The following is a 57,671-nucleotide window of genomic DNA, read 5'->3' on the forward strand; positions in this document are numbered from 1 at the left end:
ACTTCATGGGAAAAGTCATACTCGCCTTTGCGTTTGTGCCAACTATTCCGGGTGCGGGCAATCAGCGTGCGTAAGCTGGCGCGTTTTTCTGGCAACTCCTTTTCCAGCTTCAACGGATCGACGCCGCGATCGGCCAATAGACGGAGCCATTCCCGCACCAGCGTCGCCCGCCCTTTCGGCGAGTGGATCCGGTTAAGGCTAATTTTCATCGACGGGCACATCGGGCTTTTCGCATCGAAATTAAAGCACAGGCCGTTACCATTACACTCCATAGCGCCGCGCCAGGTCTGCCGTACCGCCAGCGGAATTTGCCGATCCCAGGTGCCGCGTTTTACCGCATCCACCTTCATCATCGGCGCCTCTATCCCCTGCGGCGGACAGATTTTACCCGGGTTAAGTCGATTATGCGGATCAAAAGCCGCTTTTATTTTGCGCAGCTCGCCATACAGAACTTCGCCGAAAAAGGCCGGGCTGTATTCCGCACGAAAACCTTTTCCATGCTCGCCCCACAACAGCCCGCCGTATCTGGCGGTCAGCGCGACGACCTCATCGGAGATCTGTTTCATCAACAGTTCCTGCTGCGGATCGCACATATCCAGCGCCGGACGCACATGCAGCACCCCGGCATCCACGTGGCCGAACATGCCGTAACTTAAGCCATGACCATCCAGCAGGGCGCGAAATTCGGCGATGTAATCGGCCAGATGTTCAGGCGGCACGCAGGTATCTTCCGCAAAAGGAATCGGTTTGGCAGCGCCTTTCGCGTTACCCAGCAGCCCTACCGCTTTTTTACGCATCGCGTAAATACGCTCAATACCCGTCAAATCGGTACAAAGTTGCCAGCCGATCACGCCCGCTTCCGCACGCGCCATCAGGCCATCCAGCCGGTGGCACAGCGCCTCGACCTGTCCGTCAATAAGCGCTTCATCGTCACCCGCGAATTCCACGATATTCAGGCCAAGCATCTCTTTATCCGGCACATCGGTAATCAATTCGCTAACGGAGTGCCAGACAATATCTTCCCGCGCGAGGTTAAGGACTTTGGAATCGACCGTCTCGACGGATAAGGCGCGCGCATCAACCATAAAAGGGGCGTTACGCAGCGCGGAATCAAAGGAGTCGTATTTTACATTCACCAGACGGCGGACTTTGGGTATAGGGGTAATATCCAGCCGGGCTTCAGTAATAAACGCCAGCGTCCCTTCCGACCCCGTTAAGATGCGGGTAAGATCGAAGCGGGTCATGTCATCGTTAAAGACGTGGCGTAAATCGTAGCCTGTCAGGAAGCGATTGAGCTTTGGAAAGCTATCGAGGATAAGTTGACGGTTTTCCAGGCAGGACTGATAGACGGTCTGATAGATGCGGCCTGGTGTCGTCGTGTTTTCACCCAGCGTCCGGGCAAGCTCTACGGGCATTGATTGCGTGTCAAGGATATCGCCCCCCAACAATACGGCCCGTATGCCTAAGACGTGATCTGACGTTTTTCCATAGACCAGCGAACCCTGACCAGAGGCATCGGTATTAATCATACCGCCAAGCGTTGCGCGATTACTGGTGGAAAGTTCCGGCGCAAAAAAATAGCCATACGGTTTTAGCGCTTGATTAAGTTGATCTTTTATCACTCCCGCCTCTACCCGCACCCATCCCTCTTCAGGATTAATTTCAATAATGCGGTTCATATAACGGGACATATCAACAATAATGCCCTGGTTTAGCGCCTGGCCATTCGTACCAGTACCGCCGCCTCGCGGGGTAAATATCAGCGACGTAAAGCGCGGCTCCGCCGCCAGACGGGCAAGAAGCGCGACATCCGCCGTAGAACGGGGAAACACAACAGCATCGGGAAGAAGCTGGTAGATACTGTTATCGGTCGACATTGTCAGACGGTCGGCATAGCTGGTTGCCGTATCGCCCGTAAACCCTTGCTGCTCCAGCGCCTGCAAAAAATTGAGCACCAGTTGAACGACGCCGGGTGCCTGAGAAATTTGTGGAATCATTATATTGACCTTTTCCTGCGGTCTATGTTGTGAACGGTGGCGCCCAACCCGGCGAGCGCGAGCGGTCTACGCACAGGAAGGGATGCTTAATCGTTTGCGTGTTGCGTTATTTGTTGTATCACATTTTTTTCCTGTGCGCCCAACAGAATTACATGCAGAATCGGCCTGTTAAAAACCGCTGAAATTGCTCATCATTATAGGGTGTGGTTTGCATGTTCACGTCGCGCCAACGTTCTGGCGCAAAGACAAAGGTGAAAAGTATTTATGGTAAATGTTCGTCAGCCCAGGGATATTGCGCAAGTGCTGCTATCGGTGCTGTTTTTAGCCATCATGATTGTGGCCTGCTTGTGGATAGTACAGCCTTTTATTTTGGGGTTTGCATGGGCAGGTACGATTGTTATCGCGACCTGGCCCGTTTTGCTGAAATTACAAAAAATATTGTGGGGCCGCCGCTCGCTTGCCGTATTGGTCATGACGCTGCTGTTAGTGCTGCTCTTCGTTATTCCCGTCGCCTTGCTGGTGAACAGCATTGTCGACGGTAGCGGCCCGCTCATCCATGCAGTGACCGGCGGCGATATGACGCTACCCGATCTGGCATGGTTAAATAATATTCCGTTGGTTGGTGCCAAACTGTATGCCGGATGGCATAGCCTGCTGGATATGGGCGGTAGCGCTATTATGGCGAAAGTGCGGCCTTATATCGGCACAACCACGACCTGGTTTGTCGGTCAGGCGGCGCATATCGGACGCTTTATGATGCACTGCGCCCTGATGCTGTTGTTTAGCGCCCTGCTTTACTGGCGCGGCGAACAAGTGGCGATGGGAATACGCCATTTTGCCTGTCGTCTCGCGGCTAAACGCGGCGATGCGGCGGTTCTGCTGGCTGCCCAGGCGATCCGCGCCGTGGCGCTTGGCGTGGTGGTCACCGCGCTGGTACAGGCGGTACTTGGCGGCGTCGGGCTGGCGATTTCCGGCGTGCCTTACGCTACCCTGTTGACGGTAGTGATGATCCTTTCGTGTCTGGTTCAGTTGGGGCCGTTGCCGGTATTGATTCCAGCCATTATCTGGCTTTACTGGACAGGCGACACCACCTGGGGCACCGTGCTGCTGGTTTGGAGCGCCGTCGTCGGCACTCTGGATAACGTGATTCGCCCGGTACTCATCCGCATGGGCGCCGATTTACCGCTGCTTCTGATCCTTTCAGGGGTAATCGGCGGCCTGATTGCATTCGGTATGATTGGTCTGTTTATTGGACCGGTGCTTCTGGCCGTGACCTGGCGTTTGTTCTCCGCATGGGTACATGAAGTTCCGGCGCCGACGAATGAACCAGAGGAGATCCTTGAAGAGCTGGATGACATCGAGGAAGCCAACAAGCAGTCATAATCCCGTCGGGCGGCATCGCCGCCCGATGCTTTAGCGACGTTTATCAATTCAACGCACACCCCATTTTGATTCGCCCGTCTGTTCCCCGCCGCATCTCATTTCTGTCGCAAATCCGTTACAGTTTTTAAACTATTGAGACGAATCTGATCGACGCAAAAAGTGCTCATGCCTACTATTAGCACACGGTTATAAATCAACACATTGATTTATAAGCATGGAAATCCCCTGAGTGAAACAACGAATTGCTGTGTGTAGTCTTTGCCCGTCTCCTACGATGGGCTTTTTTTTTACTTCAAGCGGCCAGCCTCACCGTTCATAATGGCGAGAAGAAAAAAAACTGACAGGACACGCATGAAAACCGTCACCGTAAAAAATCTTATCATTGGCGAAGGGATGCCCAAAATTATCGTGTCGTTGATGGGAAGAGACATCAATAGCGTGAAAGCGGAGGCGCTGGCCTACCGCGAAGCTACATTCGATATTCTGGAGTGGCGCGTGGATCACTTTATGGATATCGCATCGACTCAATCCGTTCTTACCGCTGCGCGTGTTATCCGCGATGCGATGCCTGACATTCCGTTACTGTTTACTTTCCGCAGCGCCAAAGAAGGCGGCGAGCAGACAATAACCACTCAGCATTATCTCACGCTTAATCGTGCCGCAATCGACAGCGGCCTGGTCGATATGATCGATCTTGAGCTATTTACCGGTGATGCTGACGTTAAAGCCACTGTCGATTATGCCCATGCGCATAATGTTTATGTCGTGATGTCTAACCACGATTTTCACCAGACGCCGTCCGCAGAGGAAATGGTTCTGCGGCTACGTAAAATGCAAGCGCTCGGCGCGGATATTCCCAAGATTGCCGTTATGCCGCAAAGCAAGCATGATGTATTAACGTTACTCACTGCCACGCTGGAGATGCAGCAACATTACGCCGACCGTCCGGTAATTACTATGTCAATGGCGAAAGAGGGGGTCATTTCACGTCTGGCAGGGGAAGTGTTTGGCTCTGCCGCCACGTTTGGCGCGGTGAAGCAGGCTTCAGCGCCGGGGCAAATCGCCGTAAATGATCTACGCAGTGTATTAATGATTCTGCACAACGCCTGACCCGGCATTATGCAGGCGTCGGGCAACTTACGCCCTATCCGGCCTACACAACATGTTTCTTGTGCAGGCCGGATAAGCATAGCGTTATCTGGTCGCGGTTTACTTCTTCAGTTCCGCCAGACTCAGCCAGGTCTGAACCACGGTGTCCGGGTTCAGCGACAGGCTGTCGATCCCCTCTTCCATCAGCCAAGCGGCAAAGTCTTCATGGTCGGACGGACCCTGACCGCAAATTCCAACATATTTGCCCTGTTTTTTCGCCGCGCGGATCGCCATCGACAGCAGCGCTTTCACCGCGTCGTTACGCTCGTCAAACAGTTCAGACACCACGCCGGAATCGCGATCCAGCCCCAGCGCCAGCTGCGTCATGTCGTTAGAACCAATCGAGAAGCCATCAAAATATTCGAGGAACTGTTCAGCCAGCAAGGCATTGGACGGGATCTCGCACATCATGATGATCTTCAACCCGTTCTCGCCGCGTTTAAGCCCCTGGCGCGCCAGCTCTTCGATGACCGCTTTCGCCTGGTCGACCGTCCGCACGAACGGGATCATGATTTCGACGTTGGTAAGGCCCATATCGTTGCGCACGCGTTTCACCGCTTCGCATTCCAGCGCAAAACAATCGCGGAAACTTTCTGCGACGTAACGACCCGCGCCGCGGAAGCCCAGCATCGGGTTTTCTTCATGCGGCTCATAGCGTTCGCCGCCGACCAGGTTGGCGTATTCGTTGGACTTAAAGTCAGACAGGCGAACGATAACGCGTTTCGGGTAGAAGGCGGCGCCTAACGTCGCGATCCCTTCCGTCAGTCGACCAACGTAAAATTCACGCGGCGAGTCAAACCCTTTCATCATCTCACGAATGTCGTTTTGCAGCGCGGCATCCTGGTCGTCAAACTCCAGCAGCGCACGCGGGTGAACGCCAATCATACGGTTAATGATGAATTCCAGTCGCGCCAGACCTACGCCTTCATTCGGCAGGCAGGCAAAGTCAAATGCCCTGTCCGGGTTGCCGACGTTCATCATGACCTTCAGCGGTAGCTCTGGCATGGTATCTACGCTGGAGCTTTTTACGCTGAAATCCAGCATGTCGGCATACACATAACCGGTATCACCTTCCGCACAGGAGACGGTCACTTTTTCGCCATCTTTCATGCGTTCGGTGGCGTCGCCGCAGCCGACTACCGCCGGAATACCCAATTCGCGGGCGATAATTGCCGCATGACAGGTGCGCCCGCCACGGTTAGTGACAATCGCCGCCGCTTTTTTCATGATCGGTTCCCAGTCCGGGTCGGTCATATCGGTGACAAGCACATCGCCAGGCTCAATACGGTTCATTTCGCCGATATCGGGAATAACTTTTACCGTACCTGCGCCGATACGATGCCCAATGGCGCGACCTTCGGCAATGATTTTCCCCTGCGCATGTAGCGTATAACGCTCCATCACCTGGCCACGAGAGCGCACGGTTTCCGGACGTGCCTGCACAATAAAGAGCTTACCGGTATGACCGTCTTTCGCCCATTCGATATCCATCGGACGACCATAGTGCTGCTCAATCTGCACCGCTTGTTTCGCCAGCTCCTGCACTTCTTCGTTGGTGAGCGAGAAAATGTCGCGCTGTTCCTGCGGCACATCCTCAATCTTCACTTGCTTGCCGTGCTCCTGGGTGGCGGCGTAAACCATGCGGATTTTTTTCGACCCCATGGTGCGGCGTACGATGGCCGGACGGCCTGCCGCCAGGGTTGGCTTATGGACATAAAATTCGTCCGGGTTAACCGCGCCCTGCACCACCATTTCACCCAGTCCCCATGCCGAGGTGATAAAGACCACCTGGTCAAAACCGGATTCGGTATCGATAGAGAACATCACCCCTGACGAGGCGAGATCGGAGCGAACCATCCGCTGCACGCCAGCGGAAAGCGCTACGCCGCGATGATCATATCCCTGGTGAACGCGATAAGAGATGGCACGATCGTTAAACAGAGAAGCAAATACGTGTTTCACTGCCACCAGTACCGCATCGAAGCCCTGAACGTTAAGAAACGTTTCCTGTTGGCCCGCAAACGAAGCATCTGGCATATCTTCCGCCGTGGCGGAGGAACGCACGGCAAAAGAGGCATTTTCATCATCCGACGAAAGCTGCGCATAGGCATCGCGGATGGCGTTTTCCAGCTCCGGCTGGAAAGGAGTGTCGATAATCCACTGGCGGATCTGCGCGCCCGCTTTCGCCAGCTGGAAGACATCATCAATATCTGTCTTATCCAGCAGCTCATAAATGCGCTGGTTTACGCCGCTTTGATCCAAAAACTGGTTAAACGCATCGGCAGTGGTTGCAAAACCATTCGGAACGGATACGCCCATGCCGGAAAGGTTAGTAATCATTTCACCCAGGGAGGCATTTTTGCCCCCAACTCTGTCTACATCATTCATGCCGAGTTGGTTATACCAAAGCACCAGCGGTGACGAGCCATTGTTGGACATCGAACAATCCTTTTGTGATAAATGAACGAGTTTAAGAAACACATAGTTGCGTATTTATCCTGGCATACTTAAACCCGCGAAAAAAACGGTGAATCGTTCAAGCAAATTTATTTTTTCATTTTTTCAGATTGTTTACGTAGTTGCGCAAACCCGCGCATAGCACGGCATTCCCTTAATCCCCCCCGATATAAACTGCGTTTCCAGGAAATGAAACACACTTTTCATTAATTATAAAAAGTGTCTGTCATTTTATAAAATAAGCGACAAGTTATACGTTTCCCGTTACTTTTAATTTATGCTTTCAGATAATTATGTTTACTCTTCAGGATGAACAGAATGGATAATGTTGTTGATCGCCATGTTTTCTATATTTCTGATGGTACCGCCATCACCGCCGAGGTCCTGGGTCACGCGGTTATGTCGCAGTTTCCGGTGACGATCAGCAGCATCACGCTGCCATTCGTGGAAAACGAAAGTCGCGCCCGCGCCGTCAAAGACCAAATTGACGCCATTTATCAGCAAACCGGCGTTCGCCCGCTGGTATTTTACTCGATTGTTTTACCTGAAATTCGCGCCATCATCTTACAGAGCGAAGGTTTCTGCCAGGATATCGTCCAGGCGCTGGTGGCGCCGCTTCAGCAGGAGATGAAACTGGATCCGACGCCGATCGCTCATCGTACTCATGGGCTTAATCCGGGTAACCTGAACAAGTATGACGCCCGTATTGCCGCTATCGATTATACCCTGGCGCATGATGATGGCATTTCATTGCGCAACCTCGATCAGGCTCAGGTCATTTTACTTGGCGTTTCGCGCTGTGGAAAAACGCCCACCAGCCTCTATCTGGCGATGCAATTCGGTATTCGTGCGGCTAACTACCCTTTCATCGCCGATGATATGGATAATTTGACACTGCCCACATCGTTAAAACCGCTACAACATAAACTGTTCGGCCTGACAATTGACCCTGAACGCCTGGCGGCTATTCGCGAAGAACGCCGTGAAAACAGTCGCTATGCCTCGTTGCGTCAGTGCCGCATGGAAGTGGCGGAGGTTGAAGCGCTGTATCGTAAGAATCAGATCCCCTGCCTGAACAGCACCAATTATTCCGTTGAAGAGATAGCCACCAAGATTCTCGATATTATGGGGCTTAACCGCAGAATGTACTAGCAAACTAGTTTAATGGTTTGTTTTTTGTTATCATGCTGTTCTGCCTGCGAGGTGTGACACGCCTCGCACTTGAAATCAGCAGGGATTGGTTTATCGTGATGCCCATCACTTCCCGGTAGTCCTGCCGTTGAAGCAACAAATTTCTGAGACTTGTAATGAACAGAACCGACGAACTCCGTACTGCGCGTATCGACAGCCTGGTAACACCGACCGAACTCGCGCAGCGGTATCCTGTATCGTCCTCCGTCGCCAGTCATGTTACCGACTCCCGACGCCGGATAGAAAAGATTTTAAATGGTGAAGATCCACGGCTACTGGTCGTCATTGGCCCCTGTTCGATTCACGATCTGAATGCTGCTATGGAATACGCGACGCAGCTCCAGGCACAACGCCAAAAGCATCAGGCGCGTCTGGAAATCGTCATGCGCACCTATTTTGAAAAACCGCGCACCGTCGTGGGATGGAAAGGCCTGATTTCCGATCCTGACTTGAATGGAAGTTACCGCGTCAATTATGGGCTTGAACTGGCGCGTCGCTTGCTATTGCAGGTGAACGAACTGGGAGTACCGACCGCCACAGAGTTTCTTGATATGGTCACCGGCCAGTTTATTGCCGATCTGATCAGTTGGGGAGCGATTGGCGCGCGTACCACCGAAAGCCAAATCCATCGGGAAATGGCTTCTGCGCTCTCTTGTCCGGTCGGCTTTAAAAATGGTACGGATGGCAATACCCGCATTGCCGTTGACGCTATTCGCGCCTCCCGCGCCAGCCATATGTTTCTCTCGCCGGATAAAGACGGACAGATGACCATCTACCAGACGAGTGGCAACCCGTATGGGCACATCATCATGCGCGGCGGTAAAAAACCGAACTACCACGCTGAAGATATTGCCGCCGCCTGCGACACGTTGCATGAATTTGATCTGCCGGAACATCTGGTCGTCGACTTCAGCCACGGCAACTGTCAAAAACAGCATCGCCGCCAGTTGGAGGTATGTGATGATATTTGCCAGCAGATTCGTAATGGCTCCACGGCAATTGCCGGGATTATGGCCGAGAGTTTTTTACGGGAAGGCACGCAAAAAATTATCAGCGGTCAACCATTAATCTATGGTCAGTCCATTACCGATCCCTGCCTGAACTGGGAAGATACGGAAGTTCTGTTGGAAAAACTGGCCGCGGCGGTAGATAGCCGCTTTTAATAGCTCGCCCATCCTGCCGGGATGGGCGTTTCTTCGATGCTTTACCCGCCCTTTTCTCTCCGCGCGCGTATATCACTCCACAGAATTAGCACTTGCTGTTATCGCATTAATTATTGATAATAATAATCATTGTGAGTTTGATTATTAATAAATAACATGTCGCGTATGGATAACACCGAGCTGCCTCACCCTAAGGAAATAGACAATGAAACGCTTCTCCCTGCCGCTGAACGGCGCGTCAACAGTCAGGCGCTATTAGGTCCGGACGGCAAAGTCATTATCGATCACAACGGTCAGGAGTATCTGTTGCGCAAAACTCAGGCCGGTAAGCTACTGTTAACCAAATAGCGCTCCCGCCAGCAGACGATGCTGCTGGCATCAGGCTAACTTGAACAACTGACCTCCAGCCGCTTTCCCCACTCCGGTGGTCGGCTGGCATAGTCATCATCTCGATCGGTAAAAGGTTGACGTAAAACTTCATGCAACCGATGCAGTTCCGCCATGTCTCCTTGTTCAGCCGCATCTATCGCGCGTTGCGCCAGCCAGTTGCGCAACACAACCGCAGGATTCACGCGTTGCATCTGCTGCTGGCGCAGCGCGTCATCAACCGCCTCTGTGCGCAATCGCGCCCGGTAGCGGTCGAACCAGGCATCGAACGCCGCGCGATCGATAAACGTATCCCGCAACGGCGAGGAAGCGCTCTGTTGCTCCGTATGGCTTAACATCCGAAATGTACGGGTATAATCACTCCCTTCGCGCGCCATCAGACTAAACAATTCATTCAGTAAAGCGTTATCGTCTTTTTGCTCGGTAAAGAAACCCAGCTTCTGGCGCATTCGCTGCCCATAGTGCGTTAACAACGCGTCCTGGTAACGATCCAGCGCTCTGTTTAACGCGTCGATCTCAATAAAAGGGGTTAGCGTCTGCGCCAGACGTTGTAAATTCCACAGCGCCACCGACGGTTGATTATCGAAGCGGTAACGTCCCTGATGATCGGAATGGTTACCAATGAAGCCGGGATCGTAGTCATCGAGAAAACCAAAGGGGCCATAGTCGATGGTCAGCCCCAGAATCGACATGTTATCCGTATTCATAACGCCGTGCGAAAAACCGACGGTTTGCCACTCGGCGATAAGTCTTCCGGTACGCGCCGCCACCTCTTCAAACCACAAAGCATATTTTTCCGGGACATCCTGCCATTGCGGCCAGTAATGACGAATAGCGAAATCAGCCAGTTGCTGAACTTTTTCCGGCTCACGGCGGTAATAGAAATGTTCGAAATGACCAAAACGCATATGACTTTGTGCCAGACGCATTAACATGGCGCCCGTTTCCTGCGTCTCTCGCTGAACCGGCGTATCGCTGGCTACGATAGATAACGCGCGCGTAGTGGGAATACCCAGATAATGCATGGCTTCGCTGGCAAGACTTTCTCGTATGGTTGAACGCAGGACGGCGCGTCCATCCCCCATTCGCGAATAGGGTGTTAATCCGGCGCCTTTCAGATGCCAGTCGAGGGTCGAGCCATCCGCCAGGAGCTGTTCGCCCAGCAAAATACCGCGTCCGTCGCCGAGTTGTCCCGCCCAGACGCCGAACTGATGCCCGCTATATACCTGCGCGACAGGCGACATACCGGGTAATAAGGTTTCGCCGCCCCAAACGCCAGCGCCATTGGTAACGTCAAATAACGACGCGGGAATGGCTAACTGCTGCGCCAGTTTGTCGTTATACCAAATCAGTCGCGCATTTTTTAACGGTGTGGGTAAAAGCGCGGTATACGTTGCTGGCAGTTCATCGCGCCAACGGGCAGTAAAAGACAGGGTCATAGGGCCTCCTGTCTTCAGTGTAGACGGTTAATCACCGGTTAAACACCGGCAAACAGAAAGGTTATCGCTGAACGAGTTTAATGAGCTGGTTTACTGGCACCGGAGGCCATAGTCCGCCCTGGAATGCGCTAAACCCCAATGGCGCTGCGCGCGCAAACATCGCCTCAGTATCAATACCGGCAATCATCAGCGACTCGCAGCTGGAGGAGATCTGGGCAACGATGGCGTGCATGAATGGTTCGAATGAGATCATTTCAGCTCGCTGCTGAATAAAATTTTTATCCAACATGACTCGTTTGAAAAGCCCATCGAAAATAGCTTTAGTCGACGCCTCGCCTGCCCCAAAATTTGCCAGCATTAATGGGAAATGCATTGCCAGATTAGCTAACGTTTCATTGTTTTTGCCCTGGTTTAACCCAGGATAATTCTCATTTATAGCTAATTCAAGAAACGGAAAGCGCGCTGCCCGGGGAAAAAGTTCGCTATCTAATAATAATAAGTCACTAATTGCAGGCGGTAAATTAAGCCATGCAATAAGTTTATGCTGAATAAAAAAGTGCTGACAGGTTTCTAACAACGCCAGTTTTTCAACAAACAGACAGTATTGTTCCTCCACCGAAAGGCGAGGCGCTACCAACTCAGTCGGCATCCGCACGGCGCCGTCTTCAGCGGCAAACGTTGCAATAATCTCTAAACCAACAAGCCGAGCGTTTTCATCCATGACGGGAAGGAAAAAGAGTTCGGAATGGTAAAGCTCATTAAGTGAAGCAATCATTACGCCAGTCCCATGGTTAGGGCGCTATTCGCCATCCAGTCACTACGGACGGAAACAGACGTAACTTCAGATACTAATTGAAGCGTCATCATTTTTCTTGTTTACCGGTAAGCCGGTTCCTTTTTTTAACTTACTCTGATTATAAACCAATATCCAATGTTGTACTTTTAACAGGGCGTGAACACGCCCGTTTTTAATAAAAGTACGTTTGTAAATGCTACGGTTATATCATTATATATGATGACAACAGATGTCATAAGTTCAACCGGCGATATGTTAAAAATAGACTATAAAATTTATATCGACTGCGAGGTTAAATTCGCCGTGCCTGCCAGAAGTTTTTTCGCCAGTACACATTATCCAGCGATGAACGCATCACGCCACGACTGGTAGAGGCATGAATAAACTCATTATTTGTATCGTAAATACCAACATGTAAACCACTTTCGCCCGAACCGGTTTTAAAGAAAACCAAATCTCCGGGCATCAATTCATCTTTATCGATTCTGGTGCCGATTTTTGATTGTTCACGCGTATCACGAGGCAACTGCAAATCAAACTTGTCGCGCATAGTGACTACCACAAAGCCGGAACAGTCCACGCCTCTGCGACTCATACCGCCGTAACGGTATGGCGTACCGCGCCAGGACTGCAACTGATCGTTCAAACCCGCAATGACGGTAATGGAGTCTGATAATCTGGCATTTGGCGCCGGTGCCCGATGAGTACTGCATCCTGCCAGGAACAATGCTGTGATAACAAGAAGCCAAAAACGCATGCCGCAACAATCCTCTGTTTTTATTTTGGTATTAATTTAGCGTCGAAATTACCTGCTTTTCAAGAAACGATTTTACTTAAGTGGCCGAAATGAGCATTGGATGCCCCTCGACGTCGAGTCGTCGAAAGCGCAGACCGTAGGCTTGCGCCAGATAAGAGGGGGTGAGCACCTCTTCCCGGCGGCCGCAGGCAATGAGTTTACCGCGCTTTAGTAACCAGGCTTTATGCGCATGGCGCAGCGTGTGGTTCAGATCGTGGCTACTCATCACAATCGCAATTCCTGCCTGACACAAATGATGTAATACCCGATCCAGAGCGTTTTGTTGCGCAACATCGAGACTGTTCATCGGCTCATCAAGCAGCAATAATTGACCGACCGGATTAGCGTCAGGATGAATTTGTAGTACAACGGCAGCAAGGCGAACGCGCTGCCACTCGCCACCGGAAAGCTGATTCACGCTTCGCCCCAGTTTGTCGCCCAATCCAAGCATATCGGCCACCTCGTTAAGCTGCCCGGTTCGCGTTTTATCCGGTTGATGCAATGTCAGGTAATGCCAGACCGGCATGGCGAACGGCGGATTTTGCTGTTGCGCAAGATAAGCGCGGTGTTGGGCAAGCGTTGCCGTCGCCCATGCCTCCAGCGGCGCTCCGCCAAACCTGATGTTCCCCTCGCCTGAGGTTAACCCCGCCATACGCGCCAGTAGCGTGCTTTTTCCGGCGCCGTTCGGCCCGACAAGATGAAGGATCTCTCCTGCGCTTACTTCGCCGGAAAGCGGCCCCAGGCGGGTGCTCTCGGCGACGTCCTTTAATTGCATCAATTGAGACATTATTTTGCCAACGCGATTTTTATGCTTTCCATCACAATAGGATCTTCAGGCGTCATATCCGGCGAAAAACGCTGTACCACCTGACCATCCCGGCCTACCAAAAATTTTTCAAAATTCCACAGAATATCATCCGGATAGAGTGGCATACGCCCTTTGCTTACCATCCGTTCGTAAAAGCCGCTCTTCTCCGGCGCGACTGCCGTTGGCGCAGCGGCTATCAGTTTTTGATACAGCGGATGGCGCGCGTCGCCATTCACATCAATTTTGCTGAACATCGGGAACGTGACGCCCCAGGTGCTGGCGCAATAGGTTTTAATCTCCTCTTCGCTGCCTGGCTCCTGCCCCATAAACTGGTTGCAGGGAAAACCCAACACGACAAACCCCTGATCTGCCCACGCCTTCTGGATATTTTCCAACTGTTCATATTGCGGCGTCAGACCACATCTGGAGGCGACGTTTACAATGAGCAGCACTTTTCCGGCGTATTTTTCAAGTGTAGTGACCTCTCCATCAATCGTCGTAACGTGAGTATTAAGAAGCGAGTTTTGCATGGTGTCTCCCTGATGTCGGTAGAATAGCGGGTTTCATCGTTAGCCTTTAATCATAGACTGCGAATGATGAAAGCAGTTGTTTACCGATGCGCTAACGCGCGGATTTGAGCAGCAGCCAGATAAACACTGGCGCCCCCAATGTGGCGGTGACCACCCCGATAGGCAGTTCAGCCGACGCCAGCGCCAGTCGGGCGACCACATCAGCCAATAGCAGGGCGATAGCCCCGGCCAACGCGCAGCCGGGAAGTAAAACCCGGTGATCGGTTAAACCACATAAACGCAGGATGTGCGGAATAACCAGACCGATAAAACCAATCGCCCCCGCCATCGCCACGCTGACGCCCACCATCCAGCCGGTGGCGACGACCAACAAATTGCGCCAGAACCACAGCGGCAGGCCAAGCTGCCGCGCCGAGGTTTCCCCTAGCGCCAGCATATTCAGCGGTTGCGACTGGCAACATATCCAGATGAGTACCGGGATGAGCGCAATCATTAGCCAGCTCTGCTGCCAGTCAACGCCGCCGAATCCTCCCATCATCCAGTACATTAATTGCCGCAGATCGAAAGAGGTGGAAAAATAGATAGCCCACGTCATCAGCGCGCTACAGATAATGCCCAGCGCGACGCCCGCCAACAACAAGCGGCTGGTAGAGAGATGGCGGCGCGCAAAACGCAGCAGGATTAACGTAATAATGAGCGCGCCGGCTATAGCGCACAGTCCCAGCGCCCATCCTGGCAGTTGCCCCTGCCCCAGTAAGACGGCGGCAATAAGCCCAACACCGGCCCCATTCGAAACGCCGAGCAGGCCCGGTTCAGCAAGTGGGTTTTCAAACAGCGCCTGCATCACAGCGCCCGATAGCGCCAGCGCAGCGCCAACCAGCAATACCGCAAGCGTGCGGGGAAGGCGAATTTGCCAGACAAACAGTTCTCCCCGGGCGCTTAACCAGTCACCGGGGGCAATCCACTGTTCGCCTGCGCATAAGCTCAGAAATGTAGCCAGTAACACCAGCAGTGACAGGCTCAGAAGCCAGCGAACGTTTCGTCGCTGTTGTTGGCGGGCAAAAGTCAGCATGTTATCCATTCAGCTGAAAAGAGGTAGCGTGATTTTACGGTGGGTATCCTTTACTTGAAAGAAAAAAGGCCGCAATGCGGCCTTTTTAGTTATACGGGTCATCTTTCAGGCTGACAGATACGCTGTCATCCCGCTGATCTACTTGCGGGATGGCAGCGTATCTGCCGTAATACACCCTGATGGATGTTATGCCTGGATCTGATTACTCTTCTTTGGGCGAAGCGTTTTCGACCCGGCTCTTTAACTTCTGCCCGGGTCTGAAGGTCACCACGCGCCGTGCTGTAATAGGAATATCTTCACCCGTTTTCGGGTTACGCCCCGGACGTTGATTTTTATCACGCAGATCGAAGTTACCAAAACCAGAGAGTTTCACCTGCTCACCGTTTTCCAGAGCACGACGGATCTCTTCGAAAAACAGTTCAACCAGTTCTTTGGCATCCCGCTTGCTAAGCCCAAGCTTATCAAACAGATATTCTGACATTTCAGCTTTTGTAAGCGCCATAGGTTCAATCCCTCAATGATGCCTGGAATCGCTCTTTTAATGCCTCTACACATTTGGCGACGGTAGCGGCAATCTCCTCTTCTTCGAGTGTACGGTTGGTATCCTGAAGGATCAGGCTGATAGCGAGGCTCTTATAACCCTCCGCAACACCCTTACCGCGGTACACGTCAAATAAGTTTACGCCAACTACCTGATTTACGCCAACTTTCTTACATTCGGATAAAATATCCGCTGCGGGAACGTTTTCTGCAACAACAACCGCAATATCGCGACGGTTGGCCGGGAAGCGTGAAATCTCCCGCGCCTGCGGCACGATACGGTCTGCGAGCTTATTCCATTCCAGTTCAAACACCAGCGTACGACCATTCAGATCCAGTTTACGTTCCAGTTCAGGGTGAACAACCCCAATAAAACCAATACGTTCATCTTTCAGATAAATCGCCGCAGACTGTCCCGGATGCAGAGCCGGATTCATCTCCGCCTTAAACTGGATATCACCCAGTTTGCCGGTTAAATCCAATACCGCTTCCAGATCGCCTTTCAAATCATAGAAATCAACGGTCTCTTTTGCCAGGTTCCAGTGCTCATCATAGCGGTTACCGCAAATCACGCCAGCCAGCATCAGATCCTGTCGAATACCCAGATTGGCTTGTGTATCCGGAACGAAACGTAAACCGGTTTCAAAAATACGCACGCGATTCTGCTGACGGTTTTGGTTATAGACCACCGTCGCCAACAATCCGCTCCACAGAGACAGACGCATCGCCGACATCTCAACGGAGATAGGGTTTGGCAGCAGCAGCGCTTCTGCACCTGGATGGATGAGCTGTTGTACTTTAGGATCGACAAAGCTATAGGTAATCACTTCCTGATAGCCTTTGTCGTTCAGCATGGTTTTAACCCGCTTCAACGACAGATCGGCTTCACGGTGCGTCCCCATGATTAAACCGGCCTGGATTGGCTCGTCCGGAATATTGTTATAGCCGTAAACGCGGGCCACCTCTTCCACCAGATCTTCTTCAATCTCCATATCGAAACGCCAGGTCGGCGCCACGGCTTTCCACTCGTCCTGCCCTTCGGTCACTTCACATCCCAGACGACGCAGAATATCACTGACCTGCTCATCCGCAATATGATGCCCGATCAGGCGATCCAGTTTACTGCGACGCAGCGTAATGGTGGCGCGTTTCGGCAATGTTGCTTCGTTGCTCACATCAATTATCGGACCCGCATCACCGCCACAGATATCAAGAAGCAGACGAGTAGCGCGCTCTATCGCTTTATATTGCAGCGCCGGGTCCACCCCGCGCTCGTAGCGATGAGACGCATCGGTATGCAGACCGTGGCGACGAGCGCGACCGGTGATAGACAGCGGATTAAAGTACGCACACTCCAGCAGCACATTTTGCGTTTCGCCATTCACGCCAGAATGTTCGCCGCCAAAAATACCGGCTATCCCCAGCGCCTTATGGTGATCGGCGATCACCAGCGTGTCCGCATTTAACGTCGCTTCGCTACCGTCCAGCAGGACGACGGTTTCACCCTCTTTTGCCATCCGCACGACAATACCGCCATCAATGCGATCTTTATCGAAAGCATGCATTGGCTGACCCAGTTCGAGCAGCACATAGTTCGTGACATCAACCACCGCATCGATGGAGCGAATACCGCAGCGACGCAGTTTCTCTTTCATCCACAGCGGCGTCGGCGCGTTAACATTGATGCCTTTTACCACCCGGCCAAGATAGCGTGGACACGCATCAGCGGCCTCTACCGTAATCGGCAGCGTATCGCTGATAGTTGCCGTAACCGGCGCCATTTCAGGCTCCTGGAGCGGCGCTTTGTTCAGTACCGCCACATCACGCGCAACGCCGATGATACCTAAGCAATCCGCACGGTTCGGCGTGACGCTAATTTCGATGGTATTGTCGTCGAGCTTCAGGTATTCACGGATATCAGTACCCAGCGGCGCATCCGCCGGCAGTTCGATAATGCCGCTGTGATCGTCGGAAATCCCCAGTTCGGAGAAGGAGCACAGCATCCCTTCAGACGGTTCACCGCGCAGTTTTGCCGCTTTAATTTTGAAATCGCCCGGCAGGATAGCGCCAATGGTGGCCACCGCTACTTTCAGCCCCTGACGACAGTTTGGCGCGCCGCAGACGATATCCAACAGGCGTTCTCCGCCAACGTTGACTTTCGTTACACGCAATTTGTCAGCGTTCGGATGCTGGGCGCACTCAACCACTTCCCCAACCACAACGCCATTGAAGCTTCCCGCGACCGGCTCAACGCCGTCTACTTCCAGGCCAGCCATCGTAATCTGGTTAGCCAACGCATCGCTATCAATTGCCGGGTTAACCCACTCGCGTAACCACAGTTCGCTGAATTTCATTGTTTTATCCTGCCTTTATTTAAACTGTTTGAGGAAACGCAGATCGTTTTCGAAGAATGAACGCAGGTCGGTGACGCCGTAACGCAACATGGTCAGACGTTCCATCCCCATACCAAAAGCGAAGCCAGAATAGATTTCCGGATCGATACCGACATTACGCAGCACATTCGGATGCACCATCCCGCAGCCCAGCACTTCCAGCCATTTGCCGTTTTTACCCATCACATCCACTTCCGCAGAAGGTTCGGTAAACGGAAAATAAGAAGGACGGAAGCGAATCTGCAGATCCTCCTCAAAGAAATTACGCAGGAAGTCGTGCAGCGTACCTTTGAGGTTGGTGAAGCTGATGTTGGTATCAACAATCAGACCTTCCATCTGATGGAACATCGGAGTATGCGTCTGGTCGTAGTCATTACGGTATACACGGCCCGGCGCAATAATGCGGATCGGCGGTTGCTGCGCTTTCATCGTCCGGATCTGGACGCCAGACGTCTGGGTCCGCAGCAGACGGGTCGCGTCAAACCAGAAGGTATCATGATCGGCGCGGGCCGGATGATGACCCGGAATGTTTAACGCATCGAAGTTATGGTAGTCATCTTCGATTTCCGGGCCAGTCGCCACGGTAAAACCAAGCTCGCCGAAGAAACTTTCAATACGGTCAATGGTACGTGTGACCGGATGCAGACCGCCGTTCTCAATACGGCGCCCCGGCAGGGAGATATCGATGGTTTCAGCGGCCAGGCGGGCGTTAAGCGCTGCGCTTTCCAGCTCGGCTTTACGCGCGTTAAGCGCCTGTTGTACCTGCTCTTTCGCGGCGTTAATGACTGCCCCGGCTGCCGGACGCTCTTCCGGCGGCAGATCGCGTAGGGTCGTCATCTGAAGGGTTAAATGCCCTTTCTTGCCCAAATATTCGACGCGTACATTGTCTAACGCGGCAACATCTGACGCCTGGTTAATGGCGGCCGCTGCATTGGCAACCAGCTCTGCGAGATGTGACATGGTTTTCCTCATTGTGTCGGTGAAGACACCGGTTCATTGGACGTAATCTCTCGATTTCAGATACAAAAAAAGCCTCCATCAGGAGGCTTTTTTGCGCTGTTTTTCGTTTCGTTTTTCACGCGCTAGCCTCCTGGGATCAGGTGCTAAAGTAAAAAAAGAAACGGAAAATAGCAGCGTTCATGCTTGCGTTACCTTATGTGGTAAAACCGAATATCCTTTATTGAAAAGGGTTACAGGTCAATTGTCAACTCACTGAACAGTAAATAAAAGAGAGGGAGCCAGGCTCCCTCTTTTCACTGGCTTATGCCAGAGCTGCTTTCGCTTTTTCAACCAGCGCGGTGAACGCGACTTTGTCGAATACGGCGATATCAGCCAGGATCTTACGGTCGATTTCAACAGAGGCTTTTTTCAGGCCGTTGATGAATTTGCTGTAAGAAATACCGTTCTGACGTGCTGCTGCGTTGATACGCGCAATCCACAGTTGACGGAACTGACGCTTACGTTGACGACGGTCACGGTAAGCATACTGACCAGCTTTGATAACTGCCTGGAAGGCAACGCGGTATACGCGAGAACGCGCACCGTAGTAGCCTTTGGCTTGTTTCAAAATTTTCTTGTGACGTGCGCGTGCAATTACACCACGTTTTACGCGAGCCATATGTGCTCTCCTGTATCTATTCTAATTAAAAAGTTAAAAACGTTAACGGCTTATGCGTACGGCAGGCACGCGATAACCAGGCCCAGATCGCCTTTAGAAACCATGGCTTTCGGACGCAGGTGACGTTTACGTTTAGTCGCTTTTTTGGTCAGAATGTGACGCAGGTTAGCGTGCTTGTGCTTAAAACCACCTTTACCGGTTTTTTTGAAGCGCTTAGCAGCACCGCGTACGGTCTTAATTTTTGGCATTTTAATAACTTCCACTTCGCATTGTTAATAAACGAAACATAGGCGAACAAAACCTGTGAAGCCCGAAGGCTTCACAGAATTGTTACTTGAAGGCCTTACTGTTTCTTCTTAGGAGCAAGCACCATGATCATCTGACGGCCTTCGATCTTCGTTGGGAAGGATTCGACCACTGCCAGTTCTTGCAAATCGTCTTTCACGCGATTAAGCACTTCCATACCGATTTGCTGGTGGGCCATTTCACGACCGCGGAAACGCAGCGTGATTTTGGCCTTATCGCCCTCTTCGAGAAAGCGAATCAGGCTGCGGAGTTTTACCTGATAGTCGCCTTCATCTGTCCCAGGACGGAATTTAATTTCCTTCACCTGGATAACTTTTTGCTTTTTCTTCTGTTCCTTAGAAGACTTACTCTTTTCATAGAGGAATTTGCCGTAATCCATTATACGACAAACCGGCGGCTCGGCGTTAGGGCTGATTTCGACTAAGTCTACTCCGGCTTCTTCAGCTTTTTCCAGAGCTTCTCTCAGACTCACAATACCAAGCTGCTCGCCTTCCAGACCTGTTAAGCGAACTTCTTGCGCGCGAATTTCGCTATTAATACGATTCGGACGCGCCGTTTGAACTCGTTTTCCGCCTTTAATACTTTATTCCTCCAGTTGTTGAAGACTGCGGCTGCGAATCTCTTGTTGCAGCTTCTCAATCACGTCATTTACGTCCAGACTGCCCAGGTCTTTACCGCGGCGGGTGCGAACGGCAACTTTGCCTGCTTCCACCTCTTTATCACCACAGACCAACATATAAGGGACACGACGTAAAGTGTGCTCGCGGATTTTAAAGCCAATCTTCTCATTTCTCAAGTCTGCTTTTACACGAATGCCCGCATTTTGTAGTTTCTGCGTCAATTCGTTAACGTATTCAGACTGCGAATCGGTAATATTCATCACGACTACCTGAACAGGCGCGAGCCATGTCGGGAAGAAACCAGCGAACTCTTCGGTCAGGATACCGATGAAGCGTTCCATCGACCCAAGAATCGCACGGTGAATCATTACCGGCACCTTACGCTCGTTGTCTTCGCCTACATAGGAGGCGCTCAGACGAGACGGTAAGGAGAAGTCCAGCTGTACTGTACCGCACTGCCATGCACGATCGAGGCAGTCATATAAGGTAAATTCAATTTTCGGACCGTAGAATGCGCCTTCACCCAGTTGATACTCAAACGGGATATTATTTTCTTCCAGCGCAACCGCCAGATCCGCCTCAGCACGATCCCACATCTCATCGCTGCCGATACGCTTATCAGGACGAGTGGAAAGCTTGACGACGATCTTCTCGAAGCCAAAGGTGCTGTACATATCGTAGACCATACGAATACAAGCGTTAACTTCATCGCGGATCTGCTCTTCGGTGCAGAAGATATGCGCATCATCCTGCGTAAAGCCGCGTACGCGCATCAGACCATGCAGCGCGCCTGATGGCTCGTTACGGTGGCAGCTACCGAATTCCGCCATACGCAGCGGCAAATCACGATAGGATTTCAGACCCTGGTTAAAGATCTGAACGTGGCCCGGGCAGTTCATCGGCTTGATGCAATATTCGCGGTTTTCTGAGGATGTGGTGAACATCGCATCTTTATAGTTGTCCCAGTGCCCGGTTTTTTCCCACAGCACACGGTCCATCATGAACGGGCCTTTAACTTCTTGATACTGGTACTCTTTGAGTTTAGAACGAACAAAGACTTCCAGCTCGCGGAAGATAGTCCAGCCGTCGTTATGCCAGAACACCATGCCCGGCGCTTCTTCCTGCATATGATACAGGTCGAGCTGCTTACCAATTTTACGATGGTCGCGTTTTGCGGCCTCTTCCAGGCGCTGCAGATAAGCGTTCAGGGCTTTTTTATCTGCCCATGCCGTACCGTAAATACGCTGCAACATCTTATTATTGCTGTCACCGCGCCAGTATGCGCCGGCAGTTTTCATCAGTTTAAAGTGATGGCAGAAACGCATATTCGGCACGTGCGGACCACGACACATGTCGACATATTCTTCATGATGGTACAAGCCAGGCTTGTCATCATGAGCAATGTTTTCATCAAGAATGGAAACTTTGTAGCTTTCACCACGCTTCACGAAGGTTTCACGCGCTTCGTGCCAGCTGACTTTCTTCTTGATAACGTCGTAATTTTTCTCGGCGAGCTCATGCATCCGCTTTTCGAGCGCTTCGACATCTTCCTGAGTTAGCGTGCGGTCAAGATCAACGTCATAGTAAAAACCGTTGTCGACAACCGGGCCGATCGCCATTTTCGTGTGCGGCCAAAGTTGCTTGATTGCGTGACCTAACAGATGCGCGCAAGAGTGACGAATGATCTCCAGACCCTCTTCATCTTTTGCGGTGATGATGGAAAGCGTCGCATCATTTTCAATCAGATCGGAAGCATCAACCAGCTCGCCATTCACACGGCCCGCAATGGTGGCTTTCGCCAGGCCAGGACCAATGTCCAGAGCAACATCCATCGGGCTTACAGGGTGGTCATAATGGCGTTGGCTGCCATCAGGAAGAGTAATAACAGGCATGTAATATCCTTATTTGCAGTGGTGACCCATACGCAAGATCACATACAAAGAGAAAATGAATTTATTGACAGTGAGTTGTGTATCCATCTAGCCAACCATTGCTAAATTGGCGCACAACCTTCGACACAGACGAAAATCGCTATTTTCGTCCGGCATGACGATGGTAACACTAAAAAAAGGGAGATTGCATCACTCTGTAGCAAATCAAGACCCTTGACAGGATTTCTCCGTTATCTTTCTACGCGCCGTATAGCGCTTCTCATCGACAACCTAACTTCTGCGCCAGACTCCCCTTTGTTGTTTTCACCTCGCTGGCTACCGCTTCAGGCAAGGCAGACCACAGCGTCAACACTGGCTTCGTTTTATGTTCGATAGCCTCCACGGTAACCTGATAGTCGCAAAAATTCGCCGAACGGGGCGTATTCTGATCCATAATAAACGCAGCGTAATTTCCTTCACTTTTTGACGGCGCCGTTCCGGTGAATAAAACCTTCCAGTACCCGCTGGGAATTTCTACCGTAGCATCTTCTGGCAATGTGGCGATATGCCGCTCAAAAAGGGGGCCGGTCACTACGTGCACTACAGATACATCAGCCTGTTTGGCAAGTTCGCGCACCCGGTTTTCCAGTGCAGCCCATGCTCCCTGATTCAGGGCGGATTTCTGCGGCGTAATATTCGATAAATAATTTAACGACGGCCAGTCCGATACGCCGCCCAATCCTGCCAACGGCGCCTGGTGTCCCCTGTCGACTTTTAATAGCGTATGGGCATTTTTATAGGCGGAAGGGGCCAACGTATCCGAGGGCGGTAAATCGGGGTCCTGCGCCCAGTTCCGCGGGCGACCGCTTGCCTGGCTGGTTTTTGTCACGCTATAGGCAACCCAGTTGGCAAATTTCGTGGCGCTATTATTATTGAGCGTATAGACATGGCGATAGATTGTTTGTTGGCTTCCTCCTTGAGGACAGCCAACGCTACAGTTATCAGGTTGCTGAACGAGTACGTTACGATGGGGTAACTCGGGTGCCGATGTTGTATCCTGGGGAGGATACGATGTAGTACATGCGCTTAATAATACTACGGGCAGTAATTTTAGCAGATTAATGGTTTTATTCATTTTTTCTTCCTTAATAATAACTGCCCTAATAATTCAGGTAGCAATAATTTGGTTATATTACCCTGCCAGCCGTTAGATGCGCTCATCATTAAAGACAACACTATCACGGTAAAAATTAATAACAGATAAACATCGAAGCCATCATAGAAAATGAGCTCAAAAGAATACAACGTGATATTCATATTGATACCAAAAAACATCGTATTATATGCATAATCGTGAAGCCAATAATTTCTCGCACTCAGATAGCGAATGAAAAATGGATATTCAATAATATCTGACGCATGTTTTTCAACACCATTTTTCAACATTAAGGCAACGTATCCTCTCAATGACTCGCTGCTGGCAGGAGTTTAGTTATATTTAAAGGTTTATAAGCACTGCGCATCATGCTGCTGTGCTTATTACTTTGTAAAAATAAGAGTATTCACTTTCATATTCAGGGGTAAAAAGTGAACAAATACAGCTATTGCGCAACGATGATTGCCGCCATACTCAGTACGACCACAATGGCCAATGCCAGTAGCCTTGCTATTTCAGTGGCGAATGATGATGCAGGTATATTTCAACCATCCTTAAATGCCCTTTACGGGCACAAGGCTGCAGACCGGGGTGATTATACTGCCGGGCTCTTTTTAGGCTACAGCCACGATCTCACTGACGCCAGTCAACTCTCTTTTCATATCGCGCAAGATATTTATTCTCCATCAGGCGCCAATAAGAGAAAGCCTGAAGCCGTCAAAGGCGACCGCGCGTTCAGCGCCTTTCTTCATACCGGACTGGAGTGGAATTCATTAGCCACCAATTGGTTACGTTATCGTTTAGGTACCGATATCGGCGTTATTGGTCCTGACGCAGGCGGTCAGGAGGTTCAGAATCGGGCGCATCGAATAATAGGCGCAGAAAAATACCCTGCCTGGCAGGATCAAATTGAAAATCGTTATGGTTATACGGCAAAAGGAATGGTGTCCCTTACGCCAGCTATTGATATTCTGGGTGTCAATGTGGGCTTCTATCCAGAAGTCTCTGCTGTCGGCGGCAATCTCTTCCAGTATTTAGGGTACGGCGCAACCGTTGCGCTGGGAAATGATAAGACCTTCAACTCTGATAATGGGTTTGGGTTACTGTCCCGCCGAGGGTTAATACACACTCAAAAAGAGGGATTGATCTATAAAGTATTTGCTGGCGTTGAGCGCAGGGAAGTTGATAAAAACTACACGTTACAGGGGAAAACGCTGCAAACAAAAATGGAAACGGTGGATATTAATAAAACCGTGGATGAATATCGCGTCGGTGCCACCATCGGCTATTCTCCCGTCGCATTTTCTCTTTCTTTAAACAAAGTCACGTCGGAATTTCGCACCGGAGACGACTATTCTTATATCAACGGCGACATCACCTTCTTCTTCTGAGGCGTCACCGCGGAATAACCGGGTTACGTAACGTAACCCGGTACAATATTACATCTTATAGCCCAGCGTTACCGTAGTGCGGCGATCGGTATGTTCAGGCGCTGATTCAGGCGGCTGCGAGTTCCACGTTAAATTATACCCCACCTTTAGACCAAAATGTTCGTTAATGGCGACATTGAGGGCTGTTTCCGAATTTAGTGTGGTGTCTTCTGCGCCAAATACTGACACCCCCTGTGTAAACTTAGCATTGTCAGTTAACTGCCAGGCATAGCTGCCGGAAGCATAACCCAGCGGCTGCGTTTCAGTGGTATCGTCCGTATGTTCGTCATAGCGAACCCCTGGACCGAATTCAAAACGGAAGCTGTGCACTGGACCATTAAGGAACTGCCGCCCGTAACCGGCGGTCAGTACGTCGCGCTGACGATAACCGTTGAAACGGTCTGTCAGCCAACTGGCCTGGCCAAAGGTATAATCATAATCCGTCATATTAAAACGGTTACGCGCGCCTACCGCATATTTTTCTGAAGAGCGTTCATCATTAGAGGAGGTATTGCTGGCATTGCCCCATAATGACCAGGCGGTACGTTGTCCATACCAGGTCATCGCCGTGTCAGCCGTTAAGGAAGAACTTTTAGTATTGCCTGACTGAGCAAGGTAGCCCGCATTCAGATTACCTTCAAAAGGTTTTTTCGCGGTGGAGGGATCATCCATGACAGTAAAAACGGAATCATCGGCGGCGGCATACAGAGACGCGAACACGCCACCCGCCAGCATAACTACAGCGGGTACTGCCTTCAAAAGCTTCATTTATATAGAGTCCGTACAACTAAAAAAGAGACCACGACGGTCCCGGAAACTTTCATAGGGATCAATGACAAACGCCCCTGGAAAGGTAGCGAATTATAAGAAGCCCCGAATAACATAGCAATCAATTACTATTTCATTTTTTGAATAAGAACCCTCCCGAAGCATTCATTTATTTATATAACTTTACATCGTACTTCTTTAAATAAAGATCCGGAAAATCATATTGTTAATTCCTTCACTTTCCGGGGATTAAGTGCCAGACTGAAATCAGCCTAACAGGAGGTAACGATGGTACGTATCTATACGTTGACGCTTGCGCCCTCTCTCGATAGCGCAACAATCACGCCGCAAATTTATCCCGAAGGTAAACTGCGGTGCTCCGCGCCGGTATTCGAACCCGGCGGCGGGGGTATTAATGTCGCTCGCGCCATTGCGCATCTTGGCGGCACCGCGACCGCAATTTTCCCGGCTGGCGGCGCTACCGGCGAACATCTGGTCGCACTACTGGCTGACGAAAATGTCCCCGTGTCTACCGTCGATGCGAAAGACTGGACGCGTCAGAACCTGCACGTCCACGTCGAGTCCAGCGGCGAACAGTATCGTTTTGTTATGCCCGGCGCCACGCTGGACGATGACGAATTTCGCCAGCTTGAAGAACAGGTACTGGAAATTGAATCCGGGGCAATTCTGGTTATCAGCGGCAGCCTTCCGCCCGGCGTTAAGGTCGAGAAACTCACGCAACTGATTTCCGCCGCGCAGAAGCAAGGCATTCGCTGCATTATTGATAGCTCTGGCGACGCGCTCACCGCTGCGCTGGCGCTTGGCGATATCGAACTGGTGAAACCTAACCTGAAAGAATTGAGCGCGTTGGTTAATCGCGATCTGACGCAACCTGATGATGTGCGTAAAGCGGCCCAGGAATTAGTGCAAAGCGGCAAGGCTCGCCGGGTAGTGGTCTCTCTGGGGCCGCAAGGGGCCCTGGGCATAGACAGTGAGAATTGCATCCAGGTTGTTCCTCCCCCGGTGAAAAGTCAAAGTACTGTCGGCGCGGGCGACAGTATGGTGGGCGCGATGACGTTAAAACTGGCGCAAGACGCGTCGCTGGAAGAGATGGTGCGCTTCGGTGTGGCGGCAGGCAGCGCCGCTACGCTCAATCAAGGTACGCGTCTGTGTTCTCGTGACGATACCCAAAAAATATACGCCTATCTTTCCGCGCAATAATCGTTTCCCCCTCGCCGAGGGGGATACCGGAAAATCGGTTAACGGGCGGCGCATCCGCCGCTGTTAAAAACACAGTTGCTCCCAACGAGGTGAACGATGGCCAGTGGCGATATTACCCGTTATGTTATTACCGTAACCTTCCATGAAGATTCCCTGACCGAGATTAACGAACTCAATAACCATCTGACGCGCAGCGGTTTTTTGCTGACATTAACGGACGATGAAGGGAATGTGCATGAGCTCGGCACCAATACGTTTGGCTTTGTTAGCGCTCAGAGCGCTGATGAAATCAAAGCGCTTGTCGCCGGACTTGCGAAAAGCGCGTTAGATAAGGATGTCGACATTACCGTGGCGACCTGGGAGGCGTGGAGTAAAAACGCACAATAAGTGCCATTCCCGCCGCGGCGCGTCCGCGATGTGCGTTAGTTCGTATTTTTCAACCGCATTTTTGCGCTAACCTTATGATCTGGCAGACAACGTGGGGAGAGACATTATGTGGCAAGCTATCAGTCGTCTTTTAAGCGAGCAAGTCGGTGAAGGCGAAATCGAACTGCGTAATGAACTGCCAGGCGGAGAAGTTCATGCCGCATGGCATTTACGTTATGCAGGCCATGATTTTTTCGTAAAGTGCGATGAACGAGAAATGCTTCGCGGTTTTACCGCTGAAGCCGATCAGCTGGAGCTGCTCTCCCGCAGTAAAACCGTTGTTGTGCCTAAGGTATGGGCGGTAGGTTCGGATCGGGATTACAGCTTTTTAGTCATGGACTACCTCTCGCCCCGCCCGCTGGATGCCCATAATGCGTTTATTCTTGGGCAACAGCTGGCGCGCCTGCACCAATGGAGCGACCAACCTCAATTCGGCCTCGATTTTGATAACGCGCTCTCTACCACGCCGCAGCCGAATACCTGGCAACGCCGTTGGTCGACTTTTTTCGCCGAACAGCGCATTGGCTGGCAGCTTGAACTCGCTGCGGAAAAAGGCATTACCTTTGGTAATATTGACGCCATTGTTGAACATGTTCAGCAACGTCTGGCGTCGCATCAACCGCAGCCTTCTCTTTTGCATGGCGATCTATGGTCGGCGAACTGCGCGCTTGGCCCTGACGGCCCCTATATCTTCGATCCAGCCTGCTATTGGGGCGACAGAGAATGCGATCTGGCGATGCTGCCGCTGCATACCGATCAGCCACCGCAGATTTATGACGGCTATCAGTCCGTTTCGCCGCTACCGCTGGATTTTCTCGACAGGCAGCCGATTTACCAGCTCTACACCCTGCTTAATCGGGCAAGGCTGTTTGGCGGTCAGCACCTGGCTACTGCGCAAAAAGCGATGGATCGGCTGCTTGCGGTATAGGTACAGCCCATGCCGGATACGGGCTATCCGGCATTTTTCAGTTTACATGAAGCCTAACAAGGAAAAGAAAAAGTAGCCGAGCACGATAATAATGACCGGCAAAATATAGAGCGGGAAAAACTGTAAAAAGATGGTATGGTGCGGCACCACGATACGTGACTCTATCTGCTCACGCGTTAGCCCTTCCGCGCCTTTTGCTTTTTCCAGGATCAACTGATCTTCCACGCCTTCACGCAAAAAACGTGACTGGCGGCTCATTCTGGCGCCGGAATCCTGCATCGCCAGCCCGACAAAAATCAGAATAAAAATGAGCCAGAAACCGATATTCAGGCTTCCCTGAAAATTCGGCGTCGGCGAGTTGTACCAAAAAACATTCAGAAACGGCGTATTCACGCGCATCATGTCTATCATTACGTGGGTAAAATCCAGCATTACCGCATTTATCCCCTCCTGCTTTTCACTGTGCGCATACATAAATTTAAGGACTGAGATGAGCGTGGAAAGCAGTGCCGGAATAAAAATAACCCACCCAACAACTCTTTTTAGGATTGCAATGCGTCCAGCTTGTTGATACGTCATGAGTTCCCCTTGATAAAGACGCGTCGTTTTGGCCTAAGTCTACCTGTTGATTCCCGTTTTCGCCTGATCTTTAAGGGCGATATACTAAGAACATGGTCATAATGAACGCTTAATTCGTTATTTTTTAATCTCAACAGGAGAGGTTGTGATGTCAACCCCACGTCAAATTCTTGCTGCAATTTTCGATATGGATGGACTACTGATCGATTCCGAACCGCTCTGGGATCGCGCTGAACTGGACGTAATGGCAAGTTTAGGCGTAGATATTACTCGACGCCATGAGCTGCCAGACACGCTTGGGCTACGCATTGATATGGTTGTCGATCTCTGGTTTGCGCAGCAACCGTGGAACGGCCCCGATCGCCAGGAAGTGACAAACCGTGTTATTGCCCGCGCGATTACGCTTATCGAAGAGACGCGCCCTCTTTTACCGGGTGTGCGTGAGGCCGTGGCGTTGTGTAAAGCGCAGGGGCTATTAGTGGGGCTTGCCTCGGCATCGCCGCTGCATATGCTGGAAAAAGTGCTCACCATGTTTGAGCTGCGCGACAGTTTTGACGCGCTGGCCTCTGCGGAAAAATTGCCCTACAGCAAACCGCACCCGCAGGTCTATCTGGATTGTGCGGCCAAATTAGGCGTTGATCCATTAACCTGCGTGGCGCTGGAGGATTCGGTGAATGGTCTAATCGCGGCAAAGGCGGCGCGAATGCGCGCCATTGTGGTGCCAGCAGAAGAAAACCAGCATGATCCGCGCTTTGCGCTGGCGAATGTCAAACTTAACTCGCTGACAGAGCTGACGGCGGCGCATCTACTCGGTTAAGATGTTTCCGAAACAAAGTCAACGGGCAATTAGCCGCTGAACCAGACGGCAAGCGGCTTTGACAGAGACAAAGAGTTACAACGTCACCACTTCCGCCTACTGTATAAAAACCCTATACTGTATGAATTGACAGTTCAATGGGTTTTATCATGACGGCGGAAGGACATCTTCTTTTTTCTATAGCCAGCGCGGTTTTCGCCAAGAATGCCGAGTTAACGCCCGTCCTTGCGCACGGCGACTGGTGGCATATTATTCCTTCGGCTATTTTGACCTGTCTGCTGCCGGATATCGACCACCCCAAATCTTTTCTTGGTCAGCGCCTGAAATGGGTATCGAAACCGATCGCCCGCGCGTTCGGTCACCGGGGGTTTACCCATAGTCTGCTGGCGGTCTTTGCCCTACTGGCGACCTTTTATCTCAAGGTACCGGATACGTGGATTATCCCGGCAGATGCGCTGCAAGGCATGGTACTTGGCTATTTAAGCCATATCGTCGCGGATATGCTCACCCCCGCAGGCGTTCCCTTACTGTGGCCGTGCCGCTGGCGTTTCCGCCTGCCTATTCTGGCGCCGCGCAAAGGCAATCAACTGGAGCGATTTTTATGTATGGCGTTGTTTGCCTGGGCGGTGTGGATGCCGCAGTCCATGCCGGAAAACAACGTCATACGCTGGTCTTCGCAGATGATCACTATCCTGCAAATGCAGTTCAATCGTTTTATAAATCACCAGATTGATTAGTAAATCAACGCCAAAGTCATTTTTGGTATAAACCATTCCATTTGAATATAAGAGCCAGCTCACAGTTCTGCTAATCTTGCGCGAACAGAATCGCTAAAACACAGCGCTTCATAATAAAAAAATCAGGAGAACGGGGATGAATTTTCCATTAATTGCGAACATTGCGGTGTTCGTCATTCTGCTGTTTGTACTGGCGCAGGCCCGTCATAAACAGTGGAGTCTGGCTAAAAAAGTGCTTGTCGGCCTTGTGATGGGCGTGGTCTTTGGTCTGGCCCTGCACACCATTTATGGCGCTGACAGTCAGGTGTTAAAAGACTCCATTCAGTGGTTCAATATTGTCGGCAACGGCTATGTGCAATTGCTACAAATGATTGTGATGCCGCTGGTATTCGCCTCTATTTTAAGCGCCGTGGCACGACTGCATAACGCCTCTCAATTGGGGAAAATCAGTTTTCTGACTATCGGCACGCTGCTGTTTACTACCCTTATCGCAGCGCTGGTGGGCGTGCTGGTCACCAATCTGTTCGGACTGACGGCGGAAGGTCTGGTTCAGGGCGGCGCGGAAACCGCGCGTCTGAATGCCATTGAGACGAGCTATGTCGGCAAAGTGGCCGATCTCAGCGTGCCGCAACTGGTGCTGTCTTTTGTACCGAAAAATCCGTTTGCGGATCTGACTGGCGCAAATCCTACGTCTATTATCAGCGTGGTGATTTTCGCCGCCTTCCTGGGCGTGGCCGCGCTTAAGCTGCTGAAAGATGATGCGCCAAAAGGCGAGCGTGTGCTTGTTGCTATCGATACCCTGCAAAGCTGGGTAATGAAGCTGGTGCGTCTGGTGATGCAACTTACGCCTTACGGCGTACTGGCGCTGATGACGAAAGTGGTTGCCGGCTCTAATCTGCAGGACATCATTAAGCTTGGAAGCTTCGTGGTAGCGTCATATCTTGGTCTGGCGATAATGTTTGTGGTTCACGGCATACTATTGGGCGTGAACGGGATTAGCCCGCTGAAATATTTCCGCAAGGTGTGGCCGGTGCTGACATTTGCCTTTACCAGCCGCTCCAGCGCCGCCTCCATTCCACTTAATGTCGAAGCGCAAACCCGCCGCCTGGGCGTGCCGGAGTCCATCGCCAGCTTTGCTGCCTCTTTTGGCGCGACCATCGGCCAAAACGGTTGTGCCGGTCTTTATCCTGCGATGTTGGCGGTAATGGTTGCGCCGACGGTCGGCATCAACCCCTTAGACCCCGTATGGATAGCCACGCTGGTGGGTATCGTTACCGTAAGTTCGGCGGGTGTTGCCGGCGTTGGCGGCGGCGCGACCTTCGCCGCGCTGATTGTGCTGCCTGCCATGGGCTTACCGGTCACGCTGGTCGCGCTGTTAATCTCCGTCGAACCGTTGATTGATATGGGCCGTACCGCACTGAACGTGAGCGGCTCAATGACCGCGGGTACGCTGACCAGCCAGTGGCTGAAGCAGACCGATAAAACCATTCTCGATAGCGAAGAAGACGCTGAACTGGCGCATCGATAATACATTATCGGGCGTTCACATCGTCTGAGACACGACGATCGGCAACTCAAAATGTCTGTCACTAAAAACGCCGGTCTCCAGTACCGGCGTTTTGTTTTTTTCTTAGTCAGCGATTTCGTTTTCCTGGCGAACCTGATTCGCCCAACGCTGCGCCGATTCTGGCACGCTAAAGGCGGGCGACCGTTGAAATGACTCCCCCGTCAGAACAAAGGCAACATATTTACCGCGCAGTATCCAGACGTCGCGAAACGTATCCATTTTTATCGCATGTTCCGGCGGCGCGGGTTCAACACGCGGAATATAGCTAATAATCTGGCGATTTTGCTGGCGAAGAGGTTTCATCATTAATGCTTCACTAAAAGAGGCTAAGAGCCTATCCCATTAGGGCTATTTTACTTGCCATTTTGGTCCTGGGCAGTGCTCAAAATCCTCACGTACTACGTGTACGCTCCGGTTTTTGCGCGCTGTCCGTGTCCAAACTGGCTGCGCCAATAACGCCTACTGGGATAGGCTCTAAGGCTAAAAATCAGAAAAACACTATTTTAGCCGATCTTCGCCCCCGACGTCCTGTTCCGCGCGTGCGATTTCCCCGTTGTACCCTGTCTGCCGTTCCGCTCTCCCCCGGCATAATTGCTGAAATGTTCTATAGTTAGAGTGATTTTGACTACTACCACGCCCATTTCAGTGATGAAAGCAGGAGACGAGTTCAATGTCGCATAATGAGAAATCCCCCCATCAGTCCCCCGTGCATGATACCCGTGAATCACAGCCCGGCCTGGACTCCCTGGCGCCGTCAGACGGTTCACATCGCCCCACGCCAGAACCGACGCCGCCGGGCGCGCAACCGACGGCCCCCGGCAGCTTAAAAGCGCCCGAGACCGCGAATGATAAGCTCACCGCCCTCGACACCTTTCGTAAAGGCAGCGAAAATCATGCGCTGACCACCAATCAGGGCGTGCGCATCGCCGACGATCAAAATTCTCTTCGCGCCGGCAGCCGCGGCCCTACGCTGTTGGAAGATTTTATCCTGCGCGAGAAAATTACCCACTTTGACCATGAGCGTATCCCGGAGAGGATCGTTCACGCCCGCGGATCTGCAGCGCACGGCTATTTTCAGCCATATAAGGATCTGAGCGACATCACGAAAGCCGCGTTTCTGTGCGATCCACAGAAAATTACCCCGGTCTTTGTTCGCTTTTCGACAGTACAGGGCGGCGCGGGGTCTGCTGATACCGTACGTGATATCCGCGGTTTTGCGACCAAATTTTATACCGAAGAGGGAATTTTCGATCTCGTCGGTAATAACACGCCGATCTTTTTTATCCAGGATGCGCATAAGTTTCCGGATTTTGTGCACGCCGTTAAGCCCGAACCTCATTGGGCTATTCCGCAAGGACAGAGCGCGCACGACACCTTCTGGGACTATGTTTCCTTACAGCCTGAGACGCTGCACAACGTCATGTGGGCAATGTCGGATCGCGGTATTCCACGGAGTTATCGGACGATGGAAGGGTTCGGCATTCACACCTTCCGTCTGATCAATGCACAAGGGAAAGCGACCTTTGTCCGTTTCCACTGGAAACCGTTGGCAGGTAAAGCCTCGCTGGTGTGGGATGAGTCACAAAAACTGACCGGTCGCGATCCGGATTTTCACCGCCGGGATCTGTGGGAGGCCATCGAAGCGGGCGATTTCCCGGAATACGAGCTGGGCCTACAACTCATTGCCGAAGAGGATGAATTTAAATTCGATTTTGATCTGCTCGATCCGACCAAACTGATTCCGGAAGAGTTGGTGCCAGTACAACGCGTCGGCAAAATGGTGTTAAACCGTAATCCGGATAACTTTTTCGCTGAAAACGAACAGGCGGCATTTCATCCAGGACATATTGTTCCCGGCATTGATTTTACCAACGATCCGCTGTTACAGGGGCGTCTGTTCTCTTATACCGACACGCAAATCAGCCGCCTGGGCGGGCCAAACTTCCACGAAATTCCGATTAACCGCCCTACCTGCCCCTACCATAACTTCCAGCGTGACGGTATGCACCGGATGGATATCGACACCAATCCGGCGAACTATGAACCGAACTCCATTAATGACAACTGGCCGCGCGAAACGCCGCCAGCGCCAAAACGCGGCGGCTTCGAATCATACCAGGAACGCGTGGATGGCAATAAAATCCGCGAACGCAGCCCCTCTTTCGGTGAATATTACGCGCATCCTCGCCTGTTCTGGCTCAGTCAGACGCCGATAGAACAGCAGCATATTATTGACGCGTTCAGCTTTGAACTGGGTAAAGTCGCCCGCGCGTATATTCGGGAGCGGGTGGTCGATCAGTTAGCGCATATTGATGTCACGCTGGCTCAGGGCGTCGCGCATAATCTCGGTTTTGCACTCACCCATGAGCAAACGCAAATTGCCCCGCCTCCTGATGTCAACGGTCTGAAAAAAGATCCGGCGCTCAGCCTGTATGCGGTGCCAGACGGCGATGTTAAAGGTCGCGTGGTCGCTATTCTGCTGAACGACAAGGTTAACGCCGCCGATCTGCTGACCATTTTGCAGGCTTTAAAAGCCAAAGGCGTCCACGCAAAACTGCTCTATTCACGGATGGGTGAAGTAACGGCTGATGACGGTTCAACATTAACGATTGCGGCAACCTTTGCCGGCGCGCCGTCGCTAACGGTCGATGCGGTAATAGTACCGTGCGGCAATATTGCCGATATCGAGAGTTGCGGCGATGCCCGCTACTACCTTCTGGAAGCCTACAAACATCTGAAGCCCATCGCACTGGCAGGCGACGCCCGACGGTTTAAGGCGCTTTTAAACATTGATAGCCAGGGGGAAGAAGGACTTGTTGAGGCAGATAACGTTGACCACCACTTTATGGACACTCTGCTGACGCTGATGGCGGCACACCGTGTCTGGTCGCGTGCGGGGAAAATTAACGCGATTCCTGCATAAACGGCAAAAAATGCGGCGCATTCTTGCGCCGCAAACTCAGGAGCTAAATATCAAGAAAACTGCCAGGACGATATCCACGTTCCGCAATCGCTGCCTTGAGTGACGCAGACGTCAACACCTCCAGTTCAGTTAAGCGGGGGTAACAATAGGCGCTCTGGCGAATAATGTTGTCCACAAACGCCGGATGACACATCACCTCCAGAGAGGCTTCTCCTCGATGCGCCGAGGCATCCAGAATGCGTAAAAAGCACGCTTCGGTGATCTCCTCGCCGTAAAATTCACTACTAAATCCTTGAGTGCTGCGCAAATCCGACGGCAGATCGTCGGCGTTCAACACCGTCTGGCGGTCAATACGTAACGCAATCCCGCGCTGCGCCGCAAAGCGGGCGACGATGGGGAAAATTTGCGGGAACATATGCACATGATGGTGACTGTCGAGATGCGTTGGCTCGCGGCCAAATACGTCGATGAAACGCTGATACTGACACGCCAGTTCATGCGCAATTTCATCCAGCGGAAGCGTATCCTCCTCCGCCATTTGCCAGATCCATTTCCCTAACAGGCCGTCTCGCGTCAGGCCCGGCATCTCTGACACCGGTTTGCCTAACGTCAAAACAAAATGCATTCCCACCCCAAGCGCAGGCAGCTCGCGGCTAAGCTGCGCCGCATGGTCAATAGCCTCGCCATTGACCAGCGCCGTCGTGGAGGTCACAACGCCGTTGCGATATGCTTCAACAATGCCGTAATTTTGCCCTTTACTCAGGCCAAAATCATCGGCATTCACAATCAACACGCGTTCCATAGCCTACCTCTGTCAGTGGTGCTTACCTTTAAGCGCTTCGATGCAAGCGGCAAAATTAGGCAGCCATTTTTCATGCGCCAGAATGAGCTCACGCGCCAGGACTTCTGCGTCGCGGTCGGAATGCACCAGCGGACTCAGGTTAAGCGCCAGCAGCACATCATTAAAGTTTCCGCTCAGCGCCGCATTGCTGGCCGTGACCTCAAATCCTTTAATAGTGTGGATAAGCCCCAGCACTTTTTCGTCAAAACGGGTGATACGCGGGTGCGGCGTCGCGCCATTGCGTCCCAGAATGCAGGTCATTTCCACCGCCCAGTCCGCCGGGATATTCTCGACATGCCCATGATGTGGAATATTAACGTAATGCTCAGTCTGCTTGTCATTATAAATAGCGTTAATGACTTCACAAGCGGCATCGGAATAATAAGCGCCGCCGCGTTGTTCAAGCTCTTTCGGCTTCACGTTTAGCTCAGGATTTTTGTACAAGTCGAAGAGTTGTTTCTCCACTTTTTGTACGACCTGAGCGCGCGCGCCGCCTTTGTAATATTCGCCCATTTCAATCGCCAGCATCTCTTTTTGCTTGAAGTAATACAACAAATAAGAGCACGGCAGCATGTTCAGCGAGCGAATCAATCCTTCACTAAACGGCAGATCAAAGATATTTTTTACGGTTGACGCTTTCAACTGACCGGACGCCACGCCATCCAGTAATTCTGCGAACCGTGAGGTGCCATTCACCAGCACATCTTTAATAAAGACCATATGGTTTAGACCAAACAGGTCAATGGAAAGATCGTCATTCTCATTCAGCGCCAGCACGTCATGAATAAACATTTTCATGCCGACAGGAATATTACATACGCCAATGAACTTTTTAAAGTTGGTATGACGATAAACCGCTTCCGTCACCATCCCCGCCGGATTAGTAAAGTTAATGACCCACGCATTCGGACATAATTCTTCAACATCTTTAATGATGTCAAAAATAACCGGAATGGTACGCAACCCTTTAAATAAACCGCCAGCGCCGTTGGTTTCTTGCCCCAGATAGCCGTGGCTAAGCGGGATACGCTCGTCCAGTTCACGGGCTTTGAGTTGACCAACGCGTAGCTGGGTAGTAACAAAATTAGCGTCTTTCAGCGCTTCCCGGCGATCCAGCGTTTTATACAATTTTAGCGGAACGCCTGCTTTATCAATCATTCGCTGGCAGAGATCATAAATAATGCCCAGCTTCTCTTTCCCGCCTTCAACGTCAACCAGCCATAATTCGGTGACAGGTAATTCATGGTAGCGTTTAATAAAGCCTTCAAGTAATTCAGGGGTGTAGCTGCTCCCGCCACCAATAGTGACGACTTTTAATTTCTGGCTCATAATATCTCCCTTCAGTGTATGACACTGATATGTATTACGCTATGCCCGCTCGTAAGAAATAGCGTGACGTTCCCCGCGCTATTGGGGCAAGCGTGAAATGTAACTAATCGAGCAATGTAAACCGTTACTCATTAATTTCCGTCAATCGCTTCCGATAACTATTCGGCGTGAATGAGGTCATCTTCTTAAACGTTTTAATAAACAGACTTGGACTGCTATACCCGGCTTCATAAGCAATATCCGTAACCGAATAGTTGGTCATTTCCAACTGTTTCTTGGCAAAATTAATGCGAATCTCATTAATGATTTGCATCGGCGTTTTGCTGTAATAACGTCGGGTGGCGCGCGTCAGATACTCCTGGGATTTTGCCGACAGGCGCACCATATTTTCCAGCGCATGTTCGCCAAACTGCGTTTTATCATGCATTATCTCCACGGTTGCTTTCAGCCATTGTGGAATATCATCATAAACCTGCTCTTCGCGGTAATGACGTAAGCGGTTTATAATATAAAATGTCACCACTTCGATAAATTCGTCGAGCCCATTGCCGCGAAAATTCAACGACGCAATCACCGTTTCAATATAGGTAAGGAAGGTGCTATTCGCCCTGTATACCTGCGATGCCACAAAACAAAACGGCAGTAACGGAAGATAATGCTGTTCAAAAAAACGTTTACTAATTCCTACGTTCAGAATACGCGTTGCGCCAAACTCATAGAAACTTTGGTGATTCGACCCCACCGGGATAAAAACAAAATCTCCACGTTCCAGCAGCACACGCTTCCCGTTAATCTCCTGGTAATAACGTCCGGTTAATACCAGGGTAAATTCATAGTAGTCGTGCTGATGCAGCCCGGTGACGCTTTCCGTCTTGTTATAGATAAACACATGGAAATTTTTGCCATTGAAGAGCTGCTGCTCATAAACCGTTTTGATTTCCGTTGCGTTAACCTGTAGCTGCATCATCCGCCCCCTGTTATTTCAGTTTCTCATGGAGCTCAATCAACTCAGCGATCAGTTCACGAGCCAGCATTGAGGTCATCAAATGATCCTGAGCGTGAACCAGGACCAGACTGACTTTCATTTTGCCTTCGCCCTGATCGCCTTCGATGAGTTTTGTCTGCACAAGATGCGCTTCATTGAGCGCTATGCGCGACTGGTCCATCATCGCTTTCGCCGCCTCAAAATCGCCTTCTTTCGCTTTTCTGAGCGCGCCATATGCCAGGCTGCGCGCCTGACCAGAATTGATGATAAGCCCCATAACGACTTCTTCGAGTTCCTCAGCCGCTGTCTGGTTATCTACAACATTTTCAAGATCAAACATAGTCTTTCCTCTGATTCAGCCCGGCATGGCATCCCATGCCGGCGCGGAGTTTAGAATTTCAGTGCGTTAGCGATATCTTCTTCGCTTTCTTCCTGCTCGATGGCGTTCTGCGCTTTGTTAGCCACCACCACGAAGGGGAGATAAATCAGGGTAGCGACCGCCAGGTTAAATAGCGCAACCAGCAACGCGGCGACACTGCCGTTGGTGTTAAAGAACGCCCCCAACCCGGTTGGCATGGTCCACGGCGCAATATTGGTAATCGGCGGAATAATACCCAAATAGTAAGCCACCAGCGTAATCGCCGCCAGAATCGGCTGAACCAGAATGAAGGGGATAAACATCACCGGGTTCATAATAATCGGCAGGCCAAACAGGATGGGTTCGTTAATCTGGAAGATACCTGACGGCAGCGCCAGTTTTGCCACCTGGCGATAGTCCGCGCGACGGGATGCCAGGAAGATAGCGATGATCAGACCCAGCGTTGCGCCGCTACCACCGAGGAAGATATAAGAATCCAGCATCGGTTTCGCCCAGATATGGAACGTTTTACCGGCTTCCAGTGCCGCATCGACGGAGCCATACTGCTGGTAAATAGAGATGTTTTCCAGCGCCCAGGGCGTCATGATGCCGCTGTCCAGCGCGGTCAGCGCCAGCGAACCATGAATACCAAAGAACCACAGCAGCGGTACAAAAATGACATATGCCCACCCTACCACGCTACCCAGCGATGCCAGCGGCGTAGAGATAGTGTCCATAATAATCTGATGGAAGTTAGAACCGTAATTAGACAGCGCCCAGGAAATAATCCCCATAATAGAGAGAATAATAAAGCCGGGAATTAATGCTGAGAATGAACGAGACACCGAAGCCGGTACGCTGTCCGGTAGCTTAATCACCCAGTTGCGCCGGACAATAAATGTAAACATCTCCGCGACCACCAGGCCAATAATAATACCGGAGATAATATTTGCACCACCCAGCCAGTTAGCGCCTACGGCATAGGCCTCGCCGACACTATACGGCGTTACGGTCATAAATGCCGCCACGGAAAGCAATCCGGCGGCCAGCGCATCAACCTTGCGCTCTTCCGCCAGCGCCATGCCGATAAAAAATGGCGCCATGAGCGACATAATGCCCAATGTGCCGTTATAGACGTTCCCGCCGATGCCTTTCAATCCATTAAGTGTTTCAATGGTTGAGGCATCAAGCCGAATGCCCATGGAATAAAAAAACGACCCCTCCCCAAAGCTCAGGAAAACGTTATTAATTAATACAAACATCGCCCCCGCAAGGGTTAATGGCATTAAACGAATAAAGCCGTTCTTGATTGCATTAACGTGTGGCTGCTTTCCTATTTTTACAGCAAAAGGAAGGAGTACCTTTTCAAGTGAAGCAATAACGTTACTCATAGAAAAATACCCTTAAATACCGCAATAAAATATTGCGGTTAGTGTATGAAATAACTCTTTGACGGGAAAAATTAAAAAATAATTAATTCGCGGCGGCTTTTTTAATTGCCGCTACCGCAGCTTTAAGCACGCCTAAACCATCTACCTTGCCGTACAACATTGAATCAATGACTTCTACCGGTTTACCAGGTAATAAACGCTGAATTTCGGGGAGCATATAAGCAATTTGCGGGCCTAATAACACGACGTCCGCTGCCGGGCCTTTTTCACCGGCCAGGGTTTCAGGGAATGCTTCAATAATCACCGGCACTTCATATTTTTCAGCCTGAGCGCGCATTTTTGATACCAGTAACGATGTTGACATGCCCGCAGAACAAAACAGATAAATGTGTTTCTTTTCCATAAAAACCTTCCTCATGTGCGATTATCTGTCAACCAGATACGCCGCAAGCCTCAACCTGCATCCATACTCTGGGCGACTTGCGTAACCGGATTTACTTTTTTAGGTGGCTGAAATGAGTATACGGGATCGGACCGCCGGATGGTATTTCCTTGACCCACTAAATTGTCTCTCATTGACCTAGCGTTATGACCCCCCTCACATTTCGGGTAAATAATTCGCGATAATAAATAAGGTTATGGCAGGCGCAAAAAAACCGGCTCGCAGGCCGGTTTCCTTGAATGTTCAGGCAATGTACAGTTGTTACTGCTTCGGCGCCTGTGGGTCAGTGTCGTACTCCGCACAGGTCTGGTAGCCGGAGTTAATCACGTGCCCAGTATCATCCAGCGCAACAAAGTAGGTTTCCGCTTTACCATCACGTTGACCCAGGATGTAGGTCTGACAGGTACCGCGCGCATGAATCATGCTCACTTCAGATGACGGTTTGCCCGCAATCTGCGCAACCTGCGCCCTGCTCATTCCTTTTTTAACATCTTTAACGACAGGCTCAACAAATTGGTCTTTTGTACGATCATAAGCCGTACAGCCTGCCAGCATAGTCATTACCGCCGCTGCGCTTAAAATTCCTGCTACGTTCTTGTTCATTTTCCGTCCTCTTGTTTATCAGCGTGTTATGTAAGCCTGGAATACATCAGAACATTTTTCAAGCCGCGCCTCGCCACAAAAAGCCTTTCGGAAAATTCTCTAACGCGGCGATATGTTGTTTTAAACACCGCTTAGCCCGCCAAACCTTGTCGTTTCAGCGGCGAAGGGTTAGCTTTAACAGGGTAAAGATTCATTTTTTTAATGTCGAAGGGGGTTAAATGACTCTGCAGCAAGAGATAATCCAGGCGCTTGGCGCGAAACCACATATCAACCCTGAAGAAGAAATTCGCCGCAGCGTGGATTTTCTTAAAGCGTACCTGAAAACCTATCCCTTTTTGAAATCACTGGTGTTAGGCATCAGCGGCGGGCAGGATTCGACGCTGGCCGGGAAACTCAGCCAGATGGCTATCGCCGAATTGCGGGAAGAGACTGGTGATAATGCGCTGCAGTTTATCGCCGTTCGTCTGCCTTATGGCGTGCAGGCCGATGAACAGGATTGCCAGGACGCCATTGCTTTTATTCAGCCGGACAGAGTACTCACCGTCAATATTAAAGGCGCCGTCCTCGCCAGCGAACAGGCGCTGCGCGAAGCGGGAATTGAGCTGAGCGATTTTGTTCGCGGCAATGAAAAAGCGCGTGAGCGAATGAAAGCGCAATATAGCATCGCCGGTATGACTCACGGCGTCGTGGTGGGCACCGACCATGCGGCGGAAGCGATAACCGGGTTCTTCACCAAATATGGCGATGGCGGTACCGACATTAACCCGCTTCATCGCCTTAACAAACGCCAGGGCAAACAGCTTCTCGCAGCGCTGGGCTGTCCTGAGCATCTGTATAAAAAAGTCCCCACCGCCGATTTGGAAGACGACCGCCCTTCACTGCCTGATGAAGCCGCGCTGGGCGTAACGTATGACAATATTGACGATTATCTGGAAGGCAAAACGCTGGACTCCGCCATCGCTAAAACTATCGAAGGCTGGTATGTAAAAACTGAACATAAGCGCCGTTTACCGATTACGGTATTCGACGACTTTTGGAAAAAGTAAGCGTACTTCTACTGTTGTGCCGGATATCGCTCGTCTATCCGGCCGCCTCTCTTCCCAGCCTCTTTTTTAATCACCCATCCGCTGTTATACTGGATGAATAACCAGTTAACGGAGATCACTGTGGTACGGCGTCAATCAGCCCCCCGCCTTGAGTTTGAAGCGGCGGCCATTTACGAATATCCAGAACATTTACGTCCTTTCCTCAGCGAAGCGCCAGCCTTACCGGGCGTCTATATATTTCATAGCGAAAGCGATACGCTGCCGCTTTATATCGGTAAAAGCGTAAATATTCGCAGCCGGGTGCTTTCACATCTGCGAACGCCTGACGAGGCCGCTATGCTGCGACAGGCGCGGCGGATAAGCTGGATCTGCACCGCTGGGGAAATGGGCGCGTTGCTGCTGGAAGCGCGGCTGATCAAAGAACAACAGCCGCTGTTTAACAAGCGGTTACGGCGTAATCGCCAGCTTTGCTCTCTACAGTTGAGCGAACAAAAGATTGAGGTCGTTTCCGCCCGCAGCGTCGATTTTTCCCATGAGCCGAACCTGTTTGGGCTCTTCGCCAACCGTCGGGCGGCGCTGCAAAGCTTACAGAACCTCGCCGATGAACAAAAATTGTGTTATGGCCTGCTGGGGCTTGAACCGGTAAGCCGTGGGCGCGCCTGTTTTCGTTTCGCTCTGAAGCGCTGCGCTGGCGCGTGCTGTGGGCAAGAAACCCCGCAGGCGCATTTTCTTCGTCTGCAGGCCTCGCTGGAACGGTTACGTGTGGTTTGCTGGCCCTGGAAAGGCGCTATCGCGTTAAAAGAGAGCCGCCCGCAAATGACCCAGTTCCACATTATCAACAACTGGTTATGGCTGGGGGCGGTCCCCTCGCTGGATGAGGCCACCACCCTGGTGCGCACCCCTGCGGGCTTTGATCAGGATGGCTATAAAATTCTCTGTAAACCGTTAATGTCAGGTCAATATGAGATCATTGAACTGCACACCGACTGTCGCCAGTCATAAAGAAAACCGCCGATCCTGTCCACCTCAACGATTGTGTTGTCGACAAGACCGGCGGTCTTAAATTATGCGGAAAGTTATTCTGCCGCAGCAGGCATTTTACCTTGTTGCGCCGGGCGTTCTGTCAGACGCTTCTCAAAATTAGCGTTATATTGCTTTTTCTGCTCCGGTGTCAGAACGTTATAAATTTTATTCTGGGTTTCCATATGCGCCAGCATATTGGCCTTGCGCTGCGCTTCCATTTTCGTAATTTGCGCTTCGGCTTTGGCTTTATCGAAGGTATCGCTGGCGATAATATCATGCATGGCGCGACGCTCTTCCAGCAGCGGACGTTTCATTTGCTCGCGCTGCGCTTTCATAATATCGCGAATTTGTTGCTTCTGTGCGTCTGTCAGGTTCAGGTTTTTAAACATCATATCGTGATGTGGGCCAAATTTACCTTTATGCTGCATCATTGGCTTCGCATCCGCTGGCGCGGCGGTGGTAGTCTCAGCGGCATGAGCCAGATTCGCAGCACCCATCGCCAGGGTAGAGGCAACAAATAGAGCAGTCAGTTTACGCATATTTCCATCCTTCCTTTCAGTTATTTTTACGGCATATTTAAAACAGCGCCGTGTTGTCGTGATTAACTTTAACCGTCTTAGCGTCAATTAGTCAGAACAACGGTAAAACAATGAAAGTATAAAAAACACTTTTTCGCCAATTGTGAAGAAAAAAAGAATAAATTGCGCAGAGTTGAAAGATAAATATACAGTAGCATGATATAGCAGAAATTATGCAGAACTATAACGCAGCAACGCTTATTAATAAAGCAATTCTCCAGGAATAATCCGTAATAGCATGAAACTGTGTCCCAAATCATCCCTGTAATCCTAACGTGAGCTTACAGGGACATTTATCAGGGCAGTCTTTCCAGCATTAATCCAGCCCGCAATCCGCAGGCGACAGCGGGATTAGGAAAGAGAACATATTCAACGTCATGCGTCACCGTCACACGCTTATCCCCCTCCTCGGCCAGCAACGTTCCCTTCGCAAAGGCAGTAAAATTCAGCGTTTGCGCATCCATATAAAGCGTGAACTTGTCGCTGTGACGCGTGATTTGCGACACCACCCGATAGCGTAGCGGCGGCGAAGACGAGGTTGACGTTTCGACACCGCTCAACAGCGCCGACAACGCCTGCGAGGTTACGCTGAACTGCGTCAGATCGTTTTGCCCAAACGGCAACGCCTTTCCCAACTCCAGCGTACAGGAAAGCGCGCCGAAATGTTCAGAGCTAAAGTGCGTAAACGTACCGCCGGGCGCCTGATGAAATACTAAAGCCTCCAGTCCTGCCGCGCCCAGCCACGCCAGAAAATCTGTCTCCCACGGGCGGTCGTGCTGCGGCAATACGCCAAAACGCAAATGATGCGAGCCACGAATGGCGGTATGCAGATCCAGATGCCAGCGTACCCGCGCCTGGCCAGAGGAAAAGAAGGTCTCCAGACTTAGCTCCAGCTCACGCGCCCGCCACGTTTCATCGCTTTCGGCAAAGGACTGCCAACGCCCGCCAAACATACGGTTCATATCGCTGTGACTGTAGCGTATTCCCGCCGCCAGCGCCTGCGGATTGCCGAGTACCACCAGCACTCGCCACGTTAACGTCAAGCTGCCTGAATACAGCGCCGACAGCAGCTTATCCAGCATCTCTACCGGCGCGGTTTCATTGCCGTGTATCCCCGCAGAAAGAATTAACGCGCGGTCGACCGGCGCATCGGGTGTGAGTTCAAGCAGACCATGGCCTAACCAGCGCCAGCGAAAACCCGCGCCCTTCCCCTGCCTCACCCGTGGTGTCGTGCCGCTTAGCGTCAACGTCAGAAAGTTATCCATCAGCCGCCCCCGTTTGCTGGAAAGGATAAACCGACCCCAAATCCAGCAGACGCGTTAACACATCCAGCGCCTCCCGGCCTTCTCGCAATAATAACGGATCGGCCAGATCGGCGGCGGTCAGGCGATCGCGATAATAACGATCCGCCCACGCGTTAAGGGCCGTAAACAGAGCGTCATTCATCATTACCGCGGGATTCACCGCCCGTCGTTCTTCTTCTGTTAACACCACGCGTAATCGCAGACAGGCCGGGCCGCCGCCGTTGGCCATACTTTCTCGCAAATCAAACACCTGCATCGCGCTGATGGGGTTATCCTCCGCCACCAGCTTATTCAGATAGCGCCAGACGCCGACATGGTCCTGACATTCCCGCGGCAACACTAACAGCATTGAGCCGTCGTCACGGCTTAACAACTGACTATTAAACAGGTAGGTCGCCACAGCATCTGATACAGAAACCTCTCCGGCGGGCACCTCTATCGCCATAAAACCGTCAACGCGCGTACGCAACTGATTAATGAGCACTTTCTGCCGGGCAAACGCCGCTTCGTGACAAAACAATACCTGTCGATTCGAAACGGCGATGACATCATTATGGAATACGCCTTGATCGATGACCTCCGGGTTTTGCTGAGCGAAGATAACCTGTTGCGGATTCACCTGATTAAGACGAGCCACGGCCTCGCTGGCTTCGCGGCTCTGGCGCGCCGGATAACGAGCGGGTCGTATTTCATTCTCCTCTTCGCGCCCATAGACAAAAAGCTGCACGCCTGCCGAACCATACTCGCCGCCAAGACGGTTATGATTCGCCGCGCCTTCATCTCCCAATAATGCGACCTGCGGTAACGCGCTATGCACTGAAAACTGACTTTCATCGCGAAATATGGCGCGTAGCAGCGCTTCGGTAACAGGCGCCTCCAGAGCGCGATGAAATTTATTGTTTAAATTCGCCACCGTCAGGTGAACTTTCCCGTCCAGCGCGTCTGCCGATGGGCAAACCGTCGCCGCATTCGCAACCCACATTGGCGACGCGGAACTCACGCTGGAAAGCCAGCGTGGCGCCTGACGCGCAACCTTATCCAGAATCTGCTCATCGCTACCCGTGAAGCCGAGCTGACGCAACGCCGGAATAAAAGGCCGCTCATGCGGCGGGATCACCGCCTGGGGAAAGCCGGCATCCGCCAAAGCTTTCATCTTTAGCAGCCCCTGCTTTACCGCCAGACGAGGATTCGACACCTGAAAACGGTGGCGGGTCGATGCCTCATTGCCGAAGGATAGCCCGGCATAATGGTGCGTAAGCCCCACCAGCCCGTCAAAATTAACTTCATGCGCCGTCATACCGCCTCCCTGCGAGAAAAGTCGAGGCCGGGGCTTAATGTCGCAGGCAACGTCAGTTCGGGAGATTCCAGACTGGCCATCGGCCAGGCGCAATAATCGGCGGCATACCAGGCGCTGGGCCGATGGTTGCCAGACGCGCCGACACCACCAAACGGCGCAGTACTCGCTGCCCCGGTGAGCGGTTTATTCCAGTTAACGATCCCTGCCCGTGCCTCCAGCAAGAGCTGTTCGAACTGCGCGCGATCCGTCGACACCAGCCCACACGACAGACCAAAACGGGTATTATTCGCCAGACGAATCGCCTCATCGAAATGCGCATAACGCCAGACGTTCAGCAGCGGACCAAACACCTCTTCATCCGGCACATCCGTGACGCCCGTCAGCTCAATGATGCCAGGCGTCAGCAGAGAGGTTCCCTCTTTGACCTTCCGCGGCGCCAGTAGCGTGCGACCGCCTAATGCCTCTCGTTGACGCCAGGCCTCCATCACATGCTGTGCCGCCTGCGCTGAAATCAGTCCGCCGATAAACGGCTGCGGATCGTCGTCCCATCTGCCGGGCTGCAGACGTCCGGCGACGTCAACCAGCCGCGTCAGAAATGCATCTCCCTGCGCACCCTGTTTTACCAGAAGGCGTCGCGCGCAGGTACAGCGCTGTCCGGCGGTAATAAACGCCGATTGCAGCGTCAGATGTACCGCCGCATCTATATTTGCCGCATCCTCAATAATGAGCGGGTTGTTTCCGCCCATTTCAAGGGCCAGGATTTTTTCCGGCTGGCCGGATAGCTGGCGATGAAGCTGATATCCGGTACTGGCGCTGCCGGTAAACAGCAGTCCGTCGAGATCGTCGAGCGAACTCAGCGCTTGTCCGGTCTCCCGGCCGCCCTGCACCAGATTAAGAACGCCTGCCGGTAGCCCCGCCCGTTCCCAGAGTTTTATTACCGTTTCCCCGGTCCATGGCGTTAGCTCGCTAGGTTTGAAGATCAGCGTATTGCCTGCCAGCAACGCGGGCACAATATGGCCATTCGGTAAATGGCCGGGAAAGTTATAAGGGCCGAATACCGCCAGCACACCGTGAGGACGATGGCGCAACGTCGCGGCGCCATCGACAAGTTCGCTTTTTTGTTCGCCTGTTCTGGCGTGGTAAGCCTTAATCGAGATGGCAATCTTATTGATCATCGCCGTCACTTCCGTCGCCGCCTCCCAGCGCGGTTTACCGGTTTCACGTGCGATGACCTCCGTGAGCTCGGCTTTATGCGCCTCCAGCAGGGCGGCAAATTTCTCTACGATAGCCTGTCGTGCCGCAAAAGGCTCTCTGGCCCAACGAGGAAACGCCGCGCGCGCCGCCTGACAGGCCTCGGCGACCTGTGCCGCATTAGCGTCATTCCCCTGCCAAAGTATCTCCGCGCTCACCGGGTTCGTTTTGCGGCGGCGTTCGCCCTGACCGGTTATCCAGTCGCCGTTTATCCATAGCGTCATACGGTTTTCTCCTCAGCGCAAAGGCGTACCAGCCGAACGTGGTCGCCCGCGCGACATTTCAGCGCATCCAACTGCGCGGCGGTCAGTACAAGTCGTGAAGTCTGCGGATCGGCGCGCACCAGCGCGGCCCGAAAGTGGTGATAGTTTTCATTGGCGACCAGACATGCCGGATAGTCGCCAGGCGCGGGTTGCTCTTCCGCGACTTCCACCAGTCGGCTTTTACGAATAGCCCGCACGCGATCAATATCACACTCCAGCGTCGGCCCGCCGTCGAAGATGTCGATATAGTGGCGATAGCGAAAGCCTTCCTTTTCCAGCACCGCGCGGGCTGGCGCCGTTTGCGGGTGGACTTCGCCAATCACGGCCTGTGCCTCTTCAGATAAGAAGTGGGTATAAATAGGATGTTTGGGCATCAGCTCGGCGATAAACGCTTTTTGCCCGGTACCGCATAAAAAATCCGCCCGGCTGAAATCCATAGAAAAAAAGCGTTTGCCGAGACTTTGCCAGAAGGGAGAATAACCGTGCTCGTCAATGACGCCGCGCATTTCCGCCACCACTTTCTCATTGAATTTATCGCGAAACGCAGCCATAAACATAAAGCGCGATTTTGACAACAGGTAGCCGTTACCCTCTTTACGCCATTCGGGATCGAGAAACAGCGTGCAAAGCTCACTGCTGCCGGTATGATCATTACTCAGGAATAATGTTGGCAACGCGTTATATACATTCAGCTCTTTGGAGGCATGAACCAGCGTACCGACACGATAGTTATACCAGGGGTCGTTAAGACCGACCGCGACCTCAATGGCGCAGATCCCGCCGACCTCACCCGTTTCACTGTCCTCGAGAACGAATACATACCCTTGTTCGCCTTTTGGCAGCTCGCCGGACCAGGTTTTTAGCGCGCGTTCAATGCGGGCCGCCAGCGTCGCTTCATTTGCCGGTAGCGAGGTTAAGCCGCCGCCCGTTTTGCCTGCAAGCTGCATCAGCGCGGCGATATCCGCATGTTCGACAGGACGAATCACCCGCATGATGCGCCTCCCGTCTGAAGGCGTTCGCACGCCAGGGCAAAACGATCAAGCCCGGTGGCTATCTCCTCGTCGCTCACATTTAACGCTGGCGCAAAACGCACCACGTCGCCGCCGGCGATGAGCACCATCACGCCTGCTTTTGCCGCTTCCTGGGCGATGAGTTTGGCTTTTCCGGCAAACTCCGTCTGTAGCACACAGCCAAGCAGTAGCCCCAGCCCGCGAATTTCACTGAACATGCCAAAACGTACATTAATGGTATTTAGACGTTCAATAAACGCATCGTGGCGCTGTCTGACGCCGTTTTGCATCTCCGGCGTATTGATGATATCCAGTACTTTTCCGGCAACTGCCGTCGCCAGCGGATTACCGCCGTAGGTGGTGCCATGCGTGCCTGGCGTCATGACGCTGGCATAGTCTTGCGTGGTCAGCATCGCGCCGATCGGGAAGCCGCCACCCAACGCTTTAGCGGTCGTCAGGATATCGGGCGTAACGCCATAATGCATATATGCATACAGTTCGCCGGTACGTCCGACGCCCGTCTGCACCTCATCAAAAATCAGTAACGCCTGATGCCGGTCGCACAATTCACGCAGCCCCTGCAAAAAAGCTTTCGTGGCGGGGATCACGCCGCCCTCGCCCTGCACAGGCTCTACGATCACGGCGCAGGTATTGTCATCAATTAGCGCGCTGGCGGAGTTCAGATCGTTATAGGCTGCATGACGAATATCCGGCGGCAGCGGCGCAAAGTCCTGTGAATAGGTCGGTTGACCGCCAGCGCTGACGGTAAAGAGCGTGCGGCCATGGAACGCGTTTTTAAAGGCCACAATGCCGCTTTTATGGTTGCCGACACGATCGTGGGCATATTTGCGCGCCAGTTTTAATGCAGCTTCATTTGCTTCAGCGCCTGAATTACAAAAGAAAACGCGTTCGGCGAAGGTCGCGTCGATCAGTTTTTTCGCCAGTCGCAGCGCCGGTTCATTGGTGTAACCGTTCCCGGTATGCCAGAAGCGATTCGCCTGTTCATTTAACGCCTCGCGCAGCGCCGGATGCGCATGTCCCAAGGCGTTGACCGCGATCCCGCCAGCAAAATCAATGTACTCTTTCCCCTGCTGATCCCACAGGCGTGAGCCTTCTCCGCGTACAGGAATAAAAGGCGCGGGAACATATACCGGCACCATCCATTCATCAAAGTTTTCGCGCGTAACTGACAGAGACATAGCGACCCCTTTTGGTAAAAATAAAGTTATTTATATGTTAATTAATATGAGTGTTTGCGCTGTAAATGTAGATTGCAGCATTCGTGCCAGCCAGCGTTAACATTGCATAAACAGAAGTGATAAACGGTAAATCAATGGGTTACAGCGTAGCGATATTCACTTTTACTGCATGAAAAGTGAATATTCCCGCATAATTGGTGGCTAAAAAGAGGAAAAAGCGAAATATTATTCAGTTGCCAAATATAATTCTGGAATTGTGATCTTATACGAAATTTACTGGAAATTACCGCCCCGTTCTGGCGCATCTGCACACAAACCGTGCTATTTTCGCGCTATAGAAAACACCATACGCTTCCATTGGCTGAATCTGACGATGAGTGGCAGTCACCCGGTAAAATTTCTGCTACCATCCCAACACGATTCACCTTGCAAAGTGGCAGTGACTATGAAATTTGTCTCTTTTAATATCAACGGCCTGCGCGCCCGTCCCCATCAGCTTGAAGCGATTGTCGAAAAACACCAGCCCGATGTGATCGGTCTACAGGAGACAAAAGTCCACGACGAAATGTTCCCGCTCGAAGAGGTCGCGAAGCTGGGCTATAACGTTTTCTACCATGGACAAAAAGGCCATTACGGCGTCGCGCTGCTAACAAAAGCCACGCCCATTTCTGTCAGACGCGGTTTTCCGGATGATGGCGAAGAGGCGCAACGCCGCATTATCATGGCGGAAATCCCCTCGCCGCTGGGTAATATCACCGTCATTAACGGCTATTTCCCGCAGGGGGAAAGCCGGGATCATCCGTTGAAGTTCCCCGCGAAAGCGCAGTTTTATCAGAACTTGCAAAACTATCTTGAAACGGAACTCAAGTGCGATAATCCGGTATTAATTATGGGCGACATGAATATCAGCCCGACCGATCTGGATATTGGCATCGGCGAAGAGAACCGCAAACGCTGGCTGCGTACCGGTAAATGCTCCTTCCTGCCGGAGGAGCGTGAATGGATGTCACGGTTACTGAAGTGGGGATTAGTGGACACGTTCCGTCAGGCGAATCCGCAAACAATGGATAAATTTTCGTGGTTTGATTACCGCTCAAAAGGTTTCGTGGATAATCGCGGGCTGCGCATCGACCTCTTGCTGGCAAGCGCTCCGCTGGCGGAACGTTGCGCAGAAACCGGTATAGACTACGACATTCGCAGTATGGAAAAACCCTCCGACCATGCGCCGGTCTGGGCGACGTTTCGTGTTTGATTCCGCTTTCTGATTAACCGTAAGGCCGGGATAGCGCGACGCTTCCCGGCAGGAATAACGACCTTAACAACAATGATAAAAAAACTCGATGTTGTTGCTGCCATCATTGAACGCGACGGCAAAATTCTGCTGGCCCAGCGCCCAGATCATGCGGATCAAGCCGGTTTATGGGAATTTGCCGGCGGTAAAGTCGAACCCGGCGAAACCCAGCCGCAGGCGCTTATCCGCGAGCTACGCGAAGAGTTAGGGATTGACGCCACGCCCGGCGTCTATATCGCCAGCCATCAACGCGACGTGTCTGGCCGACGGATTCATTTGCACGCCTGGCATGTGCCTGCGTTTAACGGTCTGATACGTGCGCTGGAACATCAGGCATTAGCCTGGTGTACGCCGGAAGAGGCGCTGGAGTACCCCCTCGCCCCGGCGGATATTCCGCTATTGCAGGCGTTTATGGCTTTACGCGACGCCAGACTAACGGATTCGTGCTGATGGTTTTTTCGTCACGCTGGCACTGGAGCAAGACGCCTTCCACTTTTATTACCGCGCCTTCGGAGTAATTCTGATCCTGGTAAACGCAGCACTGAATGCAGGGCTGGGACGACTGACCGCGCGTGCTGAAAACTTCCGGCGGGACATTCACCTGAATATCAGGACGACTGTTCTGGTTTGCCAGCCCGACCATTGGCATTATCGCCATCACGGCGACCACGAGGCTTCGGCGCATAGAATTTCCTTATTTTTCTAAGTATATTCTCAGTATAACGGTAAGCCGCCGTGAAAACTTTAATCCTCTTTTGTCATCGCTTTTAGTTATGACCCTCGCCCCGTTATAAATTTACTTAGCAGCGTCATTTTTTTCTTGCTTACCGTCACATTGCTGATGGTATAGTCGAAAACTGCAAATACATATTCTGATAAAACGCAAATACAACCACATTAATATATAAGAGGTTTTTATATCTATGGATCAGACATGTTCTCTGGAATCGTTCCTCAACCATGTACAAAAGCGCGACCCGCATCAAACCGAGTTCGCGCAAGCCGTCCGTGAAGTCATGACCACCCTGTGGCCGTTTCTTGAACAAAACCCCCATTACCGCCACATGTCTTTACTGGAACGTTTGGTTGAACCAGAGCGCGTAATTCAGTTTCGCGTAGTGTGGCTGGACGACAAAAACCAGGTGCAGGTAAATCGCGCCTGGCGCGTGCAGTTCAACTCTGCTATCGGCCCCTATAAAGGCGGTATGCGCTTTCATCCTTCGGTAAACCTTTCCATCCTTAAGTTCCTCGGCTTTGAGCAAACCTTTAAAAATGCCCTCACCACGTTGCCGATGGGCGGCGGTAAAGGCGGCAGCGATTTCGATCCGAAAGGGAAAAGCGAAGGCGAAGTGATGCGTTTCTGCCAGGCACTGATGACTGAACTGTATCGCCATTTAGGGCCGGATACCGATGTGCCTGCCGGGGATATCGGCGTGGGCGGGCGCGAAGTGGGCTTTATGGCGGGAATGATGCGCAAGCTTTCCAATAACAGCGCCTGCGTCTTCACCGGCAAAGGGCTTTCCTTCGGCGGCAGCCTGATTCGCCCGGAGGCGACGGGCTATGGCCTGGTCTACTTCACCGAAGCGATGCTTAAACGTCATGGTCTCGGTTTCGAAGGGATGCGCGTCGCCGTGTCCGGCTCCGGCAACGTAGCGCAATACGCCATTGAGAAAGCGATGGCCTTTGGCGCGCGCGTGGTTACCGCGTCGGATTCGAGCGGGACGGTGGTCGATGAAAGTGGCTTCACGCCAGAGAAGCTGGCGCGTCTGTGTGAAATTAAAGCCAGCCGTGACGGTCGCGTCGCTGACTACGCCCGTGAGTTTGGTTTAACCTATCTGGAAGGCCAGCAGCCCTGGAGCGTACCGGTGGATATCGCCCTGCCATGCGCGACGCAGAACGAACTGGACGTTGACGCCGCGCGCGTACTGATTGCCAATGGCGTAAAAGCCGTGGCGGAAGGGGCAAATATGCCAACCACGATTGAAGCGACCGATCTCTTCCTTGAAGCGGGCGTACTGTTTGCGCCGGGTAAAGCCGCCAACGCGGGCGGCGTGGCGACATCAGGTCTGGAAATGGCGCAGAACGCCGCGCGGTTGAGCTGGAAAGCCGAGAAAGTGGACGCCCGTCTGCATCACATTATGCTGGATATCCACCACGCCTGTGTCGAGTACGGCGGCGATAATAAGCATACCAACTACGTTCAGGGCGCCAACATCGCCGGTTTCGTGAAAGTCGCCGACGCCATGCTGGCGCAGGGCGTCATTTAATCCCGTCGTCAGGCCAGATGGCTTTACGCTTATTCGGTCTGACGGCCTGTCTCCTCAGCAGGCGGGCTTTTTTTGCCCGCTCGCTTATGCGGCGCGCTCTTTTTCTTGTCTCCACCGCCTGGCACGACTATCCCTCTGAAGCGCTTCACCGGCGTGCGCTTAGCCTGATCGATCAGCTGATATAACGTGCCGACCAGCGGTTGCATGAAATCCTGGTAACGGCACTGCTTTTCGCTGATTTGCGTCAAAACAGATTCCCAGTGCGCGGTCATATCTGGACGGGCCGCCATTTCCGGCAGCGAATGTATTAACGCTTTGCCAGCATCGGTAGAATGAATGTAGCGCCCTTTTTTGGTCAGAAAGCTACGTTTGAACAGCAGCTCGATAATCCCGGCGCGCGTGGCTTCCGTCCCCAGCCCATCGGTCGCGCGCAGGATCTTTTTCAGATCTTTATCCTGCACGAAGCGGGCAATTCCGGTCATCGCGGAAAGCAATGTCGCATCGGTGAAATGACGCGGCGGCTGGGTTTGGCGTTCGACCACTTCCCCCTTTTCACACAGCAACTCATCACCTTTGGCGACAACCGGCAGCGGCGTACCGTCGTTTTCCTCGTCGCGCTCTTTACTGCCCAGTAATGTCCGCCAACCGGCCTCCGCCAGAAAACGCGCTTTGGCGACAAATTTTCCTTTGGCGATTTCCAGTTCAATAACGCATTTACGAAACACCGCGTCCGGGCAGAACTGCATCAGATACTGACGCGCAATCAGGGTGTACACTTTCGCTTCGTTTTCCGTCAGATGGACAGAAGAACTGCGCGCCGTCGGGATAATCGCGTGGTGAGCATCCACTTTTTTGTCATTCCAGCAGCGATTGCGCGTATCAGGATTAACCACAGGCTGCGGCAGTAAATCCGGGGCGTGGACGCTAATCGCGTTCATGACCGCCTGCCGTCCGGCAAAGTGTTCTTCCGGCAGATAACGGCAGTCGGAACGCGGATAGGTAATCAGTTTGTGGGTTTCATATAGCTTCTGACAAATATCAAGCACGTTTTGCGCGCTCAGGCCAAAACGTTTAGCGGCTTCAATCTGTAGCGTCGAGAGCGAAAACGGCAGCGGCGCGGATTCTGATTCCCGTTTATCATTATAACTGGTTACCAGCGCGGGCTGACCGTTGATTCGGTTCACTACATGCTCCGCCAGCGGACGATGAAGCAAGCGCCCCTCTTCATCCTGATAAGGTTCGCACGCCTCGCTCGGCTGCCAGATAGCGGTAAAACGCTCGTCGGCAGGCGTAACGATGTGCGCCTTTACTTCAAAGAAGTCTTTGGCGACGAAGTTCTCAATCTCTTCGTCTCGCCGCACCACCAGCCCCAGTACCGGCGTCTGCACGCGTCCCACGGATAACACGCCCTGATAGCCGGCATTCCGGCCCAGGATCGTGTAAGCGCGGGTCATATTAATGCCATACAGCCAGTCCGCTCGCGCTCGCGCCAGCGCGGAGACGCACAGCGGCACGAAGTCGCTGTTCGCTCGCAGCCTGTCAATAGCACGCTCGACCGCCTGCGGGTTAAGGTCGTTTATCAGACAACGCCGCACCTGCTGGCGCTTTTCGGCAGGAAGCTGGAGATAATCCAGCACTTCATCAACCAGAAGCTGCCCTTCGCGATCCGGGTCGCCGGCGTGAATAATTTCACCGGCTTGATGCAAAAAGCGCTTAATCACATTGAGCTGTTTGGTGACGGAAGGACGAGGCTGAAGCTGCCATTTTTCCGGCACGATAGGCAGGTCAGCCAAATTCCAGCGCGCATAACGGCTGTCATACGCATCCGGCTGCGCCTGTTCCAGCAAATGACCAATACACCAGGTGACGACCTGCCCATTTCCGCACTCAATAAAACCATCGCCTTTACGGTGCGGTTTTGGCAGCACATCCGCAATGGCGCGCCCCAGACTCGGTTTTTCGGCAATAAACAACCGCATCAGGTTAACGAATCTCAACCATAGCGCGACCGCCGCGGGCCTCGACCAGTTCACCAATCGCGGTCAGATCGATACCAAATTCCGCCGCAGTGGCTTTAACATCGTCTTCGGCGTCCGGCGTTACCGCCAACAACAGACCGCCTGACGTTTGCGGATCGCACAGCAGGCTACGAACTTCACGCGACATGTCGCCCATCAGATGACCATAGCTGGCGAAGTTGCGCTCTGTGCCGCCCGGTACGGCGCCCAGAGCAATATACTCTTCCACGCCCGGCAGTTTAGGGATGTCCTGATAGCAAAGTAGCGCCTGCACGCCTGCGCCCTGGCACATCTCGCTCAGGTGCCCCAGCAGGCCAAAACCGGTAACGTCAGTCATGGCTTTTACGCCATCGATATTGGCAAACGCCGCGCCAGCAACGTTCATCCGACACATGACTTCCGTCGCCAGCCCCTGATGTTCAGGTTTAAGCAGCGATTTTTTCTCGGCGGTGGTCAACACGCCAATCCCCAACGATTTGGTCAGAAAGAGTTTGCATCCCGCCTGCGCGGTACTGTTTTTCTTCACCCGTTCGGTCGGCACTACGCCTGTGACCGCGAGACCAAAGATCGGCTCCGGGGCGTCAATAGAGTGTCCGCCCGCCAGCGCGATACCGGCCTGACGGCAGGCAAAGCGCCCCCCCTCGGTCACTTCACGCGCAATATCGGGCGACAGGGTATTAATCGGCCAGCCAAGGATCGCGATCGCCATAATCGGTTTGCCGCCCATCGCAAAAATATCGCTGATGGCGTTTGTTGCCGCAATGCGGCCAAAATCAAACGGGTTGTCGACTATCGGCATAAAGAAGTCGGTGGTGCTGATAATACTGGTGCCATTACCCAGATCGTAAACCGCCGCATCATCGCGGGTTTCATTACCCACCAGCAGGTTCGGGTCGACGAACTTCGCCTGCTCGCTATGCAGGATAGTCTCCAGCACTTTAGGGGAAATTTTACAACCGCAACCAGCGCCGTGGCTGTATTGCGTTAAACGAATGGCTTGCTCGCTCATGGACATCTCCTGTCATTGCATTCGCGCTATGGTAGCGCTCATTCCCTGATGTGGTAAGTATCACTGTCTGAATTACCGCGCCTTTGCTCAGAATCCAGACAGTTTTATCCCTCAGCGTCAGAAATAACGCACAAACGGCGTGGGGTCGGGGGTACTGATCGTCGTTGACGCTTTGAGCTGCGGCGTGCCGAGATAGAGAAAACCAACAATTTTATCCTGAGGGCGGCACTCAAAGGCTTCCCGCACGATAGCGCTCTCCGTTAATGCGCCGCTACGCCAGATACCATTAAACCCTTGCGCAATCGCCGCCATTTGCATCGCCATCACCGCGCATCCGGCAGACATCTCCTGTTCCCACACCGGAACCTTATGGTTTTCTTCGCATTTCGCCACCACGGTAATGATCAGCGGCGCGCGAAACGGCGCATTACGCGCTTTTTCGATCGCTTTCTCATCGCCTCCGGCAGCGACAGCGCCTTGTTCAAGCACGGCGCTGAAGCGGTCGCGCCCCTCTCCTTCAATCACAAAAAAACGCCACGGCTGTAGAGATTTATGATCGGGAACACGCATTCCCGCCCGCAGAATGTTCTGTAATTGCTCTCCGACAGGCGCCGGTTCTGCGAGACGAGAGGCGCTACGACGGTTGACCAGCAGTTCTAGTGCATCCATTTGATTAACTCCAGCAATGATATTTATTCACAAAATTAACACGGGAGCGGATTTTGTTACAGCGCAGGCAGTGATTCCTGCTGACAACTGCCTGATGGGTCATTACGATAGCCACATCTTAATGCTTTATCCTCACCAAGGTATAAGCGTTGTTACTCAGATAGGGAGAATACATGCGAACCCTGTGGCGATTTATTGCCGGATTTTTTAAATGGACGTGGCGAGTGTTGAACTTCGTCCGTGAAATGGTACTCAACCTGTTCTTTATTTTTTTGGTTCTGGTGGGCGTTGGGATCTGGATGCAGATCGGTAACGGCAGCAACAGTGAGCAAACCGCGCGCGGCGCTCTGCTGCTGGATATTTCCGGCGTCATTGTGGATAAACCCTCCACCAATCACCGTCTGGGCGCGCTGGGTCGCCAGTTATTTG

General features: G+C 52.2%; 57 protein-coding genes, 1 other RNA gene and 1 other annotated feature (2 of these 59 cut by a window edge). Of the genes, 20 read left to right on the plus strand and 38 right to left on the minus strand.

Features of this window, described 5'->3' with window-relative positions; genetic code table 11:
• On the minus strand, positions 1-1,997 hold the 5' portion of the coding sequence (gene ydiJ / locus NAZ64_RS02825; protein WP_220569239.1) for a D-2-hydroxyglutarate dehydrogenase YdiJ. Its footprint begins 1,060 nt before the window's first position; 1,997 of the gene's 3,057 nt are visible here — the first part of the coding sequence; the start codon lies at positions 1,995-1,997; its stop codon lies beyond the left edge, outside the window.
• 264 nt (positions 1,998-2,261) lie between these two features.
• On the opposite strand from ydiJ, the gene ydiK reads away from it, so the two are divergent.
• The 3 genes from ydiK to aroD all read left to right on the plus strand — a co-directional run bounded on the left by ydiK (position 2,262) and on the right by aroD (position 4,490).
• A complete protein-coding gene (ydiK, locus tag NAZ64_RS02830) occupies positions 2,262-3,380 on the plus strand; it encodes an AI-2E family transporter YdiK (protein WP_000248615.1) in 1,119 nt (372 codons plus the stop codon).
• A 182-nt stretch (positions 3,381-3,562) separates the two neighbouring features.
• Positions 3,563-3,670: antisense sRNA RprA (gene rprA, locus NAZ64_RS02835), an RNA gene on the plus strand.
• Positions 3,671-3,731: 61 nt separating this feature from the next.
• On the plus strand, positions 3,732-4,490 hold the full coding sequence (gene aroD / locus NAZ64_RS02840; protein ID WP_000860215.1) for a type I 3-dehydroquinate dehydratase: 759 nt from the start codon (positions 3,732-3,734) through the stop codon (positions 4,488-4,490).
• Positions 4,491-4,589: 99 nt separating this feature from the next.
• Here aroD and ppsA read toward each other — a convergent pair whose 3' ends face one another.
• Positions 4,590-6,968 (minus strand): phosphoenolpyruvate synthase, encoded by a 2,379-nt coding sequence (gene ppsA / locus NAZ64_RS02845; protein WP_220569240.1) that lies wholly within the window; start codon positions 6,966-6,968, stop codon positions 4,590-4,592.
• 336 nt (positions 6,969-7,304) lie between these two features.
• Here ppsA and ppsR point away from each other — a divergent pair, with 336 nt between their 5' ends.
• The 3 genes from ppsR to hemP all read left to right on the plus strand — a co-directional run bounded on the left by ppsR (position 7,305) and on the right by hemP (position 9,688).
• Positions 7,305-8,138 carry a posphoenolpyruvate synthetase regulatory kinase/phosphorylase PpsR gene (gene ppsR / locus NAZ64_RS02850; protein ID WP_000370992.1) on the plus strand — a complete coding sequence of 278 codons (834 nt, stop codon included), beginning with the start codon at positions 7,305-7,307 and terminating at the stop codon, positions 8,136-8,138.
• Positions 8,139-8,293: 155 nt separating this feature from the next.
• On the plus strand, positions 8,294-9,340 hold the full coding sequence (aroH, locus tag NAZ64_RS02855) for a 3-deoxy-7-phosphoheptulonate synthase AroH (protein ID WP_001082196.1): 1,047 nt from the start codon (positions 8,294-8,296) through the stop codon (positions 9,338-9,340).
• Positions 9,341-9,496: 156 nt separating this feature from the next.
• A complete protein-coding gene (gene hemP / locus NAZ64_RS02860) occupies positions 9,497-9,688 on the plus strand; it encodes a hemin uptake protein HemP (protein ID WP_000089115.1) in 192 nt (63 codons plus the stop codon).
• Positions 9,689-9,723: 35 nt separating this feature from the next.
• On the opposite strand, the gene selO is transcribed toward hemP, so the two are convergent.
• The 16 genes from selO to NAZ64_RS02940 form a co-directional block, all read right to left on the minus strand.
• Positions 9,724-11,166 carry a protein adenylyltransferase SelO gene (gene selO, locus NAZ64_RS02865; protein WP_080192082.1) on the minus strand — a complete coding sequence of 481 codons (1,443 nt, stop codon included), beginning with the start codon at positions 11,164-11,166 and terminating at the stop codon, positions 9,724-9,726.
• Between the two features lie 61 nt (positions 11,167-11,227).
• Positions 11,228-11,941, minus strand: coding sequence for an anti-FlhDC factor YdiV (gene ydiV, locus NAZ64_RS02870; protein WP_183057973.1), 714 nt, complete (start codon positions 11,939-11,941; stop codon positions 11,228-11,230).
• A 313-nt stretch (positions 11,942-12,254) separates the two neighbouring features.
• The gene (locus NAZ64_RS02875) at positions 12,255-12,719 is read right to left on the minus strand and encodes a C40 family peptidase (RefSeq protein WP_001213258.1); all 465 of its coding nucleotides are present in this window, start codon (positions 12,717-12,719) and stop codon (positions 12,255-12,257) included.
• 76 nt (positions 12,720-12,795) lie between these two features.
• Complete coding sequence (gene btuD / locus NAZ64_RS02880; protein WP_076935165.1) at positions 12,796-13,545, minus strand: vitamin B12 ABC transporter ATP-binding protein BtuD; 750 nt, start codon at positions 13,543-13,545, stop codon at positions 12,796-12,798.
• A complete protein-coding gene (locus NAZ64_RS02885; protein ID WP_023232948.1) occupies positions 13,545-14,096 on the minus strand; it encodes a glutathione peroxidase in 552 nt (183 codons plus the stop codon). The genes btuD and NAZ64_RS02885 overlap by 1 nt, the downstream gene beginning before the upstream one ends.
• Positions 14,097-14,187: 91 nt before the next feature.
• Positions 14,188-15,168 carry a vitamin B12 ABC transporter permease BtuC gene (gene btuC / locus NAZ64_RS02890; RefSeq protein WP_000954977.1) on the minus strand — a complete coding sequence of 327 codons (981 nt, stop codon included), beginning with the start codon at positions 15,166-15,168 and terminating at the stop codon, positions 14,188-14,190.
• A gap of 202 nt (positions 15,169-15,370) precedes the next feature.
• Positions 15,371-15,670, minus strand: coding sequence for an integration host factor subunit alpha (ihfA, locus tag NAZ64_RS02895; RefSeq protein ID WP_001229266.1), 300 nt, complete (start codon positions 15,668-15,670; stop codon positions 15,371-15,373).
• A gap of 4 nt (positions 15,671-15,674) precedes the next feature.
• Positions 15,675-18,062, minus strand: coding sequence for a phenylalanine--tRNA ligase subunit beta (gene pheT, locus NAZ64_RS02900; protein WP_000672402.1), 2,388 nt, complete (start codon positions 18,060-18,062; stop codon positions 15,675-15,677).
• Between the two features lie 15 nt (positions 18,063-18,077).
• Complete coding sequence (gene pheS, locus NAZ64_RS02905; protein ID WP_000018570.1) at positions 18,078-19,061, minus strand: phenylalanine--tRNA ligase subunit alpha; 984 nt, start codon at positions 19,059-19,061, stop codon at positions 18,078-18,080.
• A 62-nt stretch (positions 19,062-19,123) separates the two neighbouring features.
• Positions 19,124-19,247, minus strand: a sequence feature (Phe leader region).
• A complete protein-coding gene (gene pheM / locus NAZ64_RS02910) occupies positions 19,198-19,242 on the minus strand; it encodes a pheST operon leader peptide PheM (protein ID WP_001386830.1) in 45 nt (14 codons plus the stop codon). It overlaps the preceding feature by 45 nt.
• A gap of 115 nt (positions 19,248-19,362) precedes the next feature.
• The gene (rplT, locus tag NAZ64_RS02915; RefSeq protein WP_000124850.1) at positions 19,363-19,719 is read right to left on the minus strand and encodes a 50S ribosomal protein L20; all 357 of its coding nucleotides are present in this window, start codon (positions 19,717-19,719) and stop codon (positions 19,363-19,365) included.
• A 50-nt stretch (positions 19,720-19,769) separates the two neighbouring features.
• Positions 19,770-19,967, minus strand: a complete 198-nt coding sequence (rpmI, locus tag NAZ64_RS02920; RefSeq protein WP_001124225.1) for a 50S ribosomal protein L35 — start codon at positions 19,965-19,967, stop codon at positions 19,770-19,772.
• A 95-nt stretch (positions 19,968-20,062) separates the two neighbouring features.
• Positions 20,063-20,605 carry a translation initiation factor IF-3 gene (infC, locus tag NAZ64_RS02925; RefSeq protein WP_001574431.1) on the minus strand — a complete coding sequence of 181 codons (543 nt, stop codon included), beginning with the start codon at positions 20,603-20,605 and terminating at the stop codon, positions 20,063-20,065.
• 3 nt (positions 20,606-20,608) lie between these two features.
• On the minus strand, positions 20,609-22,537 hold the full coding sequence (thrS, locus tag NAZ64_RS02930; RefSeq protein WP_001144226.1) for a threonine--tRNA ligase: 1,929 nt from the start codon (positions 22,535-22,537) through the stop codon (positions 20,609-20,611).
• A 259-nt stretch (positions 22,538-22,796) separates the two neighbouring features.
• Entirely contained in the window at positions 22,797-23,651 is an 855-nt protein-coding gene (locus tag NAZ64_RS02935) for a DNA/RNA non-specific endonuclease (protein WP_001044093.1), read from the minus strand.
• On the minus strand, positions 23,648-23,962 hold the full coding sequence (locus NAZ64_RS02940) for a hypothetical protein (RefSeq protein ID WP_023226933.1): 315 nt from the start codon (positions 23,960-23,962) through the stop codon (positions 23,648-23,650). The genes NAZ64_RS02935 and NAZ64_RS02940 overlap by 4 nt, the downstream gene beginning before the upstream one ends.
• 141 nt (positions 23,963-24,103) lie before the next feature.
• Between NAZ64_RS02940 and NAZ64_RS02945 the strand changes: the two genes are divergently transcribed.
• Positions 24,104-25,063 carry a lipid A deacylase LpxR family protein gene (locus NAZ64_RS02945; RefSeq protein WP_001046434.1) on the plus strand — a complete coding sequence of 320 codons (960 nt, stop codon included), beginning with the start codon at positions 24,104-24,106 and terminating at the stop codon, positions 25,061-25,063.
• A gap of 48 nt (positions 25,064-25,111) precedes the next feature.
• Here the strand turns inward: NAZ64_RS02945 and NAZ64_RS02950 are convergent, their stop codons facing one another.
• Entirely contained in the window at positions 25,112-25,870 is a 759-nt protein-coding gene (locus tag NAZ64_RS02950) for a DUF481 domain-containing protein (RefSeq protein WP_000770981.1), read from the minus strand.
• 288 nt (positions 25,871-26,158) lie between these two features.
• On the opposite strand from NAZ64_RS02950, the gene pfkB reads away from it, so the two are divergent.
• The 3 genes from pfkB (at position 26,159) to NAZ64_RS02965 (ending at position 28,445) form a co-directional block, all read left to right on the plus strand.
• A complete protein-coding gene (pfkB, locus tag NAZ64_RS02955; protein WP_000251707.1) occupies positions 26,159-27,091 on the plus strand; it encodes a 6-phosphofructokinase II in 933 nt (310 codons plus the stop codon).
• Between the two features lie 96 nt (positions 27,092-27,187).
• Positions 27,188-27,478, plus strand: a complete 291-nt coding sequence (locus NAZ64_RS02960) for a type V toxin-antitoxin system endoribonuclease antitoxin GhoS (RefSeq protein WP_000146133.1) — start codon at positions 27,188-27,190, stop codon at positions 27,476-27,478.
• 106 nt (positions 27,479-27,584) lie between these two features.
• Positions 27,585-28,445, plus strand: a complete 861-nt coding sequence (locus tag NAZ64_RS02965) for a fructosamine kinase family protein (RefSeq protein WP_000267686.1) — start codon at positions 27,585-27,587, stop codon at positions 28,443-28,445.
• A gap of 42 nt (positions 28,446-28,487) precedes the next feature.
• On the opposite strand, the gene NAZ64_RS02970 is transcribed toward NAZ64_RS02965, so the two are convergent.
• Entirely contained in the window at positions 28,488-29,024 is a 537-nt protein-coding gene (locus NAZ64_RS02970; RefSeq protein ID WP_000222158.1) for a YniB family protein, read from the minus strand.
• A 148-nt stretch (positions 29,025-29,172) separates the two neighbouring features.
• On the opposite strand from NAZ64_RS02970, the gene hxpB reads away from it, so the two are divergent.
• The 3 genes from hxpB (at position 29,173) to tcyP (ending at position 32,106) form a co-directional block, all read left to right on the plus strand.
• Positions 29,173-29,841 carry a hexitol phosphatase HxpB gene (hxpB, locus tag NAZ64_RS02975; protein WP_000106847.1) on the plus strand — a complete coding sequence of 223 codons (669 nt, stop codon included), beginning with the start codon at positions 29,173-29,175 and terminating at the stop codon, positions 29,839-29,841.
• Positions 29,842-29,978: 137 nt separating this feature from the next.
• Entirely contained in the window at positions 29,979-30,578 is a 600-nt protein-coding gene (locus NAZ64_RS02980) for a metal-dependent hydrolase (protein WP_000505804.1), read from the plus strand.
• A 136-nt stretch (positions 30,579-30,714) separates the two neighbouring features.
• The gene (gene tcyP / locus NAZ64_RS02985; RefSeq protein ID WP_001010662.1) at positions 30,715-32,106 is read left to right on the plus strand and encodes a cystine/sulfocysteine:cation symporter; all 1,392 of its coding nucleotides are present in this window, start codon (positions 30,715-30,717) and stop codon (positions 32,104-32,106) included.
• 102 nt (positions 32,107-32,208) lie between these two features.
• Here tcyP and cedA read toward each other — a convergent pair whose 3' ends face one another.
• Positions 32,209-32,451, minus strand: a complete 243-nt coding sequence (cedA, locus tag NAZ64_RS02990; protein ID WP_000977510.1) for a cell division activator CedA — start codon at positions 32,449-32,451, stop codon at positions 32,209-32,211.
• Between the two features lie 364 nt (positions 32,452-32,815).
• On the opposite strand from cedA, the gene katE reads away from it, so the two are divergent.
• Positions 32,816-35,068, plus strand: a complete 2,253-nt coding sequence (gene katE, locus NAZ64_RS02995) for a catalase HPII (protein WP_000019114.1) — start codon at positions 32,816-32,818, stop codon at positions 35,066-35,068.
• Positions 35,069-35,111: 43 nt separating this feature from the next.
• On the opposite strand, the gene chbG is transcribed toward katE, so the two are convergent.
• The 7 genes from chbG to osmE all read right to left on the minus strand — a co-directional run bounded on the left by chbG (position 35,112) and on the right by osmE (position 41,017).
• On the minus strand, positions 35,112-35,870 hold the full coding sequence (chbG, locus tag NAZ64_RS03000) for a chitin disaccharide deacetylase (protein WP_000442730.1): 759 nt from the start codon (positions 35,868-35,870) through the stop codon (positions 35,112-35,114).
• 12 nt (positions 35,871-35,882) lie between these two features.
• Positions 35,883-37,238, minus strand: a complete 1,356-nt coding sequence (locus NAZ64_RS03005) for a 6-phospho-beta-glucosidase (RefSeq protein WP_483640870.1) — start codon at positions 37,236-37,238, stop codon at positions 35,883-35,885.
• A 124-nt stretch (positions 37,239-37,362) separates the two neighbouring features.
• Positions 37,363-38,205 carry a transcriptional regulator ChbR gene (gene chbR, locus NAZ64_RS03010; RefSeq protein WP_000983393.1) on the minus strand — a complete coding sequence of 281 codons (843 nt, stop codon included), beginning with the start codon at positions 38,203-38,205 and terminating at the stop codon, positions 37,363-37,365.
• A gap of 10 nt (positions 38,206-38,215) precedes the next feature.
• Positions 38,216-38,563, minus strand: a complete 348-nt coding sequence (chbA, locus tag NAZ64_RS03015; protein WP_000459883.1) for a PTS N,N'-diacetylchitobiose transporter subunit IIA — start codon at positions 38,561-38,563, stop codon at positions 38,216-38,218.
• Between the two features lie 50 nt (positions 38,564-38,613).
• On the minus strand, positions 38,614-39,972 hold the full coding sequence (gene chbC / locus NAZ64_RS03020) for a PTS N,N'-diacetylchitobiose transporter subunit IIC (protein WP_000073064.1): 1,359 nt from the start codon (positions 39,970-39,972) through the stop codon (positions 38,614-38,616).
• Between the two features lie 82 nt (positions 39,973-40,054).
• Complete coding sequence (gene chbB, locus NAZ64_RS03025; RefSeq protein ID WP_000412161.1) at positions 40,055-40,375, minus strand: PTS N,N'-diacetylchitobiose transporter subunit IIB; 321 nt, start codon at positions 40,373-40,375, stop codon at positions 40,055-40,057.
• A 300-nt stretch (positions 40,376-40,675) separates the two neighbouring features.
• Positions 40,676-41,017, minus strand: coding sequence for an osmotically-inducible lipoprotein OsmE (gene osmE, locus NAZ64_RS03030; RefSeq protein WP_001039301.1), 342 nt, complete (start codon positions 41,015-41,017; stop codon positions 40,676-40,678).
• Positions 41,018-41,235: 218 nt separating this feature from the next.
• Here osmE and nadE point away from each other — a divergent pair, with 218 nt between their 5' ends.
• Entirely contained in the window at positions 41,236-42,063 is an 828-nt protein-coding gene (gene nadE, locus NAZ64_RS03035) for an ammonia-dependent NAD(+) synthetase (protein ID WP_000174982.1), read from the plus strand.
• A 120-nt stretch (positions 42,064-42,183) separates the two neighbouring features.
• On the plus strand, positions 42,184-43,065 hold the full coding sequence (gene cho, locus NAZ64_RS03040) for an excinuclease Cho (protein ID WP_001605640.1): 882 nt from the start codon (positions 42,184-42,186) through the stop codon (positions 43,063-43,065).
• A 74-nt stretch (positions 43,066-43,139) separates the two neighbouring features.
• On the opposite strand, the gene spy is transcribed toward cho, so the two are convergent.
• The 6 genes from spy to astC form a co-directional block, all read right to left on the minus strand.
• Complete coding sequence (gene spy / locus NAZ64_RS03045) at positions 43,140-43,625, minus strand: ATP-independent periplasmic protein-refolding chaperone Spy (protein ID WP_001228999.1); 486 nt, start codon at positions 43,623-43,625, stop codon at positions 43,140-43,142.
• Between the two features lie 335 nt (positions 43,626-43,960).
• Positions 43,961-44,929, minus strand: a complete 969-nt coding sequence (gene astE, locus NAZ64_RS03050; RefSeq protein WP_220569243.1) for a succinylglutamate desuccinylase — start codon at positions 44,927-44,929, stop codon at positions 43,961-43,963.
• The gene (gene astB / locus NAZ64_RS03055; protein WP_000123949.1) at positions 44,922-46,265 is read right to left on the minus strand and encodes an N-succinylarginine dihydrolase; all 1,344 of its coding nucleotides are present in this window, start codon (positions 46,263-46,265) and stop codon (positions 44,922-44,924) included. The genes astE and astB overlap by 8 nt, the downstream gene beginning before the upstream one ends.
• Positions 46,262-47,740 carry a succinylglutamate-semialdehyde dehydrogenase gene (astD, locus tag NAZ64_RS03060; protein ID WP_114047193.1) on the minus strand — a complete coding sequence of 493 codons (1,479 nt, stop codon included), beginning with the start codon at positions 47,738-47,740 and terminating at the stop codon, positions 46,262-46,264. Before astD ends, astB begins: the two co-directional genes overlap by 4 nt.
• Positions 47,737-48,771 carry an arginine N-succinyltransferase gene (astA, locus tag NAZ64_RS03065; RefSeq protein ID WP_220569244.1) on the minus strand — a complete coding sequence of 345 codons (1,035 nt, stop codon included), beginning with the start codon at positions 48,769-48,771 and terminating at the stop codon, positions 47,737-47,739. Before astA ends, astD begins: the two co-directional genes overlap by 4 nt.
• Positions 48,762-49,988 (minus strand): succinylornithine/acetylornithine transaminase, encoded by a 1,227-nt coding sequence (gene astC, locus NAZ64_RS03070; RefSeq protein WP_000059506.1) that lies wholly within the window; start codon positions 49,986-49,988, stop codon positions 48,762-48,764. Before astC ends, astA begins: the two co-directional genes overlap by 10 nt.
• Before the next feature lie 445 nt (positions 49,989-50,433).
• On the opposite strand from astC, the gene xthA reads away from it, so the two are divergent.
• Positions 50,434-51,240 (plus strand): exodeoxyribonuclease III, encoded by an 807-nt coding sequence (xthA, locus tag NAZ64_RS03075; protein ID WP_000673954.1) that lies wholly within the window; start codon positions 50,434-50,436, stop codon positions 51,238-51,240.
• A 72-nt stretch (positions 51,241-51,312) separates the two neighbouring features.
• On the plus strand, positions 51,313-51,729 hold the full coding sequence (locus NAZ64_RS03080) for a pyrimidine (deoxy)nucleoside triphosphate diphosphatase (protein ID WP_000592141.1): 417 nt from the start codon (positions 51,313-51,315) through the stop codon (positions 51,727-51,729).
• Here NAZ64_RS03080 and NAZ64_RS03085 read toward each other — a convergent pair.
• Complete coding sequence (locus NAZ64_RS03085; protein WP_001254682.1) at positions 51,689-51,964, minus strand: YnjH family protein; 276 nt, start codon at positions 51,962-51,964, stop codon at positions 51,689-51,691. The two genes, NAZ64_RS03080 and NAZ64_RS03085, sit on opposite strands and share 41 nt — an antisense overlap.
• Positions 51,965-52,202: 238 nt before the next feature.
• Here NAZ64_RS03085 and gdhA point away from each other — a divergent pair, with 238 nt between their 5' ends.
• Positions 52,203-53,546, plus strand: coding sequence for an NADP-specific glutamate dehydrogenase (gdhA, locus tag NAZ64_RS03090; RefSeq protein WP_220569245.1), 1,344 nt, complete (start codon positions 52,203-52,205; stop codon positions 53,544-53,546).
• Between the two features lie 29 nt (positions 53,547-53,575).
• Here the strand turns inward: gdhA and topB are convergent, their stop codons facing one another.
• From topB to NAZ64_RS03105, 3 genes are all read right to left on the minus strand, one after another.
• Entirely contained in the window at positions 53,576-55,525 is a 1,950-nt protein-coding gene (topB, locus tag NAZ64_RS03095; protein WP_483640871.1) for a DNA topoisomerase III, read from the minus strand.
• A 4-nt stretch (positions 55,526-55,529) separates the two neighbouring features.
• Positions 55,530-56,573: a selenide, water dikinase SelD gene (selD, locus tag NAZ64_RS03100; protein WP_220569247.1), complete on the minus strand. Its 1,044-nt coding sequence runs from the start codon at positions 56,571-56,573 to the stop codon at positions 55,530-55,532.
• A gap of 117 nt (positions 56,574-56,690) precedes the next feature.
• Positions 56,691-57,242: an NAD(P)H nitroreductase gene (locus tag NAZ64_RS03105; protein ID WP_000339313.1), complete on the minus strand. Its 552-nt coding sequence runs from the start codon at positions 57,240-57,242 to the stop codon at positions 56,691-56,693.
• A 173-nt stretch (positions 57,243-57,415) separates the two neighbouring features.
• Between NAZ64_RS03105 and sppA the strand changes: the two genes are divergently transcribed.
• Positions 57,416-57,671: the beginning of a signal peptide peptidase SppA gene (gene sppA, locus NAZ64_RS03110; protein ID WP_001259874.1), read on the plus strand. The gene runs 1,601 nt beyond the window's last position; the window shows 256 of its 1,857 coding nt (coding positions 1-256); it begins with the start codon at positions 57,416-57,418; its stop codon lies beyond the right edge, outside the window.

The sequence above is a fragment of the Salmonella sp. A1325 genome, assembly GCF_056991255.1.

Coding starts and splice junctions, on each gene's coding strand:
- ydiK (WP_000248615.1), top strand. CDS start 2,262: ATGGTAAATGTTCGTCAGCCCAGGGATATTGCGCAAGTGCTGCTATCG.
- aroD (WP_000860215.1), top strand. CDS start 3,732: ATGAAAACCGTCACCGTAAAAAATCTTATCATTGGCGAAGGGATGCCC.
- ppsA (WP_220569240.1), bottom strand. CDS start 6,968: ATGTCCAACAATGGCTCGTCACCGCTGGTGCTTTGGTATAACCAACTC.
- ppsR (WP_000370992.1), top strand. CDS start 7,305: ATGGATAATGTTGTTGATCGCCATGTTTTCTATATTTCTGATGGTACC.
- aroH (WP_001082196.1), top strand. CDS start 8,294: ATGAACAGAACCGACGAACTCCGTACTGCGCGTATCGACAGCCTGGTA.
- hemP (WP_000089115.1), top strand. CDS start 9,497: ATGTCGCGTATGGATAACACCGAGCTGCCTCACCCTAAGGAAATAGAC.
- selO (WP_080192082.1), bottom strand. CDS start 11,166: ATGACCCTGTCTTTTACTGCCCGTTGGCGCGATGAACTGCCAGCAACG.
- ydiV (WP_183057973.1), bottom strand. CDS start 11,941: ATGATTGCTTCACTTAATGAGCTTTACCATTCCGAACTCTTTTTCCTT.
- NAZ64_RS02875 (WP_001213258.1), bottom strand. CDS start 12,719: ATGCGTTTTTGGCTTCTTGTTATCACAGCATTGTTCCTGGCAGGATGC.
- btuD (WP_076935165.1), bottom strand. CDS start 13,545: ATGTCTCAATTGATGCAATTAAAGGACGTCGCCGAGAGCACCCGCCTG.
- NAZ64_RS02885 (WP_023232948.1), bottom strand. CDS start 14,096: ATGCAAAACTCGCTTCTTAATACTCACGTTACGACGATTGATGGAGAG.
- btuC (WP_000954977.1), bottom strand. CDS start 15,168: ATGCTGACTTTTGCCCGCCAACAACAGCGACGAAACGTTCGCTGGCTT.
- ihfA (WP_001229266.1), bottom strand. CDS start 15,670: ATGGCGCTTACAAAAGCTGAAATGTCAGAATATCTGTTTGATAAGCTT.
- pheT (WP_000672402.1), bottom strand. CDS start 18,062: ATGAAATTCAGCGAACTGTGGTTACGCGAGTGGGTTAACCCGGCAATT.
- pheS (WP_000018570.1), bottom strand. CDS start 19,061: ATGTCACATCTCGCAGAGCTGGTTGCCAATGCAGCGGCCGCCATTAAC.
- rplT (WP_000124850.1), bottom strand. CDS start 19,719: ATGGCTCGCGTAAAACGTGGTGTAATTGCACGCGCACGTCACAAGAAA.
- rpmI (WP_001124225.1), bottom strand. CDS start 19,967: ATGCCAAAAATTAAGACCGTACGCGGTGCTGCTAAGCGCTTCAAAAAA.
- thrS (WP_001144226.1), bottom strand. CDS start 22,537: ATGCCTGTTATTACTCTTCCTGATGGCAGCCAACGCCATTATGACCAC.
- NAZ64_RS02935 (WP_001044093.1), bottom strand. CDS start 23,651: ATGAATAAAACCATTAATCTGCTAAAATTACTGCCCGTAGTATTATTA.
- NAZ64_RS02940 (WP_023226933.1), bottom strand. CDS start 23,962: ATGTTGAAAAATGGTGTTGAAAAACATGCGTCAGATATTATTGAATAT.
- NAZ64_RS02950 (WP_000770981.1), bottom strand. CDS start 25,870: ATGAAGCTTTTGAAGGCAGTACCCGCTGTAGTTATGCTGGCGGGTGGC.
- pfkB (WP_000251707.1), top strand. CDS start 26,159: ATGGTACGTATCTATACGTTGACGCTTGCGCCCTCTCTCGATAGCGCA.
- NAZ64_RS02960 (WP_000146133.1), top strand. CDS start 27,188: ATGGCCAGTGGCGATATTACCCGTTATGTTATTACCGTAACCTTCCAT.
- NAZ64_RS02965 (WP_000267686.1), top strand. CDS start 27,585: ATGTGGCAAGCTATCAGTCGTCTTTTAAGCGAGCAAGTCGGTGAAGGC.
- NAZ64_RS02970 (WP_000222158.1), bottom strand. CDS start 29,024: ATGACGTATCAACAAGCTGGACGCATTGCAATCCTAAAAAGAGTTGTT.
- hxpB (WP_000106847.1), top strand. CDS start 29,173: ATGTCAACCCCACGTCAAATTCTTGCTGCAATTTTCGATATGGATGGA.
- NAZ64_RS02980 (WP_000505804.1), top strand. CDS start 29,979: ATGGGTTTTATCATGACGGCGGAAGGACATCTTCTTTTTTCTATAGCC.
- tcyP (WP_001010662.1), top strand. CDS start 30,715: ATGAATTTTCCATTAATTGCGAACATTGCGGTGTTCGTCATTCTGCTG.
- cedA (WP_000977510.1), bottom strand. CDS start 32,451: ATGATGAAACCTCTTCGCCAGCAAAATCGCCAGATTATTAGCTATATT.
- katE (WP_000019114.1), top strand. CDS start 32,816: ATGTCGCATAATGAGAAATCCCCCCATCAGTCCCCCGTGCATGATACC.
- chbG (WP_000442730.1), bottom strand. CDS start 35,870: ATGGAACGCGTGTTGATTGTGAATGCCGATGATTTTGGCCTGAGTAAA.
- NAZ64_RS03005 (WP_483640870.1), bottom strand. CDS start 37,238: ATGAGCCAGAAATTAAAAGTCGTCACTATTGGTGGCGGGAGCAGCTAC.
- chbR (WP_000983393.1), bottom strand. CDS start 38,205: ATGATGCAGCTACAGGTTAACGCAACGGAAATCAAAACGGTTTATGAG.
- chbA (WP_000459883.1), bottom strand. CDS start 38,563: ATGTTTGATCTTGAAAATGTTGTAGATAACCAGACAGCGGCTGAGGAA.
- chbC (WP_000073064.1), bottom strand. CDS start 39,972: ATGAGTAACGTTATTGCTTCACTTGAAAAGGTACTCCTTCCTTTTGCT.
- chbB (WP_000412161.1), bottom strand. CDS start 40,375: ATGGAAAAGAAACACATTTATCTGTTTTGTTCTGCGGGCATGTCAACA.
- osmE (WP_001039301.1), bottom strand. CDS start 41,017: ATGAACAAGAACGTAGCAGGAATTTTAAGCGCAGCGGCGGTAATGACT.
- nadE (WP_000174982.1), top strand. CDS start 41,236: ATGACTCTGCAGCAAGAGATAATCCAGGCGCTTGGCGCGAAACCACAT.
- spy (WP_001228999.1), bottom strand. CDS start 43,625: ATGCGTAAACTGACTGCTCTATTTGTTGCCTCTACCCTGGCGATGGGT.
- astE (WP_220569243.1), bottom strand. CDS start 44,929: ATGGATAACTTTCTGACGTTGACGCTAAGCGGCACGACACCACGGGTG.
- astB (WP_000123949.1), bottom strand. CDS start 46,265: ATGACGGCGCATGAAGTTAATTTTGACGGGCTGGTGGGGCTTACGCAC.
- astD (WP_114047193.1), bottom strand. CDS start 47,740: ATGACGCTATGGATAAACGGCGACTGGATAACCGGTCAGGGCGAACGC.
- astA (WP_220569244.1), bottom strand. CDS start 48,771: ATGCGGGTGATTCGTCCTGTCGAACATGCGGATATCGCCGCGCTGATG.
- astC (WP_000059506.1), bottom strand. CDS start 49,988: ATGTCTCTGTCAGTTACGCGCGAAAACTTTGATGAATGGATGGTGCCG.
- xthA (WP_000673954.1), top strand. CDS start 50,434: ATGAAATTTGTCTCTTTTAATATCAACGGCCTGCGCGCCCGTCCCCAT.
- NAZ64_RS03080 (WP_000592141.1), top strand. CDS start 51,313: ATGATAAAAAAACTCGATGTTGTTGCTGCCATCATTGAACGCGACGGC.
- NAZ64_RS03085 (WP_001254682.1), bottom strand. CDS start 51,964: ATGCGCCGAAGCCTCGTGGTCGCCGTGATGGCGATAATGCCAATGGTC.
- gdhA (WP_220569245.1), top strand. CDS start 52,203: ATGGATCAGACATGTTCTCTGGAATCGTTCCTCAACCATGTACAAAAG.
- topB (WP_483640871.1), bottom strand. CDS start 55,525: ATGCGGTTGTTTATTGCCGAAAAACCGAGTCTGGGGCGCGCCATTGCG.
- selD (WP_220569247.1), bottom strand. CDS start 56,573: ATGAGCGAGCAAGCCATTCGTTTAACGCAATACAGCCACGGCGCTGGT.
- NAZ64_RS03105 (WP_000339313.1), bottom strand. CDS start 57,242: ATGGATGCACTAGAACTGCTGGTCAACCGTCGTAGCGCCTCTCGTCTC.